This window comes from Streptomyces sp. NPDC020379, assembly GCF_044387105.1.
Taxonomy (GTDB): domain Bacteria; phylum Actinomycetota; class Actinomycetes; order Streptomycetales; family Streptomycetaceae; genus Streptomyces.
Map to the genome: position 1 here is coordinate 130,690 of NZ_JBIRVR010000008.1, position 56,845 is coordinate 187,534.

At 72.1% G+C, this 56,845-nt stretch carries 50 protein-coding genes and 1 other annotated feature; of the genes, 25 read left to right on the forward strand and 25 right to left on the reverse strand.

Annotated elements, in window-relative coordinates; genetic code table 11:
* Positions 1 to 116 precede the first annotated feature (116 nt).
* Complete coding sequence (locus ACH427_RS13350) at positions 117 to 1,724, forward strand: translation initiation factor 2 (protein ID WP_398869729.1); 1,608 nt, start codon at positions 117 to 119, stop codon at positions 1,722 to 1,724.
* Here the strand turns inward: ACH427_RS13350 and ACH427_RS13355 are convergent.
* Entirely contained in the window at positions 1,712 to 3,805 is a 2,094-nt protein-coding gene (locus ACH427_RS13355; RefSeq protein ID WP_398869578.1) for an NB-ARC domain-containing protein, read from the reverse strand. The two genes, ACH427_RS13350 and ACH427_RS13355, sit on opposite strands and share 13 nt — an antisense overlap.
* A 121-nt stretch (positions 3,806 to 3,926) precedes the next feature.
* Here ACH427_RS13355 and ACH427_RS13360 point away from each other — a divergent pair, with 121 nt between their 5' ends.
* Positions 3,927 to 4,346, forward strand: a complete 420-nt coding sequence (locus tag ACH427_RS13360; protein WP_398869579.1) for a hypothetical protein — start codon at positions 3,927 to 3,929, stop codon at positions 4,344 to 4,346.
* A gap of 47 nt (positions 4,347 to 4,393) precedes the next feature.
* Here the strand turns inward: ACH427_RS13360 and ACH427_RS13365 are convergent, their stop codons facing one another.
* From ACH427_RS13365 to ACH427_RS13385, 5 genes are all read right to left on the reverse strand, one after another.
* On the reverse strand, positions 4,394 to 5,260 hold the full coding sequence (locus ACH427_RS13365) for a methyltransferase domain-containing protein (protein WP_398869580.1): 867 nt from the start codon (positions 5,258 to 5,260) through the stop codon (positions 4,394 to 4,396).
* A gap of 158 nt (positions 5,261 to 5,418) precedes the next feature.
* On the reverse strand, positions 5,419 to 6,114 hold the full coding sequence (locus ACH427_RS13370) for a hypothetical protein (RefSeq protein WP_398869581.1): 696 nt from the start codon (positions 6,112 to 6,114) through the stop codon (positions 5,419 to 5,421).
* A 215-nt stretch (positions 6,115 to 6,329) separates the two neighbouring features.
* Entirely contained in the window at positions 6,330 to 6,776 is a 447-nt protein-coding gene (locus tag ACH427_RS13375; RefSeq protein ID WP_398869582.1) for a rodlin, read from the reverse strand.
* Positions 6,777 to 7,002: 226 nt separating this feature from the next.
* On the reverse strand, positions 7,003 to 7,401 hold the full coding sequence (locus tag ACH427_RS13380; protein ID WP_398869583.1) for a rodlin: 399 nt from the start codon (positions 7,399 to 7,401) through the stop codon (positions 7,003 to 7,005).
* Positions 7,402 to 7,631: 230 nt separating this feature from the next.
* Entirely contained in the window at positions 7,632 to 8,315 is a 684-nt protein-coding gene (locus tag ACH427_RS13385) for a DsbA family protein (RefSeq protein ID WP_398869585.1), read from the reverse strand.
* A gap of 285 nt (positions 8,316 to 8,600) precedes the next feature.
* On the opposite strand from ACH427_RS13385, the gene ACH427_RS13390 reads away from it, so the two are divergent.
* Complete coding sequence (locus tag ACH427_RS13390; protein ID WP_398869586.1) at positions 8,601 to 8,783, forward strand: hypothetical protein; 183 nt, start codon at positions 8,601 to 8,603, stop codon at positions 8,781 to 8,783.
* Positions 8,784 to 8,827: 44 nt separating this feature from the next.
* Positions 8,828 to 9,397, forward strand: a complete 570-nt coding sequence (locus ACH427_RS13395) for a TetR/AcrR family transcriptional regulator (protein WP_398869587.1) — start codon at positions 8,828 to 8,830, stop codon at positions 9,395 to 9,397.
* Between the two features lie 5 nt (positions 9,398 to 9,402).
* On the opposite strand, the gene ACH427_RS13400 is transcribed toward ACH427_RS13395, so the two are convergent.
* A complete protein-coding gene (locus ACH427_RS13400) occupies positions 9,403 to 10,077 on the reverse strand; it encodes a ScbR family autoregulator-binding transcription factor (RefSeq protein WP_398869588.1) in 675 nt (224 codons plus the stop codon).
* Between the two features lie 245 nt (positions 10,078 to 10,322).
* Here ACH427_RS13400 and ACH427_RS13405 point away from each other — a divergent pair, with 245 nt between their 5' ends.
* Complete coding sequence (locus ACH427_RS13405) at positions 10,323 to 11,384, forward strand: alpha/beta hydrolase (RefSeq protein WP_398869589.1); 1,062 nt, start codon at positions 10,323 to 10,325, stop codon at positions 11,382 to 11,384.
* An 82-nt stretch (positions 11,385 to 11,466) separates the two neighbouring features.
* Here ACH427_RS13405 and ACH427_RS13410 read toward each other — a convergent pair whose 3' ends face one another.
* Entirely contained in the window at positions 11,467 to 12,642 is a 1,176-nt protein-coding gene (locus tag ACH427_RS13410; RefSeq protein WP_398869590.1) for an alpha/beta hydrolase, read from the reverse strand.
* A gap of 215 nt (positions 12,643 to 12,857) precedes the next feature.
* Here ACH427_RS13410 and ACH427_RS13415 point away from each other — a divergent pair, with 215 nt between their 5' ends.
* The 3 genes from ACH427_RS13415 (at position 12,858) to ACH427_RS13425 (ending at position 16,490) form a co-directional block, all read left to right on the forward strand.
* Positions 12,858 to 13,400 (forward strand): GNAT family N-acetyltransferase, encoded by a 543-nt coding sequence (locus tag ACH427_RS13415; protein WP_398869591.1) that lies wholly within the window; start codon positions 12,858 to 12,860, stop codon positions 13,398 to 13,400.
* A 154-nt stretch (positions 13,401 to 13,554) separates the two neighbouring features.
* Complete coding sequence (locus ACH427_RS13420) at positions 13,555 to 14,901, forward strand: carotenoid oxygenase family protein (protein WP_398869592.1); 1,347 nt, start codon at positions 13,555 to 13,557, stop codon at positions 14,899 to 14,901.
* A 254-nt stretch (positions 14,902 to 15,155) separates the two neighbouring features.
* On the forward strand, positions 15,156 to 16,490 hold the full coding sequence (locus tag ACH427_RS13425; RefSeq protein ID WP_398869593.1) for a VWA domain-containing protein: 1,335 nt from the start codon (positions 15,156 to 15,158) through the stop codon (positions 16,488 to 16,490).
* A gap of 226 nt (positions 16,491 to 16,716) precedes the next feature.
* Here the strand turns inward: ACH427_RS13425 and ACH427_RS13430 are convergent, their stop codons facing one another.
* From ACH427_RS13430 to ACH427_RS13440, 3 genes are all read right to left on the reverse strand, one after another.
* Entirely contained in the window at positions 16,717 to 17,898 is a 1,182-nt protein-coding gene (locus ACH427_RS13430; RefSeq protein WP_398869594.1) for an ATP-binding protein, read from the reverse strand.
* Positions 17,895 to 18,548 (reverse strand): response regulator transcription factor, encoded by a 654-nt coding sequence (locus ACH427_RS13435; RefSeq protein ID WP_398869730.1) that lies wholly within the window; start codon positions 18,546 to 18,548, stop codon positions 17,895 to 17,897. The genes ACH427_RS13430 and ACH427_RS13435 overlap by 4 nt, the downstream gene beginning before the upstream one ends.
* A 391-nt stretch (positions 18,549 to 18,939) precedes the next feature.
* Complete coding sequence (locus tag ACH427_RS13440) at positions 18,940 to 20,145, reverse strand: RICIN domain-containing protein (protein ID WP_398869595.1); 1,206 nt, start codon at positions 20,143 to 20,145, stop codon at positions 18,940 to 18,942.
* A 221-nt stretch (positions 20,146 to 20,366) separates the two neighbouring features.
* On the opposite strand from ACH427_RS13440, the gene ACH427_RS13445 reads away from it, so the two are divergent.
* From ACH427_RS13445 to ACH427_RS13460, 4 genes are all read left to right on the forward strand, one after another.
* Positions 20,367 to 20,564 carry a hypothetical protein gene (locus ACH427_RS13445; protein ID WP_398869596.1) on the forward strand — a complete coding sequence of 66 codons (198 nt, stop codon included), beginning with the start codon at positions 20,367 to 20,369 and terminating at the stop codon, positions 20,562 to 20,564.
* The gene (locus ACH427_RS13450) at positions 20,552 to 20,821 is read left to right on the forward strand and encodes a hypothetical protein (protein WP_398869597.1); all 270 of its coding nucleotides are present in this window, start codon (positions 20,552 to 20,554) and stop codon (positions 20,819 to 20,821) included. The genes ACH427_RS13445 and ACH427_RS13450 overlap by 13 nt, the downstream gene beginning before the upstream one ends.
* Before the next feature lie 137 nt (positions 20,822 to 20,958).
* On the forward strand, positions 20,959 to 22,674 hold the full coding sequence (gene metG / locus ACH427_RS13455; RefSeq protein ID WP_398869598.1) for a methionine--tRNA ligase: 1,716 nt from the start codon (positions 20,959 to 20,961) through the stop codon (positions 22,672 to 22,674).
* Positions 22,675 to 22,825: 151 nt separating this feature from the next.
* Positions 22,826 to 23,194 (forward strand): DNA-binding response regulator, encoded by a 369-nt coding sequence (locus tag ACH427_RS13460; protein ID WP_398869599.1) that lies wholly within the window; start codon positions 22,826 to 22,828, stop codon positions 23,192 to 23,194.
* 293 nt (positions 23,195 to 23,487) lie between these two features.
* Here ACH427_RS13460 and aspS read toward each other — a convergent pair whose 3' ends face one another.
* Positions 23,488 to 25,251, reverse strand: a complete 1,764-nt coding sequence (gene aspS, locus ACH427_RS13465; protein ID WP_398869600.1) for an aspartate--tRNA ligase — start codon at positions 25,249 to 25,251, stop codon at positions 23,488 to 23,490.
* A gap of 176 nt (positions 25,252 to 25,427) precedes the next feature.
* Between aspS and ACH427_RS13470 the strand changes: the two genes are divergently transcribed.
* Positions 25,428 to 27,581 (forward strand): SpoIIE family protein phosphatase, encoded by a 2,154-nt coding sequence (locus ACH427_RS13470; protein WP_398869601.1) that lies wholly within the window; start codon positions 25,428 to 25,430, stop codon positions 27,579 to 27,581.
* Here ACH427_RS13470 and ACH427_RS13475 read toward each other — a convergent pair.
* Positions 27,542 to 28,492 (reverse strand): pirin family protein, encoded by a 951-nt coding sequence (locus tag ACH427_RS13475; protein ID WP_398869602.1) that lies wholly within the window; start codon positions 28,490 to 28,492, stop codon positions 27,542 to 27,544. The two genes, ACH427_RS13470 and ACH427_RS13475, sit on opposite strands and share 40 nt — an antisense overlap.
* A 111-nt stretch (positions 28,493 to 28,603) precedes the next feature.
* Here ACH427_RS13475 and ACH427_RS13480 point away from each other — a divergent pair, with 111 nt between their 5' ends.
* Complete coding sequence (locus tag ACH427_RS13480) at positions 28,604 to 29,536, forward strand: trypsin-like serine peptidase (protein ID WP_398869603.1); 933 nt, start codon at positions 28,604 to 28,606, stop codon at positions 29,534 to 29,536.
* A 163-nt stretch (positions 29,537 to 29,699) separates the two neighbouring features.
* Here the strand turns inward: ACH427_RS13480 and ACH427_RS13485 are convergent, their stop codons facing one another.
* Positions 29,700 to 30,152, reverse strand: a complete 453-nt coding sequence (locus tag ACH427_RS13485; RefSeq protein ID WP_116212775.1) for an SseB family protein — start codon at positions 30,150 to 30,152, stop codon at positions 29,700 to 29,702.
* A gap of 646 nt (positions 30,153 to 30,798) precedes the next feature.
* On the opposite strand from ACH427_RS13485, the gene ACH427_RS13490 reads away from it, so the two are divergent.
* The 4 genes from ACH427_RS13490 to ACH427_RS13505 all read left to right on the forward strand — a co-directional run bounded on the left by ACH427_RS13490 (position 30,799) and on the right by ACH427_RS13505 (position 36,727).
* Positions 30,799 to 32,625, forward strand: coding sequence for an acyl-CoA dehydrogenase (locus tag ACH427_RS13490; protein WP_398869604.1), 1,827 nt, complete (start codon positions 30,799 to 30,801; stop codon positions 32,623 to 32,625).
* A 133-nt stretch (positions 32,626 to 32,758) separates the two neighbouring features.
* Positions 32,759 to 34,078: a M18 family aminopeptidase gene (locus ACH427_RS13495; RefSeq protein ID WP_398869605.1), complete on the forward strand. Its 1,320-nt coding sequence runs from the start codon at positions 32,759 to 32,761 to the stop codon at positions 34,076 to 34,078.
* A gap of 1 nt (position 34,079) precedes the next feature.
* Positions 34,080 to 35,915: a BTAD domain-containing putative transcriptional regulator gene (locus tag ACH427_RS13500; RefSeq protein ID WP_398869606.1), complete on the forward strand. Its 1,836-nt coding sequence runs from the start codon at positions 34,080 to 34,082 to the stop codon at positions 35,913 to 35,915.
* Positions 35,916 to 36,076: 161 nt separating this feature from the next.
* On the forward strand, positions 36,077 to 36,727 hold the full coding sequence (locus tag ACH427_RS13505) for a DUF4232 domain-containing protein (protein ID WP_398869607.1): 651 nt from the start codon (positions 36,077 to 36,079) through the stop codon (positions 36,725 to 36,727).
* A gap of 10 nt (positions 36,728 to 36,737) precedes the next feature.
* Here ACH427_RS13505 and ACH427_RS13510 read toward each other — a convergent pair whose 3' ends face one another.
* Positions 36,738 to 38,555, reverse strand: coding sequence for an NHL domain-containing thioredoxin family protein (locus tag ACH427_RS13510; RefSeq protein WP_398869608.1), 1,818 nt, complete (start codon positions 38,553 to 38,555; stop codon positions 36,738 to 36,740).
* A gap of 612 nt (positions 38,556 to 39,167) precedes the next feature.
* On the opposite strand from ACH427_RS13510, the gene ACH427_RS13515 reads away from it, so the two are divergent.
* Both ACH427_RS13515 and ACH427_RS13520 read left to right on the forward strand, forming a co-directional pair.
* A complete protein-coding gene (locus tag ACH427_RS13515; protein ID WP_398869609.1) occupies positions 39,168 to 39,488 on the forward strand; it encodes a transposase in 321 nt (106 codons plus the stop codon).
* Positions 39,446 to 39,559, forward strand: a sequence feature (AL1L pseudoknot). Its footprint overlaps the gene before it by 43 nt.
* A 162-nt stretch (positions 39,560 to 39,721) precedes the next feature.
* On the forward strand, positions 39,722 to 40,105 hold the full coding sequence (locus ACH427_RS13520; RefSeq protein ID WP_398869610.1) for a hypothetical protein: 384 nt from the start codon (positions 39,722 to 39,724) through the stop codon (positions 40,103 to 40,105).
* Here the strand turns inward: ACH427_RS13520 and ACH427_RS13525 are convergent.
* A complete protein-coding gene (locus tag ACH427_RS13525) occupies positions 40,102 to 40,881 on the reverse strand; it encodes a carbon-nitrogen family hydrolase (RefSeq protein ID WP_398869611.1) in 780 nt (259 codons plus the stop codon). The genes ACH427_RS13520 and ACH427_RS13525 overlap by 4 nt on opposite strands.
* Positions 40,882 to 41,025: 144 nt before the next feature.
* On the opposite strand from ACH427_RS13525, the gene ACH427_RS13530 reads away from it, so the two are divergent.
* Positions 41,026 to 41,856, forward strand: a complete 831-nt coding sequence (locus ACH427_RS13530) for a maleylpyruvate isomerase family mycothiol-dependent enzyme (protein WP_398869612.1) — start codon at positions 41,026 to 41,028, stop codon at positions 41,854 to 41,856.
* Here the strand turns inward: ACH427_RS13530 and ACH427_RS13535 are convergent.
* The 6 genes from ACH427_RS13535 to pdhA all read right to left on the reverse strand — a co-directional run bounded on the left by ACH427_RS13535 (position 41,846) and on the right by pdhA (position 48,650).
* On the reverse strand, positions 41,846 to 43,162 hold the full coding sequence (locus ACH427_RS13535) for a nitrate/nitrite transporter (protein ID WP_398869613.1): 1,317 nt from the start codon (positions 43,160 to 43,162) through the stop codon (positions 41,846 to 41,848). The two genes, ACH427_RS13530 and ACH427_RS13535, sit on opposite strands and share 11 nt — an antisense overlap.
* Positions 43,159 to 43,833 (reverse strand): GntR family transcriptional regulator, encoded by a 675-nt coding sequence (locus ACH427_RS13540; protein ID WP_398869614.1) that lies wholly within the window; start codon positions 43,831 to 43,833, stop codon positions 43,159 to 43,161. Before ACH427_RS13540 ends, ACH427_RS13535 begins: the two co-directional genes overlap by 4 nt.
* 130 nt (positions 43,834 to 43,963) lie before the next feature.
* Positions 43,964 to 44,782: a helix-turn-helix transcriptional regulator gene (locus ACH427_RS13545; protein WP_398869615.1), complete on the reverse strand. Its 819-nt coding sequence runs from the start codon at positions 44,780 to 44,782 to the stop codon at positions 43,964 to 43,966.
* A 258-nt stretch (positions 44,783 to 45,040) separates the two neighbouring features.
* Entirely contained in the window at positions 45,041 to 46,492 is a 1,452-nt protein-coding gene (locus ACH427_RS13550; protein WP_398869616.1) for a dihydrolipoamide acetyltransferase family protein, read from the reverse strand.
* Positions 46,493 to 46,515: 23 nt separating this feature from the next.
* Positions 46,516 to 47,496, reverse strand: coding sequence for an alpha-ketoacid dehydrogenase subunit beta (locus tag ACH427_RS13555; protein ID WP_398869617.1), 981 nt, complete (start codon positions 47,494 to 47,496; stop codon positions 46,516 to 46,518).
* On the reverse strand, positions 47,496 to 48,650 hold the full coding sequence (pdhA, locus tag ACH427_RS13560; RefSeq protein ID WP_398869618.1) for a pyruvate dehydrogenase (acetyl-transferring) E1 component subunit alpha: 1,155 nt from the start codon (positions 48,648 to 48,650) through the stop codon (positions 47,496 to 47,498). The genes ACH427_RS13555 and pdhA overlap by 1 nt, the downstream gene beginning before the upstream one ends.
* Before the next feature lie 361 nt (positions 48,651 to 49,011).
* On the opposite strand from pdhA, the gene ACH427_RS13565 reads away from it, so the two are divergent.
* The 3 genes from ACH427_RS13565 (at position 49,012) to ACH427_RS13575 (ending at position 51,401) form a co-directional block, all read left to right on the forward strand.
* The gene (locus tag ACH427_RS13565; RefSeq protein WP_398869619.1) at positions 49,012 to 49,671 is read left to right on the forward strand and encodes a response regulator; all 660 of its coding nucleotides are present in this window, start codon (positions 49,012 to 49,014) and stop codon (positions 49,669 to 49,671) included.
* A gap of 92 nt (positions 49,672 to 49,763) precedes the next feature.
* The gene (locus ACH427_RS13570) at positions 49,764 to 50,216 is read left to right on the forward strand and encodes a pyridoxamine 5'-phosphate oxidase family protein (RefSeq protein ID WP_398869620.1); all 453 of its coding nucleotides are present in this window, start codon (positions 49,764 to 49,766) and stop codon (positions 50,214 to 50,216) included.
* A 108-nt stretch (positions 50,217 to 50,324) separates the two neighbouring features.
* Positions 50,325 to 51,401, forward strand: a complete 1,077-nt coding sequence (locus ACH427_RS13575) for a phosphotransferase (RefSeq protein WP_398869731.1) — start codon at positions 50,325 to 50,327, stop codon at positions 51,399 to 51,401.
* A 48-nt stretch (positions 51,402 to 51,449) separates the two neighbouring features.
* Here the strand turns inward: ACH427_RS13575 and ACH427_RS13580 are convergent, their stop codons facing one another.
* Positions 51,450 to 53,063, reverse strand: coding sequence for a protein kinase (locus tag ACH427_RS13580; RefSeq protein ID WP_398869621.1), 1,614 nt, complete (start codon positions 53,061 to 53,063; stop codon positions 51,450 to 51,452).
* 299 nt (positions 53,064 to 53,362) lie between these two features.
* On the opposite strand from ACH427_RS13580, the gene ACH427_RS13585 reads away from it, so the two are divergent.
* A complete protein-coding gene (locus ACH427_RS13585) occupies positions 53,363 to 55,051 on the forward strand; it encodes a protein kinase (protein WP_398869623.1) in 1,689 nt (562 codons plus the stop codon).
* Positions 55,052 to 55,135: 84 nt separating this feature from the next.
* Here ACH427_RS13585 and ACH427_RS13590 read toward each other — a convergent pair whose 3' ends face one another.
* Positions 55,136 to 55,696: a bacterial proteasome activator family protein gene (locus tag ACH427_RS13590; RefSeq protein ID WP_398869625.1), complete on the reverse strand. Its 561-nt coding sequence runs from the start codon at positions 55,694 to 55,696 to the stop codon at positions 55,136 to 55,138.
* Between the two features lie 215 nt (positions 55,697 to 55,911).
* Positions 55,912 to 56,634, reverse strand: a complete 723-nt coding sequence (locus ACH427_RS13595; protein WP_398869626.1) for a hypothetical protein — start codon at positions 56,632 to 56,634, stop codon at positions 55,912 to 55,914.
* Between the last annotated feature and the right edge of the window lie 211 nt (positions 56,635 to 56,845).

The window sequence follows — 56,845 nt, forward strand, 5'->3', positions numbered from 1 at the left end:
CGCGGACAGCCGGACAGCCGGACAGCCGGACAGCCGGACAGCCGGACAGCCGGACAGCCGGACAGCCGGACAGCCGGACAGCCGGACAGCCGGACAGCCGGACAGTGCTCATCGCCGTGCGTTCGGCGGGCGCCCTGCACCGGCTTCTCGACGCGCTCCCCGTCTTCGAGGGTGACGAGCGCATCGCCGTCCGGTTCACGCTCGTACCGGGGTCGGCGTTCGACGTGGACGCCCTCGCGGCCCTGGAGCGGTCCGGCGCCCGGACGGTCGGCTGGGAGCAGGCGCGCGCCCGCGAGCACGACCTCATACTGACCGCGAGTCCGAAGGGCGCGCTGCGGGTGCTGTCCGGTCCCCGGGTGGTGATGCCGCACGGCGCGGGCTTCAACAAGGCGCTCAGCGAAGAGGGTTCGCCCCACCTCCCCTCCGGCCTGGACCCCCATTACCTGCTCGCCGACGGCGAACCCTGGGCCGATCTGCACGCACTGGCGCACGGCGAGCAGCTCGACCGCCTCACCGAGCACTGCCCCGCGGCCGCCGCGCGGGCCTCCGTGGTGGGCGATCCGACCCTGGACCGGCTGCTCGGCTCGCTCGCCCACCGGGAGGGCTTCCGCGCCGCCCTGGGTACGGGCGAACGGCGGCTCATCGTGCTCACCTCCACCTGGGGCCCGGAGTCACTGCTGGCCCGCCGGCCGGACCTGCCGCGCGAACTCCTCGGCCGGCTGCCGCACGACGCCTATCAGCTGGGCCTGATCCTCCACCCCAACGAACACAGCCGCACCGGCACCTTCGACCTCGCCCGACGGCTGGCCCCGGCCCTCGCGGCGGGCCTGGTCCTGGCCGGTCCGCACGAGGAGTGGGCCGCGCTCCTCGTCGCGGCCGACGCGGTGGTCACCGACCACGGCTCCACCGCCCTCTACGCGGCCGCCCTCGGCCGCCCCGTCATCGGTGCGTACGACGGCGGGAGCGAGCTGATCCCCGGCAGCCCCATGGCGGACATGCTGGCGTCGGCGCCCCTGCTCGCGGAGGGCCTGCCGGCCGCCCTCCGGGCGGCGGAAGCGCAGGACACCCGGCGTTTCGCGGACGCGGCCTTCGCCCGGCAGGGCGAGTCCCTGCGACGGCTCCGGAGCGAGCTCTACCGACTGCTGGGCCTCCGGCCGCCGACGGCCCCCGTGGCCCCGCACCCGCTCCCCCGCCCGGCCGCCGCGCCCCGCCGTCCCGCGGCCTTCGCCGTACGCACCCAGGTCTCCGGGCGCCGGATCGGCGTCGAGCGCTTCCCCCCGTACACCTCCGAGGCCGTACGCCATCTGGCCGCCGAACTCCCGGAAGCGGACACCCGCCACACGCAGACCGCGGCGGTGCTGTGGCGCCGGGCCCGGAGCGCCGCACCGGCACCGCACAGCAGCGCATGGACAGCGGCCGGGTGGACCGAGCGGATCCTGGACGACGCCCCGGCGTGCCGGACCGCGGCCGCGCTCCTCACCCCGGAGCGGGTCCTGGTCCGGCACCGCTCGGCCGGTCCGCTCAGCGTCCGCGTCGAACCGTGCCTGGCCGCCGGACGCGTCCTGCGCGCCGACCCGGCCGCCGTCGTCTCCGCGATCCACGCCTGGCTGGCCGAGGCGCCGCAGGTGACGCCACCGGTGACGCTCCTCTGCGACACCGGCCCGCTCACGGTCCGGGTGCGCCTGGCCCCGGCCGACGAAGCGGACCTCGCCTACGAGCTCTGACCGTCGCCGGTCAGGCCGCCCGCGCGGTCCGCCAGCAGCTGGGCCAGCGCACGGTGTCCGGCCGCCTCGGCCGCCGCACCGCGCTCGTCGGCCAGCCCCGCGAGTTCCTCCAGGACGCGCACCTCGTCGGAGGTGGAGCCCCGCTCGCGGGCGCTCTCCAGCGCGGCGCGTGCCAGGGCCTCGGCTTCCGCCGCCCGCCCCGCGCACCTCAGCGCCCGGCCGAGCTCGAATCCGGTGCGGGCGGTCATCCGCTCCCGCTCCTGCTCGCGCGCCATCCGGTGCGCCTCCTCCAGCAAGCCGACCGCCCGTCCGACCTCGCCCTGACGCAGGGCGGTGCGGCCCAGCAGGTGCGTCTGGAGGAGCACGCCATAGGCGTTGCCGATCGCCGTGTGGATCCGCCGGGAAGCCTCGAAGTCCGCCGTCGCGCCCGGAAGGTCACCCTTGGCGAGCTTCAGCAGACCGCTGAACTCCACGGCCGAGGCCCTCAGTTTGCGCTCCGGCTCGGAATCGCCCAGCGCCTCGGAGGCACTCAAGGCGCGGCGCAGGCGATCGGCGGCTTCCTCGTACCGCTGCTGTTCCCACAGCGGACGGGCCAGCTGGCAGCGCATCCGGACCATCGCCGGCAGGTGCTCCAGGCGATCGGCGGCCGCGACGCCGGTCGTGAAGGCGTCCGTGACATCCGCGTAGTGCGGGTGGTCGAGGAAGTGGGTCCACAGCGGTTCGCACAGCGCCCAGGCGTCCTCGTACAGCCCGCTGTCGAAGGCCAGCCGGACGCAGCCGTACAGCGCGAGCCGCTGCGACTCCAGCCATCTGAGCGCTTCCGGCTTGGTGGCGAACGCGGCGTCGGGCACACCGGCGAGAGGACCGGGCAGCTCCGCGAGGGTCATGCGCGAACCGGCCGCCATCCGGTCCGCCAGCGCGGCCTGGCGGCGGTACCAGCGGATCAACGCGCGCCGCGCCTCGGCCCGTTCCGCCCCCTCGGGGTCGGCCTCGCGCGCACGGCGGTCGGCGTGGCCGCGCAGCAGGTCGTGCATCCGGCAGCCCTCCGGCCGGTTCTCCAGCAGCCCCGCCGACTCCAGCTCCTCCAGCGCGTCCACGGCCCGCTGCTCTCCGGCGCCGAGCAGCGCGGCGGCCGCCGGTGGGGTGACAACCGGCGCGGGGTGGAGCGACAGCAGGCGGTAGAGCCGCGCGGCCTCCCGGCCCAGCCCCGCGTACGCCGCGTCCCACACCGCCTCGACCATGGGGACGCCCTTCTCGCGCAGCTCCGCCGTCAGTTCCTCGACCAGCCGGGACAGGCTGCGTCTGCGGTACTTGCGGATCCACTGACCGGCCACCTTGAGCGCCGCGGGCAGCCCGCCGCAGCCGCGGACGAGCGCGGCCGCCGCCTCCGGCTCCGCCGGCAGCCGGTGGTCGTCCACGATGTGTGCGAGGAGCCGCGCCGCGTCCTCGGGGGCGAGCGGGTTCACGGGCACCTCGACCGGCGCCGTGCCGTCGAGGTCGTAGAGCGTGCCGTGGCTGGTCACGATCGCCAGGCCGCCCGCGGACGCCGGGAGCAGCGGTACGGCTTCGCCGCCGTACCGCGCGTTGTCGATGATCACGATGAGCCGCTTGGCGCGGGTGAGCGACCAATACTGCTTCTGCCGGCCGGCGAAGGACCGCTCCAGCCACTCCGCGGTGACGCCCAGGCCGGTCAGCAGCTCCGCGAGGGCGTCGGCGACCTCCACCACGCCGTCCCGGCGCAGATCGTCCAGATCGACGTACAGCACACCGTCCGGATGGCGCGGACCCAGCTGACGGGCCACATGGAACCCCAGCGCGGTCTTGCCGATCCCGCCGATGCCGCTCAGGGCCACGACCAGCGGGGCGCCGTCGCCCGTGTGGTTCTCGGCGGCCCGCGTGATGCGCTCCTGCTCGGCCCGCCGGTCCGCGAAGTACGCGAGCGCGGGCGGCAGCTGGAAGGGCACCGGCCGCTCCGGCGCCGCCGCCGCACCGTGCAGATGCTGATGCAGCGCTTCGATGCGCCCGGCCTGGACCACCACGTCCGCGCGCCCGTCCAGGCTGTTGTGCGTCTCCTCGGCCATTCGCCAACTCTACGGCGGATCAGCCGACCTGACGGGCCGACGGATCGCCGGAACAGCCGGGTCCGACGCGTCGCACGCTTCTATGGTGGCTACAACCGACGACCACCCAGGGAGCGTATCCATGGACCCGATCACGGCGGCGGCCCTCACCGCACTGGCCGGAGGGCTGGGCGGGGAAGCCGCCCGGCAGGCATGGCAGGGACTCTCCGCCCTCGTGCGGCGCCCGTTCGCGCGGGGAGGGGCACTCGACACACCCCCCGGGGTGAGCACGGGCGAGCCGGAGCTCACCTCCCTGGAGGGTGCCCCGGCCGATCCGGTGCGGGCCCAGGCGCTGGCCACCGCGCTGGGTGTCCGGGCCGCGCTGGACGGCGAGTTCCGGGCGCTGCTGGAGGAGTGGTGGCAGCGGGCGCGGGCGACGACGGCCGGAGACGTGCACAATCACATCAGCGGCGGGACACAGGGTGAGGTGTTCCAGGGCAGGGACTTCTCCGGCATCACCCTGCACGTGCGCCGGGGCGCGGGGCCGGCGGACCGGCGCTGAACCGCCGCGAGGGGCTACGGGCCACCGGCCCGGAGCCCCTCGCGGGGCTACGCGGCCGGCTTGCGGAGCACCGCCATGAAGAAGCGGGTCTTGCGGATGAGGGTCTCCTGCGCGCTTCCGAGCCCGCCGATCAGCCCGTCCACGAACTCCGCTCCGAACCGCTCCGTGAACTCCGCCCGCCGGGAGTATACCCCCAGCGCGAACACGTTCATCGTCATCGCCAGATTCGCCGACAGGTCCTTGAGCGACAGCGTGTGGAAACCCGCCTGGCCGACGATGTCGAAGAACTCCCCCAGCCGCGGCGGGACATTGGCGGCGTACACCGTCTCGAAGAGAGCGGTCTCGGGCTCGGTGAGCTCCTCGGTGACGACCGATTCCAGGGCCAGGAGATCCCCGCCGGGCCTCAGGACCCGCCATGCCTCGCCGAGGGCCTTGGCGCGGTCCATGTGGCAGAGGCTCTCGATCGCCCACGCGCAGTCGAACGACTCGTCCTCGTAGGGGAGCCGCATGGCGTCGGCGACCTCGAAGGTGAGCCGGTCGCTCAGCCCGTGCTCGCCCGCGAGCCGGTTGGCGGCCGCTATCTGCTCCTTGCTGACGGCGACGCCGGTGACCGCGATGCCCCGCTGCCGCGCCGCCTTGAGCGCGGTGCGTCCGGTGCCGCAGCCGATGTCCAGCAGGTGCTGCCCGGCCTTGGGGTCGAGCGTCTCGATGAGGTAGTCGGTATACCGGTCCTGCGCCTGGGAGGACATGGCCGCCAGTTCCATGCTCTGCGGGACGGGCGCGTCCGGCGGGAACCACAGGCCGCAGTGCACGCTCTCGCCGAGGGTCAGGTGGTACACCTCGCCGAACTTGTCGTACCAGTCGCCGACCTCGTCGGCGGTGACCTTCAGCTGGGGGGTCGTCTCCTGCGGCACGGTGCGTTCCTTCCGAGTGCGACATCGATGGATCGCCGGGCCGGACATGACGGTGCTCGGTCACGGATCACCGGCCCTCGCCCGGAGATCCTTCAACACCCGCCGGAAGCGGAACAAGGCCGCCTGCCCCCGTGAACGGACGGTTCAGGCCACCGGCCTCACTCGTCCTCGAACGCCGCTTCCTCCATGAGCCGCTCCGCGATGTCGTCGGCCCACGCCTGGGCCCAGTGGCGGAGTTCGCCGACGGCGGCCTCGTCCAGGCCCTGGGCGGTGAACTCGCTGTCGTCGATCCACTCGGCCCCGGCGAGACGGGCCTGGAGGTCGGTGAGGTCGAAGTCGGCGTCGCGGGCGTGGCGCCGGCCGAGTTCCTCCAGTTCGACGAGGGACCAGCGGGCGGCCGCGGCACGCACGTCGACGAGGCTGCGGGCGAGCCCGAGGTCGGCCAGGGCGCGCACCTCCAGGCCCACGACGTCCTCGACGGCGGGCACGGGCCCGTACTCCGTCGGGACGGGAGGCCGCCACAGGGTCTCCTTGCGGAGGTCGACGGCGCACTCCTCGCCGGTCGTGGGGTCGGCCGCCGTGAGCCGCACCGCGAGGGGACCGGCCGAGACCGGCCGCACCCGCCAGCCCCGCTCCGCCAGCCCGGCCCGCAGCGCGGCGGCGATCGCGTCCATGGGCCGGGGCGCGTCGGTGACGAACTCCAGGTCCCGGCCGGGCCGGCCGCCGAGCCCGTGCGCGCGCACCGCGTGGGACCCGGCGAGCACGACCGGCGCCGGGGCGCAGGCGGCCACCACATCGGCCGACAGCCGCCGGTGCAGCCCTTCCGGAGGGGGCGGGGGCATCTCGGGCAGCATGATCGGGATTATGGCGCACGGGCGGCCCGGAACCGCGGTGCCGCCTCCACGGCCCGGCCGGCACCACTCGGCGGCCTCGGGCGCGGGCGCCGGCCGCGGGGCAGCGCCCGCGCGCGGCGTGGCCGGCCGGCGCTTCCGCCGCGGACACCCACCCGTACACACCGAAAGCCGCCCCCGGGTCGGCCCGGGGGCGGCTCGTTCAGGTGGTGGCCGGGTCAGCGGCCGTGGTGACCGCCGTGACCTTCGTGGCCGAAGCCATGGCCTTCGTGGTCACCGTTGAAGGAACCGTTGTCGGACAGGATCGGGATCTCGTCGAGGATGTGCGACAGCGGGTCGTCCCCGTCCTGGATCGTGGAGTTCTCGGTGCACTGCTGCTGCTGCTGCGAGGACAGGATCGGGATGTCCTGGAGGCCGACGTTGAGCAGGCCGATGAGCGACTGGGCGCCGAGCTTGCCGATGCCGAGGCAGGGCTTGTTGAGCGAGCCGTTGATCAGCCCCATCTGGGGGCTCATATAGCCGCCGGTCCAGGTGTTGCCGTACATCTGGCCCGCGCCGTTCGCGTTGGAGACGTCGTGTCCATTGCCCACCGCCATCGCCGGGGCGGTGGAGACGCCGGCCGCGGAAGCCACGAGCACCGTGGTGGCCACTACTTTCTTGATCACGCTATTCCTTCGCTCTGGTCGACGACTTACGGGAGCGCCCTGGCTAACTCGGAATTCCTGCGGAGGTTATTCGGCTTCACTCCTTCAGCCCACCACGCGGCCCTATCAGAATAAAAGCGCGTGGTGCCGCGCACCGGGAACCGCAACGAAAAGCCCCCCTGCCGCGGGGCCCGCACACCCGCGGCAGAGGGGGGCTTTTCTTCTGCGTCCGGTGCCGTCCGGGGGCCTACAGACCGCCGTTGCCGGAGCCGTTGCCCGACAGGACGGGGATCTCGTCGAGGATGTGCGACAGCGGGTCGTCCCCGTCGTTGATCGTGGAGTTGTCGGTGCACTGCTGCTGCTGCTGCGAGGACAGGATCGGAACGTCCTGGACGCCGACGTTGATGAGGGCCAGTACGGACTGGACACCCAGCTTGCCGATACCCAGGCAGGGCTTGTTGAGCGTGCCCTGGATCAGGCTCATCTGCGGGCTTTCGACGCCCCCGGTCTTGGTGTTCCCATAGCCGGTCCTGGCTGCGTTGCCGTTCGCGACGTCCTGGTCGTTGCCGATCGCCAGCGCGGGGCCGGCGAGGGAGCCGACCGCGGAAACCGTCATCGCGGCCGTGGCCATTACCTTCTTGAGCACGTCTATGCCTTTCGATCGTGTAGCGCCCCCACTGGGAAAGCGTTCTGAATAACTCCGGCCTATTGGAGAGGTTCCGGGCTTTCACTCATTCGAGCCAGTGGGCTCGCTGCACGTATTACTGGCACATCGCGGGACGTATTACTGGCACTTTTATGACCGGGCGGGCCGCCGATAGGCGATGCCGCCGACGAGCGCGGGCCGGCGGAAAGGCCCGTACGGCCGGGCGGTCGTCAGCAGCCGGCGCCGACCGGGCGCGCGGGGGCCGCCGACAGGGCTTCGTAGAGCGCGCGTTCCGTCTGCGGGCCGCACAGCACGCGGTCACGGACGCGGAAGAGCGGCACCCCGGTGACGCCGTGGCGGCGCAGCCGGTCCAGTTCCTCGCGCAGGGCCTCGGCGTCCGGCTCCTCGTACGGCGTCGTACCGCCGTACGGAAACCGACGGAGAAAACCGTCCGGTCCGGATGTGCTTCCGGTGGCTTCCAGGCCGCACTCCTCGGCCAGGGCGCGCAGCACGCCAGGGTCGCCGATGTGGAGCCCGTCGGTGAAGTGCGCGCGGAAGAGCCGCTCCACCATCGCCTCGCCGCGGCCCCGCGCCTGCGCGCGGGCGATGAGCAGATGGGCGGCGAAGGTGTTGCCGACGACCGCCCGGCCGTAGTCCAACTCCAGCCCCTCACGGGCAGCTTGGCCGGTGGCACGGGCCATCTCGGTCTCGGCGTACGGACCGAGGAGGCGCTGGAGCACCGGCACCAGCGGCTGCGCCACGTTGGGCGCGGCCGGCGCGAGCTCGTACGGACGGAACGTCAGCTCGACCTCCCGGCCCGTGGCGCGCAGCCGCCCGGCCGCCCGGCGAAGGCGGGTGTAGCCGATATAGGAGTGGACGCAGATGACGTCCAGGACCATGTCCGCCTTCACCATCGGAACCCCCAAAGCGCCAATTTCCGTACCGCCGAGCCATTGAACAGGAACGTAAATCAGTAACTTGCCGGGCGTCAAGTATGGTTTTCCGGGGCTCACCGCCCGGCTCGGAAGCTCCTTCGAGGCCCCTCCCGGAGCCCCGGCAGTCACGAGCGCCGCCCCGCCCACCGGTCCGCCCGCCGCGTCCCACGCGCGCCGCGCCGTGCCCGCGCGCACCAGGTCAGGCAAGTGCGGTGCGGCGACGGGGGATTGAGGGAAGGGGCGGAGACCACGGAGCCGACGACAATGTACGCATTGCGTGCCGGTGGTGTCGCGGTCGCCGTCAACGACCCCGTCGCCGAGCTTTCCTGCGGCATGATCTCCACGCCCGCCCAGCGTGTGCGACGGCGGCCCGGCCCGGTCGGCCATGTGCGGACGGGCGCGGCGGGACCGCGAGGACAGGCTGCCAACTTGCCGGGCGTCAAGTAGGTTCGGCTGAGGGCGGCAGCTTCACGACAACAGCAGGAGAGACCATGGGCAGCACCCCTCAGGCGCGCAGGAGCGACACCCGTGAGCGCATCCAGAAAACGGCCCTGGACCTCTTCGTCTCACGTGGTTACGAGAAGACGTCGCTGCGGGAGATCGCCGAGGAGCTCGGCGTCACCAAGGCAGCGCTGTACTACCACTTCAAGACGAAGGAGGACATCCTCACCGCGATCTCCGAAGACCTCGGCCGCCCGGTCGACGAACTCATCGCCTGGGCCGCGGAACAGCCACCGACGCCCGGGACCCGGCGGGAGCTGATGACCCGCTACAGCGCGGCCCTGAAGTCGGCCAAGCCGATCTACCACATCCTCCAGGAGAACCAGGCGACCCTGCGCGACCTGGCCGTCGGGCGCACGCTGAACGATCGCGTGGAGGCCATCTGCCGGCTGATGCACGCCGGGGACATCGACTTCGACACCCACGTCCGCGTCGCCAGCGCTCTGCTGACCGTCCACTTCGGGGCCTTCACGCTGGACCAGCTCGGCGGCACGGACGAGGAGAAGCGGCAGGCGCTCCTCAAGGTCGCGCTGGACACCCTCGGCACCCCCACCGATTGACACTTTCAGGCGACCCCGGCCGGGGCGGCTGTGCGCTGCCGCTCCAGCTCCGCCAGCGCGCGGGCGCCCCGGCCGGGGGCGATGTCGAGCCGGGCGAGCACCGCGGGCACGGCCACCCCGGGCATCAGGTGCTCATAGAGCACGATGGCCCGCCGCTCCAGGTCGGCGCGGCCGCAGACCGTCTGCGAGAGGGCGTTGATGCCGCCGTACGCGGCGACGATCAGCTCGGCGACCTCCGACGGCATGACGTGCGGCAGCACCTCGCCGCGCTCCTTGCCCTCCATCAGGGTGCGGGTGTGCAGCTGGGTCCAGTCGTCGAAGCGGGCGTCGCGGTCCGGCGCCGTGGCGCTGTGCTCGATGGACAGCCGCACACAGCCCCGCAGCACCGGGTCCACCAGCAGCCGGTGGGTGAAGATCAGCCCGATGTCGACCAGCTCCTGCATCTTGGAGGAGCGCGGCAGTTCGGGGCGCAGCGCCGTGACGGACATCCGGGTCTGGACGACGGCGCGGGCCAGGTCCTCCTTGGAGGCGAAGTGGAAGTAGAGCGCGCCCTTGGTCACCTCGGCGCGGGCGAGAATCTCGCTGATGGTGGCGGCGTCGTAGCCCCGCTCGTCGAACACCACCGCGGCCGCTTCCAGGATGGTCCGCCGCGTTCTTATCGCACGGTCCTGCTTTGCCACGGTACGCCTCCGCATCGCTGAGGGACCCGCGCGCCGCGTCCTGAGCGGCAGGGCGGATCACTGACCGCTGTCGCTGCCGCCGGGTTCCCGCGCGCAGCCGCGGCGTAGAGCGTATGCAGGACACCCGCGTCAAGGGAGGAGAGCGAACCAGCCATCGTGACCGGCGCCGTGGCCCGGAAGGGGGTTGACTAGGGTCGGATGCCACCGGCCGCGGCCGGTCCGACGAGCCGAGGGAGCCCGCAGGGATGAGCCTCACCGGGACCGCGTTCTTCGCTGTGCTCATCGCGGCCACCGCGGTCGCCGTGCTGGCGACGCTGCTGCTGTGGTCGAGGATCCCCGGTCCGCGCCCCCTCGCCTGGCTGGCGCGCGTCGTGCTCATCGGGCTGTGCCAGGTGACCGCGATCTGCGTGGTCGCCACCTGGATCAACAGCAGCTACGGGCTCTACGCCTCCTGGGACGACCTGCTGGGCCGGCCGGGCGGCACGGGCCCGGTGGCGATGCCCGGCCCGCCCCCGGAGCGGGCCCGCTTCATCCGCGGGGACGCCGGGATACAGGAGACGTACGTCCGCGGGCGCGCCTCGTCGCTGTCGGGGCAGGTGATGATCTGGACCCCGCCGCAGTACGACGACCCGCGCTACCGCAAGACCGCCTTTCCCGTCGTTCTGCTGCTGCACGGCGTCCCCGGTTCGCCGCAGTCGTGGATGGAGCAGGGCCACATGCCCGGCGACTTCCAGAAGCTGCTGCGGGACGGGACGAGCCGGCCGTTCATCCTCGCCGTGCCGATCATCAACCCCGGGGGTGTCGACACGGACTGCTCGGACACCACCGGGCACAAGGTCGCGACCTGGCTCTCCTCCGACGTCCCGGACCTGATCAGGCACCACTTCAGGACGGGGAAGGGCCCGCGCTACTGGGGGCTGCTGGGCATCTCCACGGGCGGCTACTGCGCGGCCAAGCTGCCCTTGCAGTACCCCAAGGTGTTCGGCGCGGGCGCGGCCCTGGACCCGGATCCGCTGACGGGTGACCGGGGCGTCCTCGCGGACGAGCAGCTGCGGCTGCACAACAGCCCCATGTGGCTGGTGGCCCACACCCAGGCCGACGTCGGCCTCTTCCTCGCGACCTCGCGCCAGGACCGGGACAGCCCGCCCTCGTACATCGAGGAGTTCCAGCGGGCGGCGGCCGGCAGCAAGGTCCGGCTGAAGACGATGCTGACGCAGCGGGGCGGGCACAACTACAACACGTGGATCTCGATGTATCCGGCGGCGTTCGACTGGCTGGGCGAGGAGCTCGACAAGGGGCCGGCGTAGAGGAAGAAGCGTGACGGGAAAAGGGGCCCCGGCGGGCCCCTCTTTCCGTCTTTCCATAGCCGTTTCCCCTGTCCGGCGGAGGTCAGCTGTTGACGTCCTGCGGGAAGACCAGCTGCTTGCTCATCCACTCCAGGCTCGGCGAGATCTCCCGCCGCCAGGTGGTGAAGTTGTGGCTGCCCTCGTCCAGGATCATCTTGGAGGCGAGCATCGGCTCCTTCACGGCCTTGAGGAACTTCTCCGTCTCCTTGTAGTTCTTCTCGCCCTTCTTGCTGCTGGTGACGAGCACGGAGACCTTCGGCGCCGGCAGGTTGCCCAGCCGCCAGATCAGGTCGTGCTCACGCTCCCGCTGCTTGCCCTCCTCGCCGCCGCCGAAGAGGTTTCCGGTGGTCAGATCGTTCTTGATCTTGTAGTCGGCGGAGAGGGCGGCGGCCGCGGGATAGACGGAGGGCTGGCGCATCGCGAGCTCCAGGGCGCAGGTGCCGCCGGAGGAGTAGCCCATGGCGCCCCAGGCACTCGCGTCGTGCCCGACGCGATAGGCGCTGCGCATCGCCTCGGGTACGTCCTTGGTGAAATACGTCTCCGACTGCGGGCCGCCCGGGACGTCCACGCACTCGGTGTCGCGCGGCGGCGCGATCGTCGGCCGGAGCATCACGATCACGGTCGGCTGCATCTTCTTCGCGGCCACCAGCTCGCTCGCGGTCTTCGGGATCTGGAGGTATTTGGAGAGGTTGTCGATGCCGCCCGGATATCCGCTGATGGCCACGATCACGGGAAAGCGCTGGCGCTCGTACTGCTTCTGGAAATACTGCGGCGGGAGATAGACGAACGCCGGCTCGACGACATTGGCGCGGCGGCCGACCAGGCGCACCGACTCGACCGTGCCGACCTGGTCCTTCGGGCCGTCCGGCAGGCCCATGCGGTCGCCGCTCTGCGAGCTCGCGGGCCGGATCAGGCCGCCGCCCTTGGCCGTGTCCACCGTGCCGTCGGCGGCGCCGGTGATCGCCGTGACCTGGCCGGGCGACCGGTCGTAGCGGCCGAGCAGCTGGCCCCAGGTGCCGTAGAAGCTGTTGGCGGAGTTCACCGCGAGCAGCACCACGGACATGATCGCCAGCTGGGTCACCAGGATCGACCCGAGCCGTCCCAGCACGGGCAGCGCGCCGCGCCCGGAGAGCCGGGGCCACAGCCATACGGTGAGGCCGACGCACAGCACGGCGACGAAGACCACCGTGTACAAGAGTGACCGGCTGGTCAGGCCCATGCGTCTCTCAACTCCCTGCCCCCGTGGTGGGTACTCGTGTTCGGTAAAACGATGCTCACCGATGAAGAGGCCGGATTGGGCGGAGAGGGTTGCCCTGCACCCATTTCTTACCCTGCTCTTGGCCTGCCCGTGTCCTGGACGTACGGCACCGTTACCGCGCCGGAAACCGCCTGCCCGGGGGGTGGGTGGCGGCCTCACTGGGCAGGAAAGGGCGCATGGGCGACGTCTTCTTGCGCAGGTTGAGCCGCTGGCAGTCCGACCAGTACCGCGAGCAGCTCGCGGATGTGCACACGGCGGCGTACGGGGGTGCGTCCGGTGAGCCCGCCCGCTCCCGCTTCCGGGACCGCCTCTCCGAGGACTCCGCGCGGCCCGGCTTCGACCTGGTGATCGCCGAGAGCCGGGGACCGGTCGGCTGCGCGTACGGCTATCCGCTGGCACGCGACAGCGACCGCTGGCACGGCTTCGACGGGCCCGTGCCCGCGGATCTCGAGGAGCTGACGGCCGCCGGGCGGGTCTTCCTCGTCGCCGAGCTGATGGTCCTGCCGCGCCACCGCCGCCAGGGCATCGGCCGCCGCCTGCACGACCGGCTGCTCGCCGGCAGCGGGGCAGGGCTCGCCGCGATGCTGCTCTCCCCGGCGGACGCGCACGGGGACGGCGCGCACGCGGCCCGGCTGTCGTGGGGGTGGACGACCGCGGGCAAGCTTTCGCCGGGCGGCGGGCCGGTGCTGGAGGTCTTCACCCGGCCGCTGCGGAGGTGAGCCCGCCGGTTCCGGTCCGTCGCGCCTGAGGCGGGTGGCCTCACATGATGGCCGGGCCGGAGGTGGCCGGTGCCGGACGCGAGCCGGGTGCGTGCGCGGCCCCGAGGCCGCACGGCCCTGGCCGAGCGGGGCGTTCCTCCAGGATGGTGGACGCATGACGGAAACCACCGCGAATCCCTACCTCAGCGGACTCTTCGCGCCCGTCCATGAGGAGATCACCGCGATCGACCTCCCGGTCACCGGCCGCCTTCCCGACTCCCTGCGCGGCCGCTATCTGCGCAACGGCCCCAACCCGCTCGGCGCCCCGGACCCGGCTGCGTACACCTGGTTCAGCGGGGTGGGCATGGTGCACGGCGCGCGGCTGCGCGACGGCCAGGCCGAGTGGTACCGCAACCGCTGGGTGCGCTCCGACGAGGTCGCCGGGCGGCTGGGGGAGAAGCTGCCGCACGGCCCGCGCCACCTGGGCATGGACGCCGCGCCCAACACCCACGTGCAGAGCTTCGCCGGGCACCTCCTCGCGCTGGTCGAGGCCGGCTCGCTGCCGTACGAGCTGGACGAGGACCTGTTCACGATCGGCCCCTTCGACTTCCACGGCACGCTGCCCGGCGGGCTGGCCGCGCACACCGTCGTCGACCCGCGGAGCGGCGAGCTGCACGCCGTCGCGTACTGCCCGGCGCTGCCGTACGTGCAGTACCTCGTCGCCGCGACCGACGGGCGGATCCGCCGCTGTGTCGACATCCCGGTCGACGGCCGCCCCGTGATGCACGACTTCTCGCTGACGCGACGGCACGTCCTGCTGTACGACCTGCCGGTGGTCGCCGCGGAGGCGGCGCGGGCGGGCGGCGCGCCCGCCCGCTGGGACGACGGGCGGCCCGCCCGGCTCGGGGTGCTGCCCCGGGACGGACACGCGCGGGACATCCGCTGGCTGGACATCGACCCGTGCTACGTCTTCCACCCCATGAACGCCTACGAGCGCGACGGCGTCATCACCGTCCACCTCGTCCGCTACGAGCGGGCCTTCGACCGGCGGCCCGCGTCCGCCGTGCGGCACCCGCCGCTGCTGGAGCGCTGGACGGTGGACCTCGCGGCCGGGACCGTGCGGCGCACGCGGCTGGACGACCGCGAGGTGGAGTTCCCCCGGGTGGATCCGCGGCGGCTGACGGAGCGGCACCGCTTCGGGTACGCGATGGCCGCCGCCGGGGAGGACCGGTGGCGGCTGGGGGCGGGGCTGCTGAAGTACGACCTGGAGCGCGGCACGAGCGAGGAGTTCCGCGTACACCCGCACGGCGACGTCGGCGAGGGCGTGTTCGTCCCCTCCGCCCCCGGCGCGGCCGAGGACGACGGCTGGGTGATGGCGTACGCGTACGACCCCGAACGCGGGGCCTCGGATCTGGTGGTGCTGGCGGCCCAGGACTTCGCGGCGGGACCGGTGGCGCGGGTGCACCTGCCGGTGCGGGTGCCGCTGGGCTTCCACGGCAACTGGATCCCTGACGGCGTGTGAGGACGCCGCGTGGGTAGGCGTGCTGGGGAGCGCGGCCGCTCACGGGTGCTCAGAAGTCCTCACGGGTGAGCCCAGCTGGCGCAACCGGACGCGGGGGCCGTCCCCCGACGGTGTCGGGCGCGGGCCGGCTTACGAGGGTCTGAGCACGCCGGGAGGGGCGTGACGGCTAGCCTTACGTAGCCATCCGGACCAGGGATATTCCCCGACACTCCGGACATTTCATAGCTCCCGAGACACGTGAAGGACTGCTCCCCATGGGCATTCGGAGTCTGCTGCGGAACGCGTTCGGCCGGTCCAGGACAGCGACAGCCGAGCGCGACGAACCCAGCCTGCCCCAGCAGAACGCGGGACCGCAGGCCGTTGCCGACGGCGTGGAGCCGGCCGCCGGCGCCACCCCCGCCACGGAGAAGGAGCCCGTGGCGGTCGTCCCGGGGCCGTCGGCGGAGCCGACGACCGCGCCGGCGCCGGGCGCTGACACCGCGTCGGCCACCGTCCCCGCCCCCTCCTCGGAGCCCGCGCCCGCGACCGCCGCAGCCTCCGTGCCGGCGCCCGCGTCGGAGCCCGCACCGGCCGAGCCCTTCCGCGCGCCGCTGCCCGCGCAGCCCACCACGGACCGCGTGCCCGACCCCGGGCCGCTCGGCCCCACCCCCGGCCCCACACCCAAGCCGGACCCGCTCCCCCAGCCGGAGCCCGAGCCGACGCCGATGCCCGCCCCCAAGCCCGTCCCGGAGCCGGACCCGGTGCCCACGCCGCTCCCCTCCCCGCCGGTGGAGCCCGAGCCGACGCCGCGCCCGGTCCCCAAGCCCGAGCCCGCGCCGGGCCCTTCGCCGGAGCCCCAGCCCGCGATGCCGCCCCGCGACGCGGAGGCCGGGCCCGCCGTCAGCCTGGAGAAGGTGAAGAAGACCGCTCCCGCGCTGGTCAGCCTCTACAAGAGCGCGGCGGTCTCGCTGAAGAAGCAGGGGCTCACCGGGCAGCGGGCGGCCGTCTATCTGGTCCTCGACCGCTCGGGTTCGATGCGCGAGTTCTACAAGAACGGCACCGTCCAGCACCTCGCCGAGCAGGCGCTGGGCCTCTCCGCCCACCTCGACGACGACGGCACCGTCCCGGTCGTCTTCTTCTCCACCGACGTCGACGGCACGGCCGAGCTGGACCTCGGCGACTACGAGGGCCGCATCGAGGAACTCCACAACTCCATGGGCCACATGGGCCGCACCAACTACCACTGGGCCATGGAAGCGGTCATCGAGCACTACGAGAAGTCGGGTGCCACGGACCCGGCGTTCGTCATCTTCCAGACCGACGGCGGCCCCTACAGCAAGCCGGCCGCGGAGCGCGCCCTGTGCGAGGCGGCGAAGCTCCCCATCTTCTGGCAGTTCGTGGGCTTCGGCGACCCGGAGAGCAAGGGCTTCGACTTCCTGCGCAAGCTGGACAACCTCGCCGTCCCCCAGAAGCGCGTCATCGACAACGCGGGCTTCTTCCACGCGGGCCGCGACCCGCGCGCCCTGACGGACGCGCGCCTCTACGAAGAGCTGATGGTCGAGTTCCCCGAGTGGCTGGCGGAGGCCCGCGCGGCGGGCATCGTCAAGTAACCGCGGCGACGGACTTCTTCGCCACCCGCGGCGGACGCCCTCGTAACCCCCGGACTTCGTCCGGGGGAGCACTCCGCGAGCGCCGGGCGGGGCCGGTGGCGCGGGCCGGGGCGTCGGTCGCGGAGGGATCACGGCCGCATCAGCCGCGTCCAGCCCGCCCGGCGTTCGAGGACACCGCCGCGCGAGCGGTGGTGCGGACAGGACGGCCCGCGGCCGAGGCACGCCGTCAGCCCGCCACGGCACCCGCGGGGAACCGCACCGTCACGCGCAGCCCCCCGCCCCGCCGCGGGGCCGCGTCCACCGTGCCGCCGTGCGCCCGCGCGATGGAGCGGACGATCGACAGGCCCAGGCCCGCGCCGCCCCCGAGCCGCTCCCGCCCGGCGCCCCGCCGGAAGGGCTCGAAGAGCCCGTCGATCTCCTCCGCGGCGACCTCCGGGCCGGTGTTCGCCACGGTCAACAGGCCCGGTCGGACGCGCACTTCCACGCGCCCTCCCGGGTGGTTGTAGCCCACCGCGTTGCGCAGCAGATTGCCGGTCAGCTGCGCGAGCAGGACACGGTTGCCGGTGAGCGGGGAGGGCACGGCGCGCGTCTCGACGCGTACGCCCTCCCGTGCCGCGCGGTCCGTGACGGCGCCGGTCTCCTCCGCCACGACCTCCGCGAGGTCGAGCGGCTCCCGGCGCTCCAGGCCGCGTTCGCTGCGGGCCAGCACGAGCAGGCCGTCGATCAGGTGCTCCGAGCGCCGGTTGGTCTCCAGCAACAGCTCCTTCGTGCGCGCCAGTTCCTCGGGGGAGACGTCGCCGTCCAGGCCGACCTGGATGGCGGCGCGCTGGGTGGCGAGCGGGGTGCGCAGTTCGTGGGAGGCGTTGGAGACGAAGCGGCGCTGGCTGTCGAAGGCGCCCTCCAGCCGGCCGAGGAGCGCGTCGATGGTGTCGGCCAGCTCCTTCAGCTCGTCGCGCGGGCCCCGCTGTGCGATGCGCTCGTGGAGATTGCGCTCGGAGATGCGGCGAGCGGTGGCGGTCATGGCGTGGACGGGCCGCAGCACGCGCCCCGCCGTCCACCAGCCGACACCCACCGCCAGCAGCGCGGTGAGCAGGAGGGCGAGCGCGGACCACAGCACGAGCTGGTGCGAGGCGGCCGCGCTGACATCCCCGCTGACCTGGTAGATCGTGGACGACGTCAGCCCCGGGACCGCCTGCCCCCGGAAGGGGACGGCCGTCTCGTCCGGCCGCAGCGCCTCCGCCGGCAGGGCGGTACGGGCGATGACGGTGGCCTGCTCGCGCGTGCCGGCCCGGGAGAGGACGTTGACCGTGGCCAGCAGCACCGCGCCGAGCACGAGGAAGACCGCGCCGTAGGCGGCGGCGATGCGCGTGCGGGCGGTGAGCGCGGGCCTGCGGAAGCGGAGCCTCACAGCGCGTACCCCACGCCCTGGACCGTGCGGATCAGCGGCGGCTCGCCGAGCTTGCCGCGCAGCTTGCTCATCGCCACGCGGACGGCACCGGTGAAGGGGTCGGCGTGCGCGTCCCAGGCGCGCTCCAGCAGCTCCTCCGCGCTGACCACCGCGCCCTCCGCCTCCAGCAGGATCTGGAGCAGGGCGAACTCCTTGGGGGAGAGGTCCAGGTCCCGCTCGTCACGGGACGCCGTGCGGCGCACGGTGTCCAGCCGCAGCCCGGAGCGCTCCAGCACCGGCGGCGCCGGGCGGGCGCTGCGGCGGCGCAGCGCCCGTACGCGCGAGACGAGCTCGGGAAACTCGAACGGCTTGGGGAGATAGTCGTCGGCCCCCAGGTCGAGACCGGCGACGCGGTCCTCCATGCTGCCGGCGGCGGTGAGCATCAGGACGCGGGTACGGGAGCCGGAGGCGACGAGGCGGCGGGTGACGTCGTCGCCGTGCACCCGCGGCAGGTCGCGGTCGAGGACGACGACGTCGTAGTCGTGCAGGTCCAGATAGGCGATCGCGGCGTCACCGCTGTAGACCGTGTCCACGGCGAACCCGGCCCGGCGCAGGCCGGTGGCGACCAGCTCGGCCAGCGTTTCCTCGTCCTCGGCGACCAGCACCCGCATGACGTTGTCCATCCTTGTCGGCATTCACCCCCTTTCCAGCATGCCTGTGGGTCTACCGCACGGGATGTTTCGCGGATGTCTCCATGCCGCCGGACGCCCCCGCGGCGGGCCGGTGCGTGCGGCAGCGGAACGCATGCCTCGCGCGCCCCCTCGGTCACCTCCGGGCGCCCCTGTGCGGTGGTGACGCCGGTGCGATCGAGTGACTACCCTTGGTAGTCGTAGGATCACTCTTCGGATCCACCGGTCATCCAACGGGCCCCGCGTGATGGCGCCGCCGGGGCACGACCGAGGTCTTGAGGCCGACGGGAGCCGATGAGAGGGGGAGGGGAGCTCGGGTGGCGGGAGAGGGTCGCGCCTCCCGCCACCCGGGCAGACGTCTCCCCGGCCGCCCCTACAGCCAGGCCCCCAGCAGGAAGGGGCAGGCGTCGAGGATCTCCGACGGCCCCTGGATCACCTCGCGCAGCGTGAAGACGACGTACTGATCGCCCTTCGTCGCGAAGAAGTGCGTCTCCTCCCCCACGCCCGCCGAGGTCACCGCGTCCGGCACGCCCGTGAACGCCTTCGGCAGATGCCCCAGTTCGACGTCGTGCACCTCGCGCTCGTACGCGGTCCCCGGCCGGTCGACGATCACGGTCCCGCGCTCCCCGAACACCAGATAGGACGAGCCGTCCGGCGCCGCGGACACCGCCTTGAAGCGCCGGCCGACCCGCGGCTGGAGCTCCTGCGCGGGGAAGTATTCGTCGGCGGGCAGCAGGTCCTCGCCCTCGCGGTCGGAGAATTCGACGGCGAGGTCGCCCTTGACACCGAGGTAGGGGTGCCGGTGGCCGCGCGGGGTGCGCGTCACGAAGTCGAAGCCGCCGTGGAATTCCTTGGCCAGGTGCGGGAACGCCTCGCTGATCTTCTGCCGGTCGGCCTCCACCCGGTTCCGCCGGGAGAACCGCACGACCTCGTCGTCCCGGAACCCGGCGAAGCGGATGTACGGCGTGCGGTCGGCCCCCGGCACCCACTTGGAGACCGTGCCGAAGACGCCGCCGGCCGCCTCCAGCGTCGTCTTGAGCACACTGGTGGCCGTGGAGACGATGCCCCCGGTGACCGGCTCCACGACCAGCGCGGCCAGCGCGTCGAACGCCCGTTTCTCACCGGCCGGTTCGACGGCCTCGAAGTGCCACCGCCGGTCCCCGGCCGGGGCGATCGCGCTCTCCGCCGTCTGCTCGATCACCGCGCCCTCGGCGGCGGAACCACCGCGCACGGCCAGCCGCAGGTCGCTGCGGACGTTGACGACGGGCGACCCCTTGCCGTCGTCATCGGAGATCCGCCAGGTCTGGCTCCGGTAGGCGGGCGCGCTCTCCTCCAGGGGCGCCTGCCCGACGGCGGCGCCCTTGCCGTCGCGGCTGACCTGGAGATACCGGCCGCTGCGCGGATTCCGCACCCGGTAGGTGTCCCTGCCCCCTTGCCCGGCCTCCAGCCGCCATGCCTGCCCCGCCCGCGCCGGCCACTCGTGCAGCCGCTCCTGCACCACCGCCGCGCCCTTCGCCGTCAGATACAGCCCGGTCTCGTCGTTCCTGATCAGGTACGTGGTCTTGGCGCTGACGCTCATGGACCCTCCTGTGAACGGCCGGAATCACTGCCTTGCTCCGGCGCCCCACGTTAGGAGCGCGCGGAAAGGGGTGCGACAGGAAACCCGGCCATCCGCACGGCGGTCGGCCAAGCCTCGTTCAAGTGGCCTGATCAGGCTCCCGCCTCAGTGGGCATCCTCCATGCGTGAGCAATGAAAATCCCCCCTCGCTCCCTGCCCCCACTCCCCCTCCTCCCGCGCCTGTGAGCTATGCCGTGGACACCCGCACCGACCGCCTCGGCCAAGTCATGGACCGGCACGCCGGATACGTACAGCTACGTCCTCCCCAGGGCGGCGTCGAGTGGGACTGCCCGCCCGAGTACGCCCGGCCCGCCTCCGAGGCGGAGGCGCTGCGCGCCCGCGTGGCACGGCTGAATGCCGAGAGCCGGTGGGGGCTTTGACCGCGCGCACCGTCTTCCTGTTCGGGAACTGGACGCTCGAGCCCGACCTGGAGCCGGACGCGGAGCCGATCACGTACGCGATGCAGTGCGCGGTGTGCGAGGCGTGCTCGGACGCGGTGGAGGACGTCGCGGAGGCCCAGGGCTGGACATTCCGGCACGCGGGGCGCCACCCGTCCCACCACACCTACCGGGAGGTGATCACCAGGCCGTGGCGGGCGTGGATGGCCGAAGCGCCGCCGGCCGCGGGCGGGGCCTGAGACCCACGGGCCTGAGACCCACGGGGCCGCAGCGCACGGGTGACCCCCGCGCGGACGCCGAAATCGCCGCGCGGGCACCCCTCGGCCCTCGGATACGCTAATGGCCTCTGTACACCGCGACCAGGGAGCAGCCGGAAATGGCTCGACACCTCATCACCAGCGCCCTTCCGTACATCAACGGGATCAAGCACCTGGGCAACATGGTGGGGTCCATGCTCCCGGCGGACGTCTACGCGCGCTTCCTCCGCCAGACCGGCCGCGAGACGCTCTACATCTGCGCCACCGACGAGCACGGCACGCCCGCCGAGCTCGGCGCCAAGGAGCTCGGTCTGCCGGTCGACGCGTTCTGCGCCCAGCAGCACGACGCGCAGAAGGCGGTCTACGACGGCTTCGGGCTGTCCTTCGACTACTTCGGCCGCAGCTCCTCCCCCGAGAACCGCGAGATCACCCAGCACTTCGCGCGGCAGCTCAAGGAGAACGGCTTCATCGAGGAGCGGGCGATCCGCCAGGTCTTCTCGATCACCGACGACCGCTTCCTGCCGGACCGCTATATCGTCGGCACCTGCCCGCACTGCGGCTACGACAAGGCGCGCGGCGACCAGTGCGAGAACTGCACCCGCGTGCTCGACCCGACGGACCTGATCGACGCCCGCTCGGCGATCAGCGGCAGCAGCGACCTCGAGGTGCGCGAGACCAAGCACCTCTTCCTGCTCCAGTCGAAGCTCCAGGGCGAGGTCGAGGCGTGGATCGACGAGCACGGCAAGGACTGGCCGGTGCTGGCCTCCTCCATCGCCCGCAAGTGGCTGACCGAGGGCCTCAACGACCGCGCCATCACCCGTGACCTGGAATGGGGCGTGCCCGTCCCGGCCGACACCTGGCCGGAGCTGGCGGCCGAGGGCAAGGTCTTCTACGTCTGGTTCGACGCGCCCGTCGAATACATCGGCGCCACCAAGGAGTGGGCCGGCCAGGACCCGGAGAACCGCGACTGGAAGTCGTGGTGGTACGAGGCCGACGACGTCCGCTACACCCAGTTCATGGGCAAGGACAACGTCCCCTTCCACACGGTGATGTTCCCGGCCACGCAGCTCGGCACCCGGGAGCCGTGGAAGAAGGTCGACTACGTCAAGGCTTTCAACTGGCTCAACTACTACGGCGGCAAGTTCTCCACCTCCCAGAAGCGCGGCGTCTTCACGCACGACGCCCTGGAGCTGCTGCCCGCCGACTACTGGCGCTATTTCATGATGGCCAACGCCCCCGAGTCGGACGACACGTCCTTCACGTGGGAGCTGTTCTCCGCCACGGTGAACAAGGACCTCGCCGACGTCCTCGGCAACTTCGTCAACCGCGTGCTCTCGTTCTCCAGGAAGCGCTTCGGTGACGAGGTCCCCGCGGGCAGCGAGGCGGGCGAGGCGGAGGCGGCGCTCGGCCGCGAGGTCGCGGAGCTGCTCGCGGAGTACGAGCGGCACATGGAGGAGCTCCAGTTCCGCAAGGCCGCGCAGGCGCTGCGGGCGCTGTGGAGCGCGGGCAACTCCTACCTGGAGACCAAGGCCCCCTGGCTGGAGATCAAGACCGACCCCGAGGCCGCGGCGCTCACGCTGCGCACGGCGATGAACCTCATCCACCTCTACTCCGTGGTGTCCGAGCCCTTCATCCCGGCGTCCGCCGCCGCGATGCGGTCCGCGTTCGCGCTGACCGACGACAACGCCACGTGGATCACGCAGGACCAGGCCATGTCGCTGTCCTTCGTCCCCGCGGGCACGGCCTTCACCGTGCCGCCGGTGCTCTTCGCGAAGATCACCGAGGACGACCTGGCGGCGTACCGCGAGCGCTTCGGCGGTGGCGAAGAGGCGTGATCGCGCCCTTTCCAAGGGAAAGCCGGGCCCGGAACCATGACGGTTCCGGGCCCGCTTTTCTGTATTGATCGATCGGCAATCGTTCGTTGACAGCGGCCTTGCAAGGTGGGACGCGCAGATACCTGGGGGAAGACGAAGACGAGGAAGAGAAGTGTCCGACAAACGCATCACCGTGACCGTGCACGCGACCGACGAGCTCAACAGGGCGAGATTCGTCCGCCGGCTGCGGGAGCTGCCCGAGGTGCGCGTGGTCCGCGAGGACGGGGATGTGTCCTTCGTCCTCATGGGCGAGGACGACGCCCCGGCCGCCGCGGAACTGCGCCGCCGGGCCCGGGACAGCGACGAACGCGTCATCCTCGTGGCCGAGGAACTCGGCGAGACGGAGCTCATGGCGGTGGCGGAATACGGGGTGCGGTCCGTCCTCTGCCGGAGCCGCCTCACGGCATGGCGCCTGATCCGCGCGGTCCACACGGCGGTGGGATGCTGCACGAGGGCTCCGCTGGTGACGGCGCTGGTGTGACGGTTCGTTGTCGTCGAGCGGCCTTTGTCCTCAGTCACCGGAACCACCGGACGGGCCGAGTGTCACGGACCGTGGCTCGTGACGTGCGGGCCGCGGGCCACGGTCCGCGATCCAGCCCGTTCAGCGCTTGAGAACACCGCGCGAAGCGTGGTGCGGCGGTCCGGGGCGGAGCCCCCACGCGGCGGAGCCGCACCACAGACGCGGCCGGGAAGGGGCGGGGCTGGGGAAATACCCCCGGATACGCCGAACGCCGGGCGGGACCGAAGCCCACCCGGCGCCCGGAACAACGGCCGTTACTTCACCGGCGGCTTGCGCAGCTGGAGGTGAAGCTCCTTCAGCCGCGACTCGTCCACCTCGCTCGGCGCACCCATCAGCAGATCCTGCGCGTTGCCGTTCAGCGGGAACGCGATCGTCTCGCGGATGTTCGGCTCGTCCGCCAGCAGCATGACGATGCGGTCGACACCCGGCGCGATGCCACCGTGCGGCGGGGCGCCGAACTTGAACGCGCGCAGCATGCCGCCGAATTCGCGCTCCACGTCCTCGTTCGAGTAACCGGCGATCTCGAACGCGCGGTACATGACCTCGGGCTCGTGGTTGCGGATGGCGCCGGAGGACAGCTCGGTGCCGTTGCAGACGATGTCGTACTGCCAGGCCAGGATGTCCAGCGGGTCCATCGTGTTCAGCGCCTCCAGGCCGCCCTGCGGCATGGAGAAGGGGTTGTGCGAGAACTCGATCTTGCCGGTCTCCTCGTCCTTCTCGAACATCGGGAAGTCGACGATCCAGCAGAAGCGGAAGACGTTCTCCTCGAAGTGGCCGGCGCGCTTCGCGGCCTCGACGCGGACCGCGCCCATGATCTTGGAGACCTCGTCGAACTCACCGGCGCCGAAGAAGACGGCGTGGCCGGGGGCCAGGCCGAGGGCCTCGGTCAGGGCCTTGACGTCCTGCTCGGTGAGGAACTTCGCGATCGGGCCGGACAGCTCGCCGCCCTCGCCCACGCGGACCCAGGCCAGGCCCTTCGCGCCCTGCTCGACCGCGTACTCGCCGAGGCCGTCGAAGAACTTGCGGCTCTGGCCGGCGGTGTCCGGCACGGCCAGCGCGCGCACGTGCTTGCCGGCGAACGCCTTGAAGCCGCTGTCGGCGAAGACGCCGGAGACGTCGACCAGCTCCAGCTTGGCGCGGAGGTCCGGCTTGTCGGAGCCGTACTTCAGCATCGCCTCGCGGAAGGGGATCCGCGGGAACGGCGAGGTGACGTGGCGGCCGTTGCCGAACTCCTCGAAGAGCTCGGTCATGACCTTCTCGATGACCTGGAAGACGTCCTCCTGCTCGACGAAGGACATCTCCATGTCGAGCTGGTAGAACTCGCCCGGCGAGCGGTCCGCGCGGGCGTCCTCGTCGCGGAAGCAGGGCGCGATCTGGAAGTAGCGGTCGAAGCCCGCGATCATCAGCAGCTGCTTGAACTGCTGGGGGGCCTGCGGCAGCGCGTAGAACTTGCCGGCGTGCAGCCGGGAGGGCACCAGGAAGTCGCGCGCGCCCTCGGGGGAGGTGGCGGACAGGATCGGGGTGGCCAGCTCGTTGAAGCCCTGCGCGACCATCTTCTGCCGGATGGCGGAGATGACCGCCGAGCGCAGCATGATGTTGCGGTGCATGCGCTCGCGGCGCAGGTCGAGGAAGCGGTACTCCAGGCGCCGCTCCTCGTTGACGCCGTCGTCGGCGTTGATGGTGAAGGGGATCTGCTCGGCGGCGCCGAGCACCTCGACCTCGGTGACCTCGATCTCGATCTCACCGGTGGGCAGCTCGGGGTTGACGTTGTCCGCGCCGCGGCTCATGACCTTGCCGTCCACGCGGACGACGGTCTCCTTGGTGAGGTGGCTCAGGGCCTCGTTCGCGGCGGTGCCGGGACGGGCGACGAGCTGGACCAGACCGTGGTGGTCGCGGAGATCGATGAAGAGGATGCCGCCCAGGTCGCGCCGATTGTGCAGCCAGCCACTCAGTCGCACGTCGGTGTCGACGTCAGCCGCACGGAGCTCGCCGCAAGTGTGGGACCGGTACCGATGCATCGTTCATCCAAGTCGTTGGTCGAGGTGTGATCGAGGTCGTCGATCGAGGGCCTTGATCGAGGTCGTTGATCGGGCGGGGCGCCGGGTCAGCGACGTAGCAGCCCCTGTGCAAGCCTACCTACTGCCGCGAGCGGCCTCGGTGGTGTCCGGCGCCGATACCCGCATAAAGTGGGGCAATGCGCACCGAGGACGTACTGGCCGCTGTAGCGACCGGCCTGTGGCAGTGGGACAACACCACTCGCGTCGTCGCCTTCGATGCCGAGGCGGCCCGCCTCATCGGCCTCCCCGCCGCGCATGTGGAGCTGACGGAGTCCGAGGCCCGCGGCCGGTTCCACGCCGTCGACTGGGTGGAGATCCAGGGGATCATCAGCCTAGCGGTGGCCGAGGGCACTCTCGCCGAGGCCCGGCTCCGGGTGGTCAACGAGGAGGGGCGGGTGCTGCGGACGCTGCGCAGCCGCACCCGGCCCTTCACCCGCGACGGCGAGTATGTCCTGGTGGGGACGCTGGAGGAGGTCCCGCAACCGCTCCAGGGCACCTCGGCGGTGCGCACGTCCGTCACGGGCGACTGGCGCCGCAACAGAGAAGCGTTTCTGCTGGACGCCGGGCGGGCGCTCGCGGAGGCCCGCTCGACGGCCGAGGTGCTGCGGGTGGCGGCGGGTCTGTCGATGCCCGGCTTCGTGCCCTCGGGCCTGGCCGTCTTCAGGGCTGAGGCGTCCCGGGTCAAGGTCATCGGCCACCAGGGCTACGGTCCGGGCGAGGCCGCGCCCTTCCTCGACCTGCCGCTGGACGCCGGCTATCCGGCGGCGGAGGTCATCCGCACCGGCCGCGCGATCTACCTCCCCTCCCCCGAGGACTACGAGCGCCGCTTCCCCCAAGCCTGGAAGCAGGTGGCGCACTTCGGCCGCAAGGCGTGGGCCTTCCTGCCGCTGATCAACGCGGGGCAGACCATCGGCGCCTGGATGGCGGGCTTCAGCGTCCCGGTGGCCTTCACCCCCGACGAGCGGTCCGTGCTCACCACCGTCGCCCGGATGCTCGCGCAGGCGCTGAGCCGGGCCAGCGTCCACGAGTCCGAGCGCGAACTGACCGTGGGCCTCCAGCGCTCGATGATGCCGACGCTCCAGCCGGACATCCCGGGGATGTCGGTGGCCGCGCGGTACGTCCCGACCGGCGGCGGCCTCGACGTCGGCGGCGACTGGTACGACATGATCCCGCTGCCCAACGGCAAGATCGCCCTGGTCATCGGGGACGTGCAGGGGCACGACGTACGGGCCGCGGGGCTGATGGGACAGCTGCGGATCGCCCTGCGCGCCTACGCCTCCGAGGGGCACCACCCCGACGCGGTCCTCTCCCGGGCCTCGCGCTTCCTCGCGGGGATCAACGCCAGCGAGACCGAGGGCGACGACACGGAACCGCGCTTCGCCACCTGCCTCTACACCGAGGTCGACCCCGCCACCGGGCGGCTCACCACCGCCCGCGCCGGGCACCCCGACCCCGCGATCCGGCTCACCGACGGCACGATGCTCCTGCGGCCCACGGCCGGCGGCCTGCCGCTCGGCATCGACCCCGACACCGACTACCCCACCACCCGGCTCGTCCTCGAACCCGGCGAGACGATGCTCGTGTGCACCGACGGCCTCATCGAGACCGGCGGCCACGACCTGGAGACCGGCTGGGAACGGCTGCGCGGGATCATCGAGGGGCACGTCTGCGACGAGGAGGGCGTCCGGGCCACCGAGTGCCTGGAGGCGCTCGCCGACGCGCTCGTGCAGGGCGTGCACGGGCCGTCCTCCCACTACACGACCGGCCCGCTCGCCGACCGGCGCGAGGACGACATCGCCGTCCTCCTGCTCGCCCGCGAGAGCGCGGCCCGCACCGGCGCCCCGGCCGCGCGCCGTACGGTCCTGACCATCGCCCAGGCCGAACCGGAGCGCATCGCCGAGGCACGGCGGCAGCTGCGCCTCCTGCTGCACGACTGGCCGGACCCGGACCAAGTCGACTCGGCCGTCCTGATGGTCTCCGAGATGGTCACCAACGTCCTCGTGCACACCGACGGGGACGCGCTGCTCAGCGCCCAGATCTCCGGCGAGCACGGCGCGCGCTGCGTGCGCGTGGACGTGGCGGACGGCAGCGACGAGCTCCCGCACCGGCGGCACCCCGGGGAGATGGCCTCCTCGGGGCGCGGCCTGGTGCTGATGGAACTGCTCGCCGGCGCCTGGGGGGTCGACCCCCGCGGCGAGGGCAAGAACATCTGGTTCGAGCTCTACGAGACGGACGGCGCCGCCCCGCCGGCTCAGGCGTCGGCCGGGATCACACCGAGCCTGCCGGACTGATAGTCCTCGAACGCCTGCGCAAGCTCGGCGTGGGTGTTCATCACGAACGGCCCGTAGTGCATCATCGGCTCCCGGATCGGCCGCCCGCCGAGGAGCACGATCTCGAAGTTCGGGCTCCGGGACTCCTGCGACGCGTCCGCCCGGAGGGTGATCGAGTCGCCGTTGCCGAAGACGACCGACTGGCCCGTGCGGAAGGGCCGCCCGTCCGTGCCCGCCGTGCCGCGCCCGGCCAGCGCGTACGCCAGCGCGTTGAAGTCGGCCCGCCACGGGAGCGTCAGCTCGGCCCCCGGGTTCAGGGACACGTGCAGCATCGTGATGGGCGTGTGGGTGATGCCCGGCCCCTCGTGCCCGTCGATGTCACCCGCGATCAGCCGCAGCAGCGCACCGCCGTCGGCCGACGTCAGCAGCTTGACCTGGCCGCTCCCGATGTCCTGGTAGCGCGGGGACATCATCTTGTCGCTCTTCGGGAGGTTGACCCACAGCTGGAGGCCGTGGAACAGCCCGCCGGTCATCACCAGCTCCTCCGGCGGCGCCTCGATGTGGAGGATGCCGGAACCGGCGGTCATCCACTGGGTGTCGCCGTCGGTGATGGTGCCACCGCCGCCGTGCGAGTCCTTGTGGTTCATGGTGCCGTCGATGATGTACGTGACGGTCTCGAAGCCGCGGTGCGGGTGCCAGGGGGTGCCCTTGGGCTCGCCCGGCGCGTACTCCACCTCGCCCATCTGGTCCATCATGATGAACGGGTCGAGGTACTTGTAGTTGATCCCCGCGAAGGCCCTGCGGACGGGGAATCCCTCGCCCTCGAAGCCCGACGGCGCGGTCGCGACGTGCAGCACCGGCCGCTGCTTCGCGTCCACCGGAGCGGTGACGCGTGGCAGGGTCAGCGGGTTCTCAACGGTCACAGCCGGCATGACAGCCTCCTCGGTTGTTCTGCCTCCAAGTTAGTTGAAGAATGAACAACTGGCAAGGGGTGCCGCATTCCCGCGCGCCGGACGCCGCCGCCGACCATGGACACTGGATCAATGCGCCTGAACGTCCGTGGACCCGGCCCGGCCGCCCTCTCCGCCCTGATCGCCGCCGTCCTTGCCCTGGGCGCCCTCGCGCTGATGATGGCCAAGCACGGGATCGCCACGGACGCGCCCGTCGCGGAGGGCGATGCCGCGGGCCACTACGCGCAGCCGGAGGCGGCGGGCGACGCCGCGTCGAAGGCGCTGCTCGCGGTGGTGCGCGGCGAACCGGCCGCCCCGGCGCACCCGGAGGCCGCGCTCGCGGAGCGCCCGGACCCGCTGCCCGCCTCGGAGCCGCTGGAGGCGTCCGGGATCAAGCCGTCACCCGCGGTCGGGCCGCTCTTCTACACCGGCGAGGGCACGCCGGGCCACGGCTGCACGGCGAGCGTCGTGCACAGCCCCAAGGGCGATCTCGTGCTCACCGCCGCGCACTGCGTCCACCAGGACGGCTTCCGCACGGACATCGCCTTCGCCCCGGGCTATCACGACGGGGTCGCTCCGTACGGCGTGTGGGTGCCGACCTCCATCGACATCGACCCGGAGTGGTCGGCGGCCCGCGACCCGGACCACGACGTCGCCTTCCTGCGCGTGCGCAAGGTCGGCGACCGGACGCCGATCGAGCGCGTCACCGGCGCGGAGAAGCTCGGCCTGAAGCCGGCCGTGGGGCGGCCGGCACGGCTGATCGGCTACCCGGCGGAGGGGGAGACCCCGGTCGCCTGCCAGAACGCGACCGCCAGTTACAGCCCCACCCAGCTCCGCTTCGACTGCCGCGGCCTGACGAACGGCACGAGCGGCGGCCCGATCCTCACGGACATCGACCCCAGGACGGGCCTGGGCACGGTCGACGGCGTCGTGGGCGGCCACCAGGAGGGCGGCGACGACGAGACGTCGTACAGCTCGTACTTCGGCGACGACGTGGCGGCGCTCTACCGCAGGGCCACGGCCTGACCTGTCCGGCTCCGCGGGCGGCGTCGTCCGCACCACCGCCGCGCGGCGGTGTCCTCGATCGCCGGACAGGCCGGACAGGGCTGACGCGGGTGCACGTCGCGGCCCGCCCGGAAACCGCCCGAAGGGCGCGCCGCAGGCGGGAAAAGTCCCGGCAGGCTACGGCCTACCCGTACATCCGGCGCATCGCGAAGTCGACCATCTGCTCGACCGCCTTCGCGTCGAAGACCATGCGGTGGTCGCCCTCCATGTCGAGGACGAAGCCGTAGCCGGTCGGCAGGAGGTCTATGACCTCGGCACCGGTGATCACGAAGTACTTCGACTCCTTGCCCGCGTACCGCCGCAGCTCCTTGAGCGAGGTGAACATCGGGATCACCGGCTGCTGGGTGTTGTGCAGGGCGAGGAAGCCGGGGTTGTCACCGCGCGGGCAGTAGACCTTCGAGCTCGAGAAGACGACCTGGAAGTCCTCCGCGGACATCGACCCCGTGGTGAAGGCCCGGACCGCGTCGGCGAGCGACGGCGGGGACGGCTCGGGGTAGAGCGGCTGCTCGCCGTAGCCCCCGGGCTGCTGCGGCGGTGCGTAGCCCTGCGTTCCCGCGTTCTGGTCGTAGCCGTACATGCGCCAAAGCGTACTCAGTGAACCTCCCCGGCCTGAAGGCCGGAGCTTCCGTCCTCACGCGCACCCCACGGCGGTACGGGCGCCCGCCCGGCCGGCACCTCGGGGGGAGGCGGCACCGCCTCCGTGGCCCACGAGGTTCCAAGGACCGGGAACGCCAGCAACACGCGCACCAACAGGCAGGTCAGCGCGGGTGGCCCGGTTCCGGGCGCTCCTCCGCGCTTCGCGACTTCGCCCCGCACTCGCGCGATGTCGGGCGCGCTGGTGGAAACCATGTCGTTCCCGCCGGCCGGCGGACCACCGGATTCGGGCCCCTGGATACTTCACCCGAATCACTGCCTCGGGTGCCACCGGGACGTACGTCCCGTCATTGACGGTGCACGGCCCGGACAGAATCCCCGCCAACGGATTCCCCTTGAAAGGCAATTCGCCCGCGCGCCCAGGAGGTCGGCCCGGGGCGGGCACCGGCCCTTCGGCCAGGGCGCCACCACCGAAGCCCCCGATACCGCCGCCGCGGATCCCCGCCCACTTGAGCCTGGTCACAGTTGGACGATCAGGGGTTGCGTCTTATTACCGGTGGGTAGCATCATAGAAATTACTGCCCGGTACGTATTTGAGGTCTACCTCCCAGTCTTACGGAGCCGTTGTCATGGGCCACTACAAGTCGAATCTCCGCGACATCGAGTTCAACCTCTTCGAGGTGCTCGGCCGCGACAAGCTGTACGGCTCCGGCCCGTTCGCGGAGATGGACGTCGAGACCGCCAAGGACATCCTCTCGGAGATCACGCGCCTCTCCGAGAACGAGCTCGCGGAGTCCTACGCCGACACCGACCGCAACCCGCCGGTGTTCGACCCCGAGACCAACACCGCCCCGATTCCGGACACGTTCAAGAAGAGCTACCAGGCGTACATGGACGCCGAGTGGTGGCGTCTGGGCATCCCGGAGGAGATCGGCGGCACGACCGCGCCGCGCTCGCTCCTGTGGGGCTTCGCGGAGACGATCCTCGGCTCGAACCCGGCCGTGTGGATGTACTCCTCCGGTCCCGCCTTCGCGGGCGTGCTCTTCGAGGAGGGCACCGAGCAGCAGAAGCACATCGCGAAGATCGCGGTGGAGAAGCAGTGGGGCTCCACCATGGTGCTGACCGAGCCGGACGCCGGCTCGGACGTGGGCGCCGGCCGCACCAAGGCGGTCAAGCAGGAGGACGGCTCCTGGCACATCGAGGGCGTGAAGCGCTTCATCACCTCCGGTGAGCACGACATGGCGGACAACATCCTCCACTACGTCCTCGCCCGCCCCGAGGGCCACGGGCCGGGCACCAAGGGCCTGTCGCTCTTCCTCGTGCCGAAGTACGAGTTCGACTTCGAGACCGGCGAGCTGGGCGAGCGCAACGGCGTCTACGCCACCAACGTCGAGCACAAGATGGGCCTCAAGGCGTCCAACACCTGCGAGATGACCTTCGGCGACAAGCACCCCGCCAAGGGCTGGCTCATCGGCGAGAAGCACGACGGCATCCGCCAGATGTTCATGATCATCGAGTTCGCCCGGATGATGGTCGGCACGAAGGCCATCGCCACCCTCTCGACCGGCTACCTCAACGCTCTGGAGTACGCCAAGGAGCGCGTGCAGGGCCCGGACCTGGCCAACTTCATGGACAAGTCCGCGCCCAAGGTCACCATCACGCACCACCCCGACGTGCGCCGCTCCCTGATGACGCAGAAGGCGTACGCGGAGGGCATGCGCGCCCTCGTCCTGCACACCGCCGCCGTCCAGGACGACATCCTGGTCAAGGAGCACGCGGGCGAGGACACCAAGGCGCTGCACGGCCTCAACGACCTGCTCCTGCCGATCGTGAAGGGCTACGGCTCGGAGAAGTCCTACGAGCTGCTCGCGCAGTCGCTCCAGACCTTCGGCGGCTCCGGGTACCTCCAGGAGTACCCGATCGAGCAGTACATCCGTGACTCGAAGATCGACACGCTCTACGAGGGCACGACCGCCATCCAGGGCCAGGACTTCTTCTTCCGGAAGATCGTCCGCGACCAGGGCCAGTCCCTGAACACCCTGGCCGAGGAGATCAAGAAGTTCCTGGCCTCCGAGGCCGGCGGCGAGGAGCTGGCCGCCGCGCGCGGCTCGCTCGCCAAGGCCGCGGTGGACCTGGAGGCGATCGTCGGCAAGATGATCACCGACCTCACCGCCACCGGCGAGGACGTCAAGAACATCTACAAGGTCGGCCTCAACACCACCCGCCTGCTGATGGCCTCCGGCGACGTCGTCGTCGGCTACCTCCTGCTGCGCGGCGCGGCCGTGGCCGCCGAGAAGCTGCCCACCGCCTCCTCCAAGGACAAGGCGTTCTACGAGGGCAAGATCGCGGCGGCGAAGTTCTTCGCCCACAACATCCTGCCGGGCGTCTCCCTGGAGCGCGGCCTCGCCGAGTCCATCGACAACTCCCTGATGGAGCTGGACGAGTCCGCCTTCTGAGGCACCCCCGCGCGAGGCACGCGACCGGACCGTGAGGTTCCGCCGACCGTCACGGCGCACCGCTTCCGCACACCGGCCACGGGCCCGCTCTCCCTCCCGGGAGCAGCGGGCCCGTTGTCCTTATCCTGAGGCCATGAGCCCTGCGCACCGCTTCGACCGCGGCCACACCGACGACCTGATCTCCTTCCTCGCCGCCAGCCCCTCCCCGTACCACGCGGTGGCCAACACGGCCGCACGACTGGAGAAAGCGGGCTTCCGCCAGATCGCGGAGACCGACGCGTGGGACGCGGGCGGGGGCACCTCCGATGCCGTCCAGGCCATGGGGGAAGGCGGGAAGTTCGTGCTGCGCGGGGGCGCCCTCATCGCCTGGTACGTACCTGAGGGCGCGACAGCCGCCACCCCCTTCCGCATCATCGGCGCGCACACCGACTCGCCCAACCTCCGCGTCAAGCCGCTGCCCGACACCGGTGCGCACGGCTGGCGCCAGGTCGCTGTCGAGATCTACGGCGGCACGCTGCTCAACACCTGGCTCGACCGCGACCTCGGCCTCTCCGGCCGGGTGACCCTGCGCGACGGCAGCCACCACCTCGTCAACGTCGACCGCCCGCTGCTGCGCGTGCCGCAGCTCGCCATCCACCTCGACCGGGGTGTCAACGACAGCCTCAAGCTCGACAGGCAGCGGCACATGACGCCGGTCTGGGGCCTGGGCGAGGTGCGCGAGGGCGACCTCATCCGCTTCGTCGCCGACGAGGCCGACCTGGCCGCCGAGGAGATCGCCGGCTGGGACCTGATGGTCCACAGCGTGGAGCCGCCCGCCTACCTCGGCCGCGACCGCGAACTCCTCGCCGCGCCGCGCCTGGACAACCTGCTGTCCGTGCACGCGGGCGCGGCCGCGCTGGCCGCCGCGGCCGGCGACCACCTGGCGTACATCCCGGTGCTGGCCGCCTTCGACCACGAGGAGAACGGCAGCCAGTCCGACACCGGCGCCGACGGCCCGCTGCTGGGCACGGTGCTGGAACGGTCCGTCTTCGCCCGCGGCGGCTCGTACGAGGACAAGGCGCGCGCCTTCGCGGGCACCGTCTGCCTCTCCTCCGACACCGGCCACGCGGTGCACCCCAACTACGCGGAGCACCACGACCCGGGCCACCACCCGGTGCCCAACGGCGGGCCGATCCTGAAGACCAATGTCAATCAGCGGTACGCGACCGACGGCGGCGGCCGGGCCGTCTTCGCCGCCGCGTGCGAGCGGGCCGGCGTGCCCTGGCAGCACTTCGTCTCCAACAACTCCATGCCCTGCGGCACCACCATCGGTCCCATCACCGCCGCCCGCCACGGCATCTCCACCGTCGACATCGGCATCGCCTGCCTGTCCATGCACTCCGCGCGCGAGCTGTGCGGCGCGGACGACCCGCACCTGCTGGCCGCCGCGCTGACGGCCTTCCTGGAGGGCTGATTTGGAGTTCTCCCTGCTGGGTCCGGTCACCGCCACCGCCGCCTCCGGTGAGCTCCCGCTGGGCCCCGCCAAACGGCGCAGCGTGCTCGCCATGCTGCTGTTGCAGCCCAACACGACGGTCTCCGTGGCGCAGTTGATCGACTCGGTCTGGGAGGACGCGCCGCCCGCCCACGCCCGCACGGTGGTCCAGGGCCATGTCTCGCGGCTCCGGGCGACCCTGGCGGAGGCGGGCGCCGACGCGTACGGGGTGTCGCTGGCCACGCACGGTTCGGCGTATCTGCTGCGGCTGCCGGAGCCGGCCGTCGACACATACCGCTTCGGCGAACTGGTCGCCCGCGCGCGCCCGGAGGAGGCGCCGGCGGAGGCGGTGGGGCTGCTCCGGGAGGCGCTGGGCCTGTGGCACGGTCCGGCGCTGACCGGCACGGTCCTCACGCCGCCGCTCGCCGCCGCCGCGCACGCCCTGGACGAGCGGCGGCTGACGGCCGTCGAGGCGCTCGCGCGCGCGTACGGCGCGCTGGGCGCGCACGACCACGCGGCCGCCGCCCTGCTGCCGGAGGCCGTCGGCCATCCCCTGCGGGAGTCCCTCGTCGCCACGCTGATGCTCGCGTTGTACGGCGCGGGCCGTCAGTCCGAGGCGATCGAGTGGTTCCACCGCACGCGGCGCCTGCTCGCGGACGATCTGGGCGTGGGCCCGGGCGAGGCGCTGCGCGCGGCCTACGCGCGCATGCTCGCGCCCGCGGCGGGCGGCGGGGACGCGCGCGGCGGGCGGTGGACGGCCGGCGGCGCCGGCAGGCCGCAGGCGCCGCCGGGCCCCTGGGCGACTCCGCAGCTGCTGCCCCGGCGGCCCGCGGGCTTCCTCGGCCGGGACCTCGAACTCGCCGGGCTGACGCGGCTCCTGAGCGGCCCGGGCGCGGCGCCCGTGCCCGCGGCCGGTGAGGTCGCGCTCGTCACCGGGCCCGCGGGGGTGGGGAAGAGCGCGTTCGCCGCGCACTGGGCGCATGTCCACGGCGACGCGTTCCCCGGCGGCCGGCTCTTCGCCGATCTGCGGGGGTTCAGCGGTGGCGAGGAGGCGCAGCCCTGCGAGGTGCTGCGGGAGTTCCTGCTGGCGCTCGGCACACCGGGTGACCGCATACCCGCCTCGCCGCAGGCCGCGTCCGCGCTCTACCGCTCGCTCGTGGCCGGGCGTCAGTTGCTCGTCGTGCTCGACAACGCGCGCAGCTCCGCCCAGGTGCGGCCGTTGCTGCCGGCCGGTGCGCGGTGCGCGACGATCGTCACCAGCCGCAGCCGGCTCGACGGCCTGGTGGCGACGGACTCGGCCCGGCCGCTGCGGCTGCGCTCGCTCGGCACGGAGGACGGGGTGGCCCTGCTGGGCACGGTCCTCGGGCCCGACCGGGTCGCCGAGGATCCGGACGCGGCGGCCGAACTGGTCGCGCTCTGCGACGGGCTGCCGCTCGCGCTGCGGGCCGCGGCCGCCCAGCTGACGGCCCGTCCGCGCTGGCGGCTGGGCCGGCTCGCCGCGGCGCTGCGGGACGAGCGCCAGCGGCTGGCCCTGCTGTCCGCCGAGGACACGGGCGTGGCGGCGGCCCTGCGCGCCTCCGCGGCCCGCCTGTCGGAGGACGACGCCCGGCTCCTGAGCGCGCTGGGCACGGGCTTCACGCGCGTCGTGGACGCCTCCGCCGTCGCCGCGCTCGCGGGCGCCGACCCCGACGTGACGCGCTACGGCCTGGACCGGCTGGCGGAGATGCACCTGGTGGACGAGGAGGCGACGGGCCGGTACGTCATGAGCGACCTGGTCAAGCTCTTCGCGCGGCGGCCCTCGCAGGAGCCGCGCGACTGATTCCGGCGCGGGTTCGAACAGGGCGCGGGCACGCCCGGGGCAAGACCACACATTCGGGGCACCCAATGCCGAAACGTTAGCGGAGCGTTAGCGGTTCGCCAATGCGCTGCGGAATGATCCATGCCGTACCGACCGGCCGACATCCCATCGGGGGATCCACCATGACTCGTACCCGCTCCCTGCGCCTTACCGCGGCCGCCCTCACCGCGGCGGCGGCCCTCACCCTCACCGCCTGCGGCGGCAACGACGGTTCGGGTGCCAAGACCAGCGGGAAGGCCGACACCTCGGCGGCCGACGGGCAGGAGCAGGGTCAGCCGGCGGACGACTCGGGCCAGGCGGACACGGCACAGGCGGCCACGGCCTCCAAGGACGGCAAGAACGGGGCCAAGGGCACCTGCACGGCCGCGAACGTCAAGGTGGAGGCGAAGGCCGTCCAGACGCCGGTCAACCACCTGCTCATCGTGGCCACCAACACCTCGAAGAGCCCCTGCCACGCGTACAACTTCCCGTTCATCCGCTTCGACGCCGACCAGGCGACCGCGGGCGCCGTGGAGGAGAGCCGCCCGCAGGGCGTCATCACGCTGGCTCCGGGCAAGGCGGCCTACGCGGGCGTCATCACCTCGGCCGCGGACGGCTCGGGCGGTGCCGGCCGGGACGCGAAGAAGCTGGGCGTCTCCTTCCAGGGCTCGGACGGGAACGGCAGCGTCGGCGACCAGGCGTCGGTGGACCTGCCCGGAGGCAAGGTCCACGTCGACGACTCGGCGCGCGTCACGTACTGGCAGAGCGGTTCGCCCGCGGCGCTGAAGTGGTAGCCGGACGGCCTCAGCCGTCCAGTCCGGCCAGCACCAACGGCAGCCGGGAGACCCCGTCCGCCACCACGCTCACAGGCACGCCCCAGTCCTGCTGATGCATATGGCACGCCGGGTACTCGTTGTCCGGGTCGTCGTCGCACGAGGCGGCCATCGCCGACACGTGCAGGACGCCCTCGGTCACGCCGGCCGCCAGGACGAGGTCGCGGCCCAGGTCGGTGCCCGCGCCCGAGCCCTCCGCCAGGAGCTCCGGCGGGGTGGAGCTGACGAGCAGGCGGGTGGACGGGCCGTAGCGAGTGTCGAGCTTCTGGCCGGCCGGGGCCTGGAAGACGACGTCGAGCCGCAGCCGCCCGGGGGCGACCTCCGTGGCGGCGCGCTGCGTGCGGTGGGCGACGGCCTCGACGCGTACGGCCTCCTCGGGCAGCCGCAGCCGGGTCAGGCGGTGCCGGGCGGATTCCACGACCACGATGTCGTCGTCGGCGAGCACGGCGGCGGACGGCTCGCGCAGGTCGGTCGCGAGCGTCGTCACCTCGCCCGTGGCCGGGTCGAAGCGGCGCAGCGCGTGGTTGTAGGTGTCGCAGACGGCGACGGAGCCGTCGGGGAGCGCGGTCACGCCCAGGGGGTGCTGGAAGAGCGCCTGCGCGGCGTCGCCGTCGCGGTGCCCGAAGTCGAAGAGGCCGGTGCCGACGGCGGTGCGGACGGCGAAGCCCTCGCCGTCCCGCTCGACCCAGCGCAGGGCGGAGGTCTCGGGGTCGGCCACCCACAGCCGGTCGCCGCTCGCCGCGAGCCCGGACGGCTGCGCGAACCACGCCTCGGCCGCCGGCCCGTCGACCAGACCCTCGTTGGTCGTGCCCGCCGCGACCTCGACGGTGCCGGTCTCCGGGTCGTACGTCCACAGTTGGTGGACGCCCGCCATGGCGATCCAGACGCGGCCGGCGAACCAGGCCACGTCCCAGGGCGAGGAGAGGCTGATCTCCGTCGCGGGTCCCGAGGTGGGCTGCCCCTGCATCCACTGCCTGCCCGTCCCGGCGAGGGTGGTGAGCGCGCCGGTCTCCGGGTCGTACGCCCGCAGCGCGTGGTTCACGGTGTCGGCGACGACGACCGTGCCCCCGGGCAGCAGCGCGAGGCCCTGGGGCTCGCTGAGGCTCTCGGGTCCGAAGCCGCGCTCGCCGGTGCCGACGCGGCGCACGACGGTCTCGGCGTCGGCCGCGAGCTCCACGAGCTGGTGGCGGGTGGAGTCAGAGACGAGGAAGGTGCCGCCGGGCAGCCGCACGGCCTTGCCGGGGAAGCGGAGATCGGTGGCGACGGGCTCGGGCGCGACGTAGGGCCCCTCACCGCGCCGCAGCGTCCCCTTGGCCCCGTGCTCCGCCTCCAGCTCGCCCACCAGTGACTCAAGGGCGTGCGCGTGCCCCTCGCCGGCGTGCTGGGCGACGACATAGCCCTCCGGGTCGATCACGACGAGCGTGGGCCAGGCGCGCACGGCGTACTGCTTCCACGTCGCGAGCTCGGGGTCGTCCAGGACGGGGTGGTGCACCTCGTACCGCTCGACGGCGTCGACCACGGCCTGGTGCTCGGCCTCGTGCACGAACTTCGGCGAGTGCACACCGATGATCACCACGGTGTCGCGGTGCTTCTCCTCCAGCTCGCGCAGCTCGTCGAGGACGTGCAGGCAGTTCACGCAGCAGAACGTCCAGAAATCGAGGATCACGATGCGTCCTCGCAGGTCGGCGAGGGTGAGTTCGGTTCCGCCGGTGTTGAGCCAGCCGCCCTTGCCGATGAGTTCGGGGGCGCGGACCCGGGCGCTGCGGGGAGCGGGCGAGGCATTGTTCATGGTTCAAGGGTGCCATCCCGGTGTGAACGCACGATCACAAGCGCTTGGCCTGGCGGACGGTAAGGGGACACGGCACGGACAGTCCGGGCTGTTGCCCTGTTTTCCGCTCCGCGCGCCCGCCGGAGCACCTAGAGTTGACGTGTTCCGGAGCCCGGCTCCAGGAACAGGGCCGGGGAGTCGCACAGCAGTACGACTCCCCGGGATTTCGCGAGGAGACCCCGTCAGGATCCGCTGTGGTGTCCGACCAGCTCGAGTACCAGTCGAGCGATGTTGGTCAGGAACGACACCACGGCGAGCAGGATCCCGAGCGGGGTCTTTCGCCATCCGCATGGTTGCCGTCGGTCAGCTGCCATGCATGTCACCTCCGTGCGTGCGAGCGAATGGATACGGCACGGGTGGACAGCGCATGTTCCGCGGACGTCGACAACTCCGCGCTGGAACCTTATGCAGGCGGCTCAGGGGCACATGCCACATCCAGAAGTTCGCCAGGGCTTCGCCAGGGGTCGCAAGATACCCGCCGCCCAACTGAGCGGGGCAGACTGGTTTTTCGTAGGGATTGCAGATTGGAATGAGGCTCCCCGGAGACTCCCAAAGCTGGAATGGGGTACGTCCATGCCCGCCCGCAGGAAATACCCGCCCGAGCTGAAGCAGGAGGCCATGCGCATGGTCCACGACCTGCGCCGGCGCAACGGCACGCCCTACGGCTCGGTCTCGGAGGTCTCCCGGGCGCTCGGCGTCGGCCGCGAGACGCTCCGCGCGTGGATACGCCAGGGCGAGGTCGACTCCGGGATCCGGCCGGGCAGGTCCACCTCGCACGCCCAGCGCATCGCGGCGCTGGAGAAGGAGCTCGCCGAGGTGAAGCGGGCCAACAAGATCCTGCTGGAGGCCGGGGGTTTTATCGCCCGGGAGCTCGACCCGCGCGCGGGACGCTGACCGCGTTCGTCGACCACCGCCGGGAGGAGTTCGGGGTCGAGCCGATCTGCCGCACCCTGGGGATCGCCCCGTCCACCTACTACGCGCACAGCGCCCGGCGCGCGGCGCGGAGGAAACGGCCACCGGCGGAGTCCGCACGGCCGCCCGGCTCCGTCAGGACCCTGGCCGTCGACTACACCCTGCTGGACACCCCGAGGGCCGGCAGCCCCTCCGGCACGCTCTACACGATCTTCGTGCTGGACCTCTCCTCGTCCGCCGTCCTCGCCTGGTGCATCAAGGAGGACATCCGCCCCGAGTTCGTCTTCGCCGCACTGGAGCTGGCCCTGGAGAACCCCTTCGGCCGGCGGCTCGGCGCGGGCGTCCCGCTCCGGGCGGAGATCCGCTGCACGCACCGGCTCCAGCGGACCGACGCGGTGCGCGCCGTCGCCACCGCCGGTGACGTCGCCCTGGAGCGCACGATGCACGCGCACAGCAGCGACTACCGGGAATTCCTGCGCCGGCACCAGGACGTGTACTCACCGGAGGCGGTGGCCGGGAAGACATGGGCGTGGGTCTCGCGGCACAACGACGAAGTGGCCAAGAGGCTGCTGGAAGCGGAGCGATCGCCGGACGGCTAGCGGCCCAGCACGCGGTCCTTCAGCGCCGGGAAGGACTCCCGCGTCCTCGCGACCTTCGCCATGTCCAGCTCCGCCGTGAGGACTTCCTCGGCCGGGCCCGCCTGGGCCAGCGTCTCGCCCCAGGGGTCCACGATCAGGCTGTGGCCGGCCTGGGGGACGCCCGCGTGGGTGCCCGCCGTGCCGCAGGCGAGGACGTACGACTGGTTCTCCACCGCCCTGGCGCGGGCCAGCAGCGTCCAGTGGTCGCGGCGGCGCTCCGGCCAGCCGGCCGGCACGACGAGGGTCTGGGCACCGGCGTCGACCAGCGCGCGGAAGAGCTCGGGGAAGCGCAGGTCGTAGCAGGTGGCCAGGCCCAGCGTGGTCTCCGGCAGGGGCACGGTGACGAGCTCCGTGCCCGCGCCCATCAGGACGGCCTCGCCCTGGTCGAAGCCGAAGCGGTGGATCTTGCGGTAGGTGCGGACGAGCTCGCCCTCGGGCGAGAAGACCAGGGAGGTGTTGAAGACCGTGCCGGACTCCGCCAGTTCGGCGATCGAACCGGCGTGCAGCCAGACACGCGCGTCGCGCGCGGCGTCGGCCATCGCACGCGCGGTGGGTCCGTCCAGGGCCTCGGCGCCGGTGGCGAAGGACTCGTAGGCGAAGGCGCCGACGTGCCACAGTTCGGGCAGCACCACGAGGTCACTGCCCCGCTGTTCGCGTACGAGCCCCGCCACGCGCGAGCGCCGCGCGCCGGCCGGCTCCGCGTCGGAGACGTCCACCTGGATCAACGAGACGCGCACGGTACCACCAATCTCAGCGTCCGAAACCACTGCCAGCCTGCCCGTGCGCAGCGTAACTTAACTGCTGAACACCCGAAGAGCACTTGCCCCGCAGCCGACGCAGCCCGAGCAGCCAATCCGCGCACGCACCGCCCGAGGGATTCCGTGACCGTCCACCCCAGTCTTCAGCCCGTCATCGACGCCTGGACCCACTCCATCGAAGCGATCCACGAGTTGGTGAGACCGCTTGCCGAGAGCGACTGGAACAGGCCCACCGAGTGCCCCGGGTGGTCGGTGCGCGATGTGGTCTCCCACGTCATCGGCGTGGAAACCGAATTCCTGGGCGAACCACGGCCGATCCACACGCTGCCGCGCGATCTCTACCACGTCACCGACGAATTCTCGCGCTATATCGAGGTGCAGGTCGACGTGCGGCGCTGTCACACCGCCCTGGAGATGACCTCCGAGCTGGACCTCGTCATCCTGCGGCGCTGCCGGCAGCTGCGGAACGAGCACCGGGGGCCGCAGACGCCGGTGCGCTGGCCGCTGGGTTCGGGCAACGACCAGCCGCTCGAACGCGCCCTGACCGTACGGGCCTTCGACGTGTGGACGCACGAGCAGGACCTGCGGCGCGCGCTCGGGATGCCCGGCAACCTCGACTCGCCTGCCGCGGCCCTCAGCCGTGACTTCCTGCTGGCCGCGCTGCCGAAGGTCGTCGCCAAGGACGCCGCCGCCCCGCCGGGCTCGGCGGTGGTCTTCGATGTGCACGGCCCGCTGGAGTTCCTGCGGACCGTGCGGGTCGACGCCCAGGGCCGGGGGAAGATCGACAGCAGTGTGTCGCTCGGCCCCACGGTGACCCTGGGCATGGACTGGGAGACGTACGCCCGGCTGGCGTGCGGGCGCCTGAGGCCGGACGCGGCGGCGGACCTCGTCAAGGTCGAGGGCGAGCCGCGCCTGGCCCGGGCGATCCTGCGGGAGTTCTCGATCACCCCGTGAGCCGCCCCGTGACCGGGACGTGCACCGTCGCCACCCTCGACGCCACGATCCGCTCCTCCTCACGGCGCTGCGCGGGCGTCCGCAGGCGCAGGATCTGGGACAGCCCCAGCGCCTCCAGGACGAAGACGGAGCAGAACGCGACCCGGTAGTTCTGGCCGGTCGCGTCCAGCAGGAGGCCGACGGCGAGCAGGGTGGTGATCGAGGCGACGAAGCCGCCCATGTTGACGATGCCGGAGGCGGTGCCCTGGCGCTCGGGCGGGTTCGCCGGGCGCGCGAAGTCGAAGCCGATCATCGAGGCGGGGCCACAGGCGCCGAGGACGACGCACTCCACGATCAGCAGCCACATGGGCGCGTGCGCGGGCCAGACGGCGACCGTCGCCCACAGCAGGGCGGTCGCCGCGACCGTGCCGAGGGCGAGCGGCAGCCGGGCGGCGTGGTGGCGGCCGATGATCTGCCCGTAGACGAGCCCGACGGCCATGTTCGACAGCACGACGAGGGTGAGCAGCAGCCCGGCGGTGCCGCGGGAGCGGCCTTGTGCCTCGACCAGGAACGGCATGCCCCACAGCAGCAGGAAGACCATCGCGGGGAACTGCGTGGTGAAGTGCACCCACATGCCCAGCCGGGTGCCGGGTTCGCGCCAGGCCCGCTGGACCTGCTGCCGTACGAATCCCTTGCCGGCGCGCGGGGCGGCGACCGGTTCGTGGCCCTCGGGGTGGTCCTTGAGGAAGACCAGCAGCAGGACGAGGACGAGCACTCCGGCGGACGCGCTGCCCGCGAAGGTCCTGGTCCAGCCCTCGCTGTGCAGCAGGCGGGCGAGGACGACGGTGGAGACGAGATTGCCCGCCATCCCGAACAGCGCGGCGATCTGCGCGATCATCGGGCCGCGGCGGGCGGGGAACCAGCGGGCGCCGAGCCGCAGCACGCTGATGAACGTCATGGCGTCACCGCAGCCGAGCAGGGCGCGGCTGGCCAGGGCCGTGCCGTAGGAGTGGGAGAGCGCGAAGGCGAGCTGTCCCGCGGTGAAGAGGACGACGCCGAGGCCGAGCACCTTCTTCGTGCCCAGTCGGTCGACCATCAGGCCGACGGGTATCTGCATGCCCGCGTAAACGAGCAGTTGGAGTATGGAGAAGGTGGACAGCGCGGAGGCGTTGATGTGGAAGCGCTCCGCGGCGTCGATCCCGGCCACGCCGAGGCTCGTGCGGAAGATGATCGCGACGAAGTAGACACCGACGCCGAGGCCCCAGATCGCGACGGCCCGCCGGTCGCCCGGCGGGTCGCCGGGCAGCGCGGCGGCCGGCCGGCTCATCGGACGTCTCCCTGCGCGAGGTTGCGCACCCAGCTGACGTGCTGGTCGACGACGTCGACCGCGGCGCGGGCGTCTCCCGCGCGCAGGGCCTCGAGGATCTCGCTGTGCTCGGCGTGGTTCTTGGCGATGCGGTCGGGGTGGGCGTGCATGACGGCCACGCCCATCCGCAACTGCCGGTCGCGGAGCTGGTCGTAGAGGCGGGAGAGGATCTCGTTGCCCGCGTTGCGGACGATCTCGGCGTGGAAGGCGCGGTCGCTGACGGAGACGGCGGCCAGATCGCCCGCGGCCGCCTGCCGCCGCATGTCGTCGAGGAGCTCCTCCAGGCGGGTGATGAGGCGCTCGGGGGCGGGGACGGCCTTGGCCGCGGCGTACTTCTCGACGAGCAGGCGGGTCTCGACGACGTCCGCGATCTCCTGCGCGGACACGGCGAGCACCAGCGCGCCCTTCTTCGGATAGAGCTTGATCAGCCCTTCCGCCTCCAGCCGCAGCAGCGCTTCCCGCACGGGCGTCCGGGACACCCCGACCGCCTCGGCCAGGTCTCCTTCGGTGAGCAGCGTCCCGCCTTCGTAGCGACGGTGGAGTACGGCTTCTTTGATGTGGACGTAGACGCGGTCGGCGGCCGGGGGCCGCTTGGTGGGGAGGGGCAGGTCGGCGGGGGGAGCGGTCGGCATGCGCACAGCTTAGATACAACACGTATGCGCGACGAGGGGGCGTCCGCGATCCGGACGAGGAGGGTGTCTACGGGCGTCCAGGCGACGGGACGGACGGGGTGAAACGGGGACGGTCAGGGCGGCCAGGGGCCTAGACGCCCGGCCAGCCGTCCAGCGGCGTGATGAAGACGAAGCGGAGGTCCGGGCGCTGTATCGGCAGCAGCACGTGCGTCGTCACGCGGACCTCCGCGTGCCCGTGGTACGGCAGCCGCAGCCGGAAGACGTGGCCGTCGCGGTGCTCGACGACGTCGTGTTCCTCGGCCCAGATCCGCCGGCAGTCCGCGTCCGCGTCGAGGATGTCCTCGACGAGCCCCCGCAGTTCCGCGTTGGCCGGATCGCTGTTGGCGGCGACGCGCAGCATCGCCAGATAGGTGCGCGCGCAGCTGTCCTCCCAGTCGAGCATCTGCTCGCGCGCCTCGGGGGCGAGCAGGGCCCACCGCATGAGATTCGCCCCGGGGCGCAGGGCCCAGGGAAACCACTCGCCCATGAGGGAATTCGTGGCGACGACATTCCAGGCGACGTCGGAGAGATATGCGGGATAGGAAACCTGCTGTTCCAGCAGCGCTTTGACGCCGTTGGGCAATTCTCCGTGGTCACGGGGGAGTTCGGGCGGGCGGCGGCCGCAGACGGCGAGGAAGAGGGTGAGCGTCTCGGCGTCGCTCAGCCGCAGGGCCTGGGCCACGCGCAGCAGGAAGCTCTCCGAGAAGTCCTGGCGGCGCCCTGCCTCCAGCGCGCGGTACCACCCCTCGCTCACCCCGGTCAGCCTGGCCACATGGGCCTGGGAAAGGCGCTTGCCGGGGGGCGGGACGACGCCGCGGAGCTCGCTGACGGAGCGGGCGTCGACGCGCGCCCGCCAGGCCCGGAGAAGCCGGCTGATGGATTCGCCGTCCACCCGGTCGACGCCTTCCACAGGCCCTCCAAATCCGACACTGCAAGTGTTGGTCAATGTTAGGTAATTTGCCCAGCACGGGCTATTCCACCCCCTGCCAGGGTGGTGACCCGAGGCCGCTCCGTAGCAGGACAGAGGGCCCGGACGCTGCTCTCTCCGCACTGGAGGGGGGTGAGGAGAGAAGCGGCCGGGCCCTCTGTCTATCCGCTTTTCAACGGTTTTCTTTTCAACCGCTTTTGCCCGGGGCGGCCTCTTCTCCATCGGCCGCCCGGCCGGAAATCAGCCCCAGGTGATGAGGCGCTGCGGGTTCTCCAGCACGGCCGCGATGTCGGCGAGCACCCTCGAGCCGAGCTCGCCGTCGACCAGGCGGTGGTCGAAGGACAGCGCCAGGGTCGTCACATGACGCGGCTTGACCTTGCCCTTGTGGACCCACGGCTGGAGCTTGATCGCGCCGAAGGCCAGGATCGCGGCCTCGCCCGGGTTGAGGATGGGCGTGCCGGTGTCGATGCCGAAGACGCCGACGTTGGTGATGGTGACCGTGCCGCCGGACATCGCGGCCGGAGCGGTCTTCCCCTCCCGCGCCGTGGAGACCAGCTCGCTCAGGGCCGCCGACAGCTCGGGCAGGGTCTTGGCGTCCGCGTCCTTGATGTTCGGCACGATCAGGCCGCGCGGCGTGGCGGCCGCGATGCCCAGATTCACGTAGTGCTTGCGGACGATCTCCTGGTTGTCCTCGTCCCAGGCCGCGTTGACGTCCGGGTTCCGCTTGATCGCCACGAGCAGTGCCTTGGCGACCAGCAGCAGCGGGTTGACCCGCAGCCCGGCCATGTCCGGGTCGTCCTTGAGCTTCTGCACGAGCTTCATCGTGCGGGTGACGTCGACGGTGACGAACTCCGTGACGTGCGGCGCGGTGAAGGCGCTCGCGACCATCGCCTGGGCGGTGGCCTTGCGGACGCCCTTGACCGGGACCCGCGTCTCGCGGGCACCGGCGGCCTGGGCCCGCGCGACCTCCGTGACCGCCGCCGGCTCCTCCGCGGCCGGGGCGGGCGCGGTGCGCGCGGTGGCGGCGGCGTGCACGTCTTCCCGGGTGACGACGCCGTCGGCCCCGGTCGGGACGACGGCCGCCAGATCGATGCCGAGGTCCTTGGCGAGCTTGCGTACGGGCGGCTTGGCCAGCGGGCGGCCCGTGGAGGCGGCCTGGGCGGCCGGCCCGGGCGCTATGGGCGCGGGGGCCGCGGGCGCCGCCGCCGGGGCCGTGGCGGCGGCCGTGTGGCCGTTCAGCTCCGCCTGCACGGCGGCCGTCACCGAGGACGGCTGCGCGGCGGCCTTGCGCGGCCGGCGCTTGGTGGACGACGGCGCGGCGCCGTACCCCACGAGCACGGCCTGGCGCTCCGGCGCGGCCGGGGCCTCCGGCTCGGCGGGGGCGGCGGCGGGCGCGGCGGTCTCCTCCGCCACCGGACCGGAGCCCGGGGCGGTGTCGACGGCGATGATCACCTGGCCGACGTCGACCGTCGTGCCCTCGGGGAAGCGCAGCTCGTGCACCACTCCGTCGAAGGGGATGGGCAGTTCGACGGCGGCCTTGGCGGTCTCCACCTCACAGACCACCTGGCCGTCGGAGACGGTGTCCCCGACGTTCACGTACCACTTGAGGATCTCGGCCTCCGTGAGCCCCTCGCCCACGTCGGGCATCTTGAACTCGCGGAAACGCTGGCCATTGGCGGTGCTTGCAGTCATGGTCACGACTCTCCTCGAACCCCTCAGTACGCCAGCGCGCGGTCGACGGCGTCGAGCACCCGGTCCAGTCCCGGAAGGTACTCGTCCTCCAGCCGGGACGGCGGGTACGGCGCGTGATATCCGCCGACCCGGAGCACCGGCGCCTCCAGGTGGTAGAAGCAGCGCTCGGTGATCCGCGCGGCGATCTCCGCGCCCGTGCCCAGGAAGACCGGTGCCTCGTGCACGACGACCAGCCGGCGGGTCCTCTCGACGGACGCCTGGATCCCGTCGAAGTCGATGGGCGACATCGACCGGAGGTCCAGGACCTCCAGGGACCTGCCCTCCTCGGCGGCCGCCGAGGCGGCCTCCAGACAGGTCTTCACCATAGGGCCGTAGGCGGCGAGGGTGAGGTCCGTGCCGGAGCGGACGGTGCGCGCGGTGTGCAGCGGCCCGGGGATCGCCTCGGTGTCGACCTCGGACTTGTCGTGGTAGCGGCGCTTGGGCTCGAAGTAGATGACCGGGTCGTCGCTCTGGATGGCCTGCTGGAGCATCCAGTAGGCGTCGGAGGCGTTCGACGGGGAGACCACCTTCAGGCCCGCCACGTGCGCGAAGAGCGCCTCCGGCGACTCGCTGTGGTGCTCCACCGCGCCGATCGCGCCGCCGTAGGGAATGCGGATGACGACCGGCAGCTTGATCTTGCCGAGCGCGCGGGCGTGCATCTTGGCGAGCTGGGTGACGATCTGGTCGTACGCGGGGAAGACGAAACCGTCGAACTGGATCTCCACGACCGGGCGGTAGCCGCGCAGGGCCAGGCCGATCGCGGTGCCCACGATGCCGGACTCGGCGAGCGGGGTGTCGATGACCCGGTCCTCCCCGAAGTCCTTCTGCAGGCCGTCGGTGACGCGGAAGACGCCGCCGAGCTTGCCGACGTCCTCGCCCATGACCAGGACCTTGGGGTCGGACTCCAGGGCGGCGCGCAGGGAGGCGTTGATCGCCTTGACGATGGAGAGCTTCTCGGCGGACATCAGTGGCTCTCCTCGGCGAACGAAGCCTGGTAGGCGGCGAACTGGGCGCGCTCCTCGTCGACCAGCGCGTGGCCGTCGGCGTAGATGTTCTCGAAGATCGCCATGTTGTCGGGGTCCGGCATCGTCCGGACGACGTCGCGCACCCGCTTGGCGAGCGCGTCGGACTCGGTCTCCAGGGCGGCGAAGAACGCCTCGTCGGCGTGGCCCTCGCGGTCCAGGTAGGTCCGCAGGCGCAGGATCGGGTCCTTCGCCTCCCACAGTTCGCGCTCCTCGTCCCGGCGGTACTTCGTCGGGTCGTCGGAGGTGGTGTGGGCGCCCATGCGGTACGTGAACGCCTCGACCAGCGTGGGTCCCTGGCCCGTGCGGGCGCGCTCCAGGGCGGCCTTGGTGACGGCGAGGACGGCGAGGACGTCGTTGCCGTCGACCCGCACGCCCGGGAAGCCGTAGCCCTGCGCGCGCTGGTAGAGCGGGACGCGGGTCTGCTTCTCGGTGGGCTCGGAGATGGCCCACTGGTTGTTCTGGCAGAAGAAGACGACCGGGGCGTTGTAGACGGCCGAGAAGGTGAACGCCTCCGCCACGTCGCCCTGGCTGGACGCGCCGTCGCCGAAGTAGGCGATCACGGCGGAGTCCACGCCGTCCTTGGCCACCCCCATGGCGTAACCGGTCGCGTGCAGTGCCTGCGAGCCGATGACGATCGTGTAGAGGTGGAAATTGTTCTCGTTGGGGTCCCAGCCGCCGTGGTTCACACCGCGGAACATGCCGAGCAGGTTCGTGGGATCGACCCCGCGGCACCAGGCGACGCCGTGCTCGCGGTAGGTCGGGAAGACGTAGTCGTCCGGCCGGGTGGCCCGGCCGGAACCGATCTGGGCGGCCTCCTGGCCGAGCAGCGAGGCCCACAGGCCCAGTTCGCCCTGGCGCTGAAGGGTGGTCGCCTCGGCGTCGAACCGCCGGGTCAGCACCATGTCCCGGTACAGGCCGCGCAGTTCCTCGGGCGTCAGGTCGATGGAGTAGTCGGGGTGCTCGACCCGCTCGCCCTCCGGCGTCAGCAGCTGTACGAGCTCGGGCTCGCCGGCCCGCGCGGCGCTCGCCTTGGCGCCGGCGCGCTTGCTGCTGCCCCGGCGCGGCTTGCGCGCGGCAGTGCTGTCCACAGTCACGTGTGCTCCTCCGTCTGTCCGGCCCCCGGGGTCGCCGGCGGCCGGAAGGGGTCCCCCGCCGCGAGGCAGGGAAATGCTCGCCCGGTCCCCGACGGCACACGGGGTGGGTGTGCCGAGGCCGGAACCGGGCGTGACAGGCGCCCCGGCGAATGGCCTGCAATAAGCACGTTACCCAGAAGGCCGCATTCCCGCGAAACCCCGCCTGACCTGCAATTTTGCTTGGATTTCCAAGTAAATCGAGAAAGCGGGACAACGCTCCTGGTCACGTCCTTGTGAGCACAGCCCTGCGGACTGCCGGAACGACCGCACGTTATCCCGGAGGACAAGAGCAGGGGAAGAGTTGGTGTGTGAGACTGTGACTGTGCCCGAACAAGGAAAAATCACGGTATTTCTGCTCGATGACCATGAAGTGGTCCGCCGCGGGGTGCACGAGATGCTCTCCGTGGAGGAGGACATCGAGGTCGTGGGCGAGGCCGGTACGGCCGCGGACGCCTTGGTGCGCATTCCCGCGACCCGGCCGGATGTCGCCGTTCTGGACGTTCGCCTTCCGGATGGCAGCGGAGTGGAAGTCTGCCGGGAAATCCGTTCTCAGGACCAGAACATCAAATGTCTGATGCTCACCTCCTTCGCGGATGACGAGGCACTCTTCGACGCCATCATGGCGGGCGCGTCCGGTTACGTACTGAAAGCGATCCGTGGCAATGAGCTCCTCTCGGCCGTACGGGACGTGGCGGCGGGGAAATCCCTGCTCGATCCCGTGGCGACCGCGCGGGTGCTGGAGCGGCTGCGCGACGGCAAGGACCCCAAGGGCGACGACCGGATGGCGAGCCTGACCGACCAGGAGCGCCGCATCCTCGACCTGATCGGCGAGGGGATGACCAACCGCGCCATCGGCGAGCGGCTGCACCTGGCCGAGAAGACCATCAAGAACTACGTCTCCAGCCTGCTGTCCAAGCTGGGCATGGAGCGGCGTTCCCAGGCGGCCGCCTATGTGGCCCGCATGCAGGCCCAGAAGCACTGAAACCGCCGGTTTTCCCCTTTCGGGACCAACGTCCCCGGCCCCAGGGCCGGGTGCCCCTACGGGCGGGCGGCACCACCGGGCACAGTGGTGCCATGCTCACCGCGCCTCCCGGGCCCCATGACGACTACGACGAATACCGCGCGCTCGAACTGCTCGCCGGCCTCCCCTACGGCAGGCTGTCCGTGAGCATGCGCGCGCTGCCCTTCGTCACCGTGGCCCGGCACATCGTGTCCGGCCGCTCGGTCGTGCTGCGGATGCACGCGGGCTTCGGCTACGCGCAGGCGTGCGACGGCAATGTCGTCGCGTACGGCGCCGACAACCTCAGCACCCGCCGCGAGGGCGACGAGGACGTCCGGACCGTGCAATTCGTGGGCACCGCGCGGCTCTTCACGCCGTCACCCGCCGAGCTGGAGCTCTTCGGCCGGGCGCCGCGCACCGCGGACGACGCGCCCTTCGTGCCCGAATACCTGTGCATCGAACCGCAGTTCATCACGCTGCACCGCCTCGAAGGCGTCCCCGCGCGACAGGTCGCGCACTTCGCCTGATCTAACATTTGGAGCGTGCCGCGCTCACTTGTCTCCCCGCTCGTCGCCACCACTGTTCACAGCGGAACCGGCGGGGACGGCGGACTTCAGGCACCGGGCAGCGGCACGCTGCACGCCCTGCTCCGGCGGTACGGCGACGCCGGCACGCCCCTGGCCTGCGTCCCGCTGGCCGAGGGCCTGCTCAACCGCGGTTACCGCCTCACCACCACGCGCGGGGCCTTCTTCCTCAAGCACCACCTCGACGGCGACCACGCGGCCATCGCCCGCCAGCACAGCGTCACCCTGCGGCTGGCCGCCCTGGGCCTGCCCGTCGCCCCGCCGGTCGCCGACGCCGACGGCTCCACCGTGACCGTCCTCGACGGCCGCTGCTACGCCCTGCACCCCTGGGTCGAGGGCCGCCACCACGGCGGCGGCGAGCTGACCCGCGCCCAGTCCCGCCGCCTCGGCACGCTCCTGGGCCAGGTGCACACCTGCCTGGCGCAGGTCTGCCCGCAGGAGACCTCCGCGTCACCGGGAGCCCCCGAGGAGGGCCCTGGGAGGCCCCCTGCGGGCCCGGGAGAGCCCGAGCGGGATCCTGGGGCCCCGCGGGTCTTCGAGGGGCCCCAGGGGGCGGGCCAGGACGCCGCGGCGGACCCCCAGGACACCTACGCCCTCATCGAGGAGCTCCTGGTGCTCGTACGGCGCCGCCCCCGCGACTCCTTCGACGAGCTCGCCGAGCACCGGCTCGTCGAGCGCCGCGCCCTGCTGGAGCGGCACGCGCACCGCCGCCCCGCCGCCGCACCCGCCCGCGGGTGGGTGCACGGCGACTTCCACCCGCTCAACCTCCTCTACCGGGGCGGCGAGCCCGCGGCGATCATCGACTGGGACCGCCTGGGCGTCCAGCCCCGCGCCGAGGAGGCCGTACGGGCCGCGGTGATCTTCTTCCTGCGGCCCGACGGCACGCTGGACCTGGCGAAAATACGCCCCTACGCGCGCGCGTACCGACGCGCGTGCGGCGCCGGTACGGCCGAACTGGCCGCGGCCGTGCACCGCGTGTGGTGGGAGCGGCTCAACGACTTCTGGATGCTGCGCTGGCGCTATCAGCTGGGCGACCATCGCGCCGACCCCGGCTTCCCCGCGTCCGCGGCGCTGTCCGTGTGGTGGACGCGGGCGTACGGCTCCGTGCGCGACGCCTTCACGGACTGAGCCCGCCTCCCGGTGCGGGAGACGGGCTCAGGGCCGTGCGTCGTGCGGTCAGCCGCCCAGGCCGCCCTGGAGGGTGTTGCCGGTGGTCGTACCCGGCGGCGTCGGGTGCTCGGTCGGCGGCTTCGGGTCGTCCGTCGGCGGCTTGTTCGTCGGGTCGGTGGGACCCGTCGGACCGGTCGTGCCACCGTCCGTCGGATTGTCCGTCGGCCCCTTCGAGTGGTGGCCCCGCGACGGCACGGTGGACGGCTCGTCGTTGCCGCCGCCCGTCTGGTCGGTGTCCCGGCTGTGGCCGCCGGGGTACTCCCCGCCGGTCTGCGGGCTGCGCGGCCGCTCGCTGGGCGACTCCGCCGTGGACGGCGTGCCGGGTGACGACGGGCCGGTCGAGGTCTTGTCGGTCGTCTTGTGGTTGTCGGCGCCGGTGGACTTGGTCTGGTTCAGCGCGTAGACCACGCCCACCGCGATGGCGAGCACCGCGAGCACGGCGACCAGCACCATCTTGCCCTTGCCACCACCGCGGTTGTCGCGGCCCCGGCCGCCGTGGCCGCCGTTGTAGCCGTCGAAGCCGCCGTCGTCGCCGTGGCGGGACGGGATGAGCGGCTGCTGCGAGGTGTCCCCGTGCGGCGGGTGCGGCATGGCGGTGGTGCCCGCCATGCCGCCGCCCATGCCGAGGGCCTGCGTGGCGGCGGTGGCGTGCGCGACCGGTCCGGTGTCCCAGGAGCCCGTGTGGGCACCCGCGTCGTGCAGCATCTGGAGCGCGTACTGCACCAGCCCGCGCATCTCCTCCGCGCTCTGGAACCGGTCGTCCGGATCCTTCGCGAGGGAGCGCATGACCAGCCCGTCGAGCTCCGGCGGCACGCTGCCGAGGACCTGCGAGGGCGGCACGGGGTTGTCCTGGACGTGCTGATAGACCACCGACAGCGGGGTCTCACCGGTGAACGGCGGGCGGAGCGCCAGCAGTTCGTACAGCAGACAGCCGGTGGCGTAGAGGTCCGAGCGCGCGTCGACCGTCTTGCCGAGCGCCTGCTCGGGCGAGAGGTACTGCGGGGTGCCCATGACCATGCCGGTCTGCGTCATGGTGGACGCCGCGCCGTGCAGGGCGCGGGCGATGCCGAAGTCCATGACCTTGACGGCGCCGTTGTTGGTGATGATCACATTGGCGGGCTTGATGTCGCGGTGCACGATGCCGTGCTGGTGGCTGTAGGCCAGCGCCTCGAGCACGCCCGAGACGATGATCAGCGCCTGCTCCGGCGGCGGGGCCTCGGCGTTCAGCAACAGGTCGCGGATGGTGCGGCCTTCAACCAACTCCATGACGATGTACGGCACGACGTTGCGGCCGACCGTGTCCTCGCCGGAGTCGTAGACCGCGACCACCGCGTGGTGGTTGAGCCCGGCCACGGACTGTGCCTCGCGGGTGAAGCGCGCCTTGGAGACCGGGTCCTCGGCGAGGTCGGCGCGGAGCAGCTTCACCGCGACCGTGCGGCCGAGACGTACGTCCTCGGCGGCGAACACCTCCGCCATGCCACCGCGCCCGAGCCGGTGGGTCAGGCGGTAGCGGCCGTCGCCGACCAGTCCGCCGTTACCCCACATTTCAGGCACATCGGGCATACCGCCCCCGTTGGCGTCAGGGTCCGGTGGACCCTGGGCGCTCTGCGTCTGTGCCATCAGTCCTCGCCGTCGTGTCTGGCCGCTGCGCGTGGGAGGCGCTGCGCGGGGAAAACGGTCTTCCGCTAAGGCACGCTACAGGCTCCAGGCCGCGCGCCGGTCCGGGATGGACGCGCTATCAAACCTGTACGGGCCTGAGCAAGGCAAATCCCGTGACGGCTTGTCGCTCATCCCGTCACGGAACGGGCACGCGGCTTGACGTGCCCGCGCCCTCGGGCAGACTTGGCCGAGATATATCGACGGACCGGCCCGATCCGGACCAGTACAGCAGGCAGTGCGCCCAAGGGGGAAGTGGAACGATGAGCCAGGACGGCGCACAAGGCCGCTATGCGGGCCGTTCGGTCGGCGGTGGCCGGTATCAGCTCCGCGACCTCCTCGGTGAGGGCGGCATGGCCTCCGTGCACCTGGCCTACGACAGCGTGCTGGACCGCCAGGTCGCCATCAAGACCCTCCACACGGAGCTCGGGCGCGAGGCGTCCTTCCGTGAGCGCTTCCGGCGCGAGGCGCAGGCCGTCGCCAAGCTCACACACACCAACATCGTCTCGGTATTCGACACGGGCGAGGACGACCTGGACGGGTCGACCATGCCGTACATCGTCATGGAGTACGTCGAGGGCCAGCCGCTGCGCTCCGTGCTCGACTCGGACGTCCGGCAGTACGGCGCTATGCCCACCGAGAAGGCGCTGAAGATCACCGCCGATGTGCTGGCCGCCCTTGAGGTCAGCCACGAGATGGGGCTGGTCCACCGCGACATCAAGCCCGGCAACGTGATGATGACCAAGCGCAACGTGGTCAAGGTCATGGACTTCGGCATCGCGCGGGCCATGCAGTCCGGCGTCACCTCCATGACGCAGACCGGCATGGTCGTGGGCACCCCGCAGTACCTCTCGCCCGAGCAGGCGCTCGGCCGCGGCGTGGACGCCCGCTCCGACCTCTATTCGGTCGGCATCATGCTCTTCGAGCTGCTGACCGGGCGGCTGCCCTTCGACGCGGACTCCCCGCTGGCCATCGCGTACGCGCACGTCCAGGAGGAGCCGGTCGCGCCGTCCACGATCAACCGCTCGATCCCGCCGGCCGTCGACGCGCTCGTCGCCCGCGCGCTGAAGAAGAACCCGAACGAGCGCTTCCCGAGCGCCGAGTCCATGCGCGACGAGTGCGCGCGTGTGGTGGGCACCGCCCGGTCCGCGGCCTCGCCGGTGATCGTCGCGGGCGGCGCCGCGCCCCGCAGCGGCGCGGGCGTGGGCTCCGCGGTCTTCCCGCCGGTCGACCAGCAGGCGCAGGTGCCGGGCCCGCACGGCGTCCAGATGCCGTACCAGCCGCCCGCCCAGAGCGCGTACAACGGCGGCTACGGCCCTTCCACGCCCCCGCCGGGCCCTTCGGGCTACCCGGCCCCCGCCCAGTCCTTCCAGGGCGGCCCGAGCGGCCCCGGGACCCCTCCGCCGTACGCGACACCCGCTCCGATGCCGGGCAGCGGCGGCGGCAAGAGCAACAAGCCGGTGCTGATCGGCTCCGCCGTGGTCGCGGTGCTCGCGGTCATCGGTGTGATCGCGGCGATCTCGCTGAACGGCGGCGGCGGTGGCTCCGGCAACCAGGCGAAGGAGTCCCAGTCGGCCGCCCCGGTGGCCGGCTCCGGCGGCGGGTCCGCCGGGGGAGCCACCTCGGGCGGCGACACCGCCAGCACGAAGTCGCAGCACAAAGAGGGCGACAAGACGAAGACCATCGACAAGCAGAAGTGCACCAACGCCTACGACTACTTCAACGACAAGACGAAGAAGACGGCGCCCAACTTCAGCTACTTCTACGTCGACTCGGTCAAGGCGTGCCTGCAGGCGGCGGGCTGGAAGTACCGCGTCGACGTGCAGCCCGAGAACACCTGGGGCAAGGGGACGGTGCTCAGCCAGACCCCCAAGGAGGGCGACCCCTTCGACCCGAAGTCGCCGAGCGACGAGTTCGTGCTGACCGTGTCGACAGGCGACCCGGCCTCGTAGGGGCCTGACCGCGGCGGACGCGCGTGTGCCCGGTACGTCCTCGGGGGACGTACCGGGCACACGCGCGTCCGTGCCGCCGACGGACTAGAGATACGGGCCGGAGCGCGCGCCGCCGTGCTGGTGGCCGCCCTCCTCGTCGTCCCCCAGGATGCCGGGCGGGAGAGCCCGCCGCATCTGCTCCAACTGCGCCCGCGCCGCCATCTGCTGGGCGAACAGCGTGGTCTGGATGCCGTGGAAGAGCCCCTCCAGCCAGCCGACCAACTGTGCCTGCGCGATCCGCAGTTCGGCCTCGGTGGGGATCGTCTCGTCGGTGAAGGGGAGCGACAGCCGCTCCAGCTCCTCCACCAGCTCGGGCGCGAGGCCGTCCTCCAACTCCCTGACGGAGCTGTGGTGGATCTCCTTGAGGCGCACGCGGCTCGCCTCGTCCAGAGGAGCGGCCCGGACCTCCTCCAGCAATTGCTTGATCATGCTGCCGATGCGCATGACCTTGGCAGGCTGTTCCACCATCTCCGTCACCGGGACCTCGCGCGACTCGTCGTCACCCTCCCCGACACCGGGGCTGGCGCTGCCGAGAGCCATGCCGTCCGGACCCACGACCAGGACCTGCGGGCTCTCTTGCGACCGTTCGTTCCTCGGCATATCCATGCCGCCATTCTCTCGCACAGGTGATTTCCCCCTGTTGATGCCCCCGTACACGCCTGATCCACCGTGCCACACACCCCGCCGCGCGCCCCATTTCCACTCCGCGCGCCGTTGGTCTTTCGCACGCGCCGGCGGTGGTCCTTCGTACGCGTGGGCCGGATCGGCGCGCGCACGGTCGAGAGGAGGCGCGCGGCCCGCCCTCTGCCCAGGCCACACCCTCACCCGGCTCGCCGCAACCGCAGCGCGATGAAGCCAAGGCCCAGGCCGGTGAGCATCATCCCGGTCCCCAGCGGCAGTACGCGCATGACGCGGTCCCCGTACGCGGCCTGCTCGCCGCCTCGCCCGTCCGCTCCGGAACCCCGCCCGTCGTCCGGCACCGGACGCGGACCCGGGTGCCGCGGCCGCGCCGCGTCCGCCCGTCCGCGCGTCCGCTGTGTCGCGGACGGGGACTCACCGGGCACGGGTTCACCGGACGCCGTCTCGTCGTCCGCCTCGGATTCCGCGTCGTCCGGCTCCTCCGAAGGGGCCGGTTCGGTGGCCCGCCCCGGGTGCGTACGCCCCTCACCGGCGGCGTTTCCCGCGAGCCGGCCGTCACCGCCCGGAGGGGCGGGCGTGGGGCCGGGCGGAAGGGCGAACGGTGGTGAGGGCACGAGGTCCGCCCTGCTGTGCCGCCCGTTCGCGGGCGCCTTGGGCGGCGGTGCTCCGGCCACGCCGCGCGGTGCGCGTCCGGCGGCCGGTGGCACGGCCGACGCGGCGAGCGGCGGGGAGGGGAAGGAGGCGGGTGAAGCGGAGGAAGCAGTCGCGGGTGAGGCGAAGGGGCGTACGGGTGGTGCCGGGGCGGGGCGCCCGGCACCCTGCGCGCCGGGCGCGGTCGCCATCAGCGCTGCCATGACCACCGCCGCCGAGGCGGCGCGGGAGGCCGCCCGTATTCCACCGTTCACGCCGCCGCCCTCCGCCCGAGCCGCCGCCCCCACGCCAACAGCCCCACCCTCACACGCACTCCGCCGTCCGGCGCGGGCGAGGGGCCAAGCGGGTGACGGGCGGCGACGGTGGGTGGCTGACGGGGACGGCGACGGTGGGTGGCTGACGGGGGGCGGCTCGGGCGGCCGCGGCTCATGCGCGAACGGCATGTTTGACCGGGCTCTCCCGCTT

Excerpts from the sequence above, each read along its gene's own strand:
- ACH427_RS13355 (WP_398869578.1), bottom strand. The coding sequence starts at position 3,805 with ATGGCCGAGGAGACGCACAACAGCCTGGACGGGCGCGCGGACGTGGTG.
- ACH427_RS13360 (WP_398869579.1), top strand. The coding sequence starts at position 3,927 with ATGGACCCGATCACGGCGGCGGCCCTCACCGCACTGGCCGGAGGGCTG.
- ACH427_RS13370 (WP_398869581.1), bottom strand. The coding sequence starts at position 6,114 with ATGCTGCCCGAGATGCCCCCGCCCCCTCCGGAAGGGCTGCACCGGCGG.
- ACH427_RS13385 (WP_398869585.1), bottom strand. The coding sequence starts at position 8,315 with ATGGTGAAGGCGGACATGGTCCTGGACGTCATCTGCGTCCACTCCTAT.
- ACH427_RS13390 (WP_398869586.1), top strand. The coding sequence starts at position 8,601 with ATGTACGCATTGCGTGCCGGTGGTGTCGCGGTCGCCGTCAACGACCCC.
- ACH427_RS13395 (WP_398869587.1), top strand. The coding sequence starts at position 8,828 with ATGGGCAGCACCCCTCAGGCGCGCAGGAGCGACACCCGTGAGCGCATC.
- ACH427_RS13405 (WP_398869589.1), top strand. The coding sequence starts at position 10,323 with ATGAGCCTCACCGGGACCGCGTTCTTCGCTGTGCTCATCGCGGCCACC.
- ACH427_RS13410 (WP_398869590.1), bottom strand. The coding sequence starts at position 12,642 with ATGGGCCTGACCAGCCGGTCACTCTTGTACACGGTGGTCTTCGTCGCC.
- ACH427_RS13415 (WP_398869591.1), top strand. The coding sequence starts at position 12,858 with ATGGGCGACGTCTTCTTGCGCAGGTTGAGCCGCTGGCAGTCCGACCAG.
- ACH427_RS13420 (WP_398869592.1), top strand. The coding sequence starts at position 13,555 with ATGACGGAAACCACCGCGAATCCCTACCTCAGCGGACTCTTCGCGCCC.
- ACH427_RS13425 (WP_398869593.1), top strand. The coding sequence starts at position 15,156 with ATGGGCATTCGGAGTCTGCTGCGGAACGCGTTCGGCCGGTCCAGGACA.
- ACH427_RS13435 (WP_398869730.1), bottom strand. The coding sequence starts at position 18,548 with ATGCGGGTGCTGGTCGCCGAGGACGAGGAAACGCTGGCCGAGCTGGTC.
- ACH427_RS13440 (WP_398869595.1), bottom strand. The coding sequence starts at position 20,145 with ATGAGCGTCAGCGCCAAGACCACGTACCTGATCAGGAACGACGAGACC.
- metG (WP_398869598.1), top strand. The coding sequence starts at position 20,959 with ATGGCTCGACACCTCATCACCAGCGCCCTTCCGTACATCAACGGGATC.
- aspS (WP_398869600.1), bottom strand. The coding sequence starts at position 25,251 with ATGCATCGGTACCGGTCCCACACTTGCGGCGAGCTCCGTGCGGCTGAC.
- ACH427_RS13470 (WP_398869601.1), top strand. The coding sequence starts at position 25,428 with ATGCGCACCGAGGACGTACTGGCCGCTGTAGCGACCGGCCTGTGGCAG.
- ACH427_RS13475 (WP_398869602.1), bottom strand. The coding sequence starts at position 28,492 with ATGCCGGCTGTGACCGTTGAGAACCCGCTGACCCTGCCACGCGTCACC.
- ACH427_RS13480 (WP_398869603.1), top strand. The coding sequence starts at position 28,604 with ATGCGCCTGAACGTCCGTGGACCCGGCCCGGCCGCCCTCTCCGCCCTG.
- ACH427_RS13485 (WP_116212775.1), bottom strand. The coding sequence starts at position 30,152 with ATGTACGGCTACGACCAGAACGCGGGAACGCAGGGCTACGCACCGCCG.
- ACH427_RS13490 (WP_398869604.1), top strand. The coding sequence starts at position 30,799 with ATGGGCCACTACAAGTCGAATCTCCGCGACATCGAGTTCAACCTCTTC.
- ACH427_RS13495 (WP_398869605.1), top strand. The coding sequence starts at position 32,759 with ATGAGCCCTGCGCACCGCTTCGACCGCGGCCACACCGACGACCTGATC.
- ACH427_RS13505 (WP_398869607.1), top strand. The coding sequence starts at position 36,077 with ATGACTCGTACCCGCTCCCTGCGCCTTACCGCGGCCGCCCTCACCGCG.
- ACH427_RS13510 (WP_398869608.1), bottom strand. The coding sequence starts at position 38,555 with ATGAACAATGCCTCGCCCGCTCCCCGCAGCGCCCGGGTCCGCGCCCCC.
- ACH427_RS13515 (WP_398869609.1), top strand. The coding sequence starts at position 39,168 with ATGCCCGCCCGCAGGAAATACCCGCCCGAGCTGAAGCAGGAGGCCATG.
- ACH427_RS13535 (WP_398869613.1), bottom strand. The coding sequence starts at position 43,162 with ATGAGCCGGCCGGCCGCCGCGCTGCCCGGCGACCCGCCGGGCGACCGG.
- ACH427_RS13540 (WP_398869614.1), bottom strand. The coding sequence starts at position 43,833 with ATGCCGACCGCTCCCCCCGCCGACCTGCCCCTCCCCACCAAGCGGCCC.
- ACH427_RS13550 (WP_398869616.1), bottom strand. The coding sequence starts at position 46,492 with ATGACTGCAAGCACCGCCAATGGCCAGCGTTTCCGCGAGTTCAAGATG.
- ACH427_RS13555 (WP_398869617.1), bottom strand. The coding sequence starts at position 47,496 with ATGTCCGCCGAGAAGCTCTCCATCGTCAAGGCGATCAACGCCTCCCTG.
- ACH427_RS13570 (WP_398869620.1), top strand. The coding sequence starts at position 49,764 with ATGCTCACCGCGCCTCCCGGGCCCCATGACGACTACGACGAATACCGC.
- ACH427_RS13580 (WP_398869621.1), bottom strand. The coding sequence starts at position 53,063 with ATGGCACAGACGCAGAGCGCCCAGGGTCCACCGGACCCTGACGCCAAC.
- ACH427_RS13585 (WP_398869623.1), top strand. The coding sequence starts at position 53,363 with ATGAGCCAGGACGGCGCACAAGGCCGCTATGCGGGCCGTTCGGTCGGC.
- ACH427_RS13590 (WP_398869625.1), bottom strand. The coding sequence starts at position 55,696 with ATGGATATGCCGAGGAACGAACGGTCGCAAGAGAGCCCGCAGGTCCTG.